Annotated in this window: 57 protein-coding genes (2 of these 57 cut by a window edge); 22 read left to right on the top strand and 35 right to left on the bottom strand. The window is 74.2% G+C overall.

Annotation, left to right across the window (positions count from 1 at the left end):
• Together rocD and ddaH are read right to left on the bottom strand one after the other, a co-directional pair.
• Nucleotides 1-1,006: the 5' portion of an ornithine--oxo-acid transaminase gene (gene rocD, locus K0V08_RS14225; protein ID WP_079533658.1), read on the bottom strand. 239 nt of this gene lie to the left of the window's left edge; the window shows 1,006 of its 1,245 coding nt (coding positions 1-1,006); it begins with the start codon at nt 1,004-1,006; the stop codon falls past the left edge of the window.
• Nucleotides 1,007-1,044: 38 nt separating this feature from the next.
• Entirely contained in the window at nt 1,045-1,887 is an 843-nt protein-coding gene (ddaH, locus tag K0V08_RS14220; protein ID WP_079531629.1) for a dimethylargininase, read from the bottom strand.
• Between the two features lie 183 nt (nt 1,888-2,070).
• On the opposite strand from ddaH, the gene K0V08_RS14215 reads away from it, so the two are divergent.
• Entirely contained in the window at nt 2,071-2,508 is a 438-nt protein-coding gene (locus K0V08_RS14215) for an Lrp/AsnC family transcriptional regulator (RefSeq protein WP_011931848.1), read from the top strand.
• A gap of 9 nt (nt 2,509-2,517) precedes the next feature.
• Here the strand turns inward: K0V08_RS14215 and K0V08_RS14210 are convergent, their stop codons facing one another.
• Nucleotides 2,518-2,889, bottom strand: coding sequence for a hypothetical protein (locus tag K0V08_RS14210; RefSeq protein ID WP_079531627.1), 372 nt, complete (start codon nt 2,887-2,889; stop codon nt 2,518-2,520).
• Between the two features lie 123 nt (nt 2,890-3,012).
• On the opposite strand from K0V08_RS14210, the gene K0V08_RS14205 reads away from it, so the two are divergent.
• The 3 genes from K0V08_RS14205 to K0V08_RS14195 all read left to right on the top strand — a co-directional run bounded on the left by K0V08_RS14205 (nt 3,013) and on the right by K0V08_RS14195 (nt 8,953).
• A complete protein-coding gene (locus K0V08_RS14205; RefSeq protein WP_011931845.1) occupies nt 3,013-3,381 on the top strand; it encodes a GntR family transcriptional regulator in 369 nt (122 codons plus the stop codon).
• 104 nt (nt 3,382-3,485) lie between these two features.
• Nucleotides 3,486-7,643 carry a Pls/PosA family non-ribosomal peptide synthetase gene (locus K0V08_RS14200; protein WP_172407302.1) on the top strand — a complete coding sequence of 1,386 codons (4,158 nt, stop codon included), beginning with the start codon at nt 3,486-3,488 and terminating at the stop codon, nt 7,641-7,643.
• Nucleotides 7,640-8,953, top strand: a complete 1,314-nt coding sequence (locus tag K0V08_RS14195) for a M1 family metallopeptidase (RefSeq protein ID WP_079531624.1) — start codon at nt 7,640-7,642, stop codon at nt 8,951-8,953. The genes K0V08_RS14200 and K0V08_RS14195 overlap by 4 nt, the downstream gene beginning before the upstream one ends.
• A 4-nt stretch (nt 8,954-8,957) precedes the next feature.
• Here K0V08_RS14195 and K0V08_RS14190 read toward each other — a convergent pair whose 3' ends face one another.
• From K0V08_RS14190 to K0V08_RS14180, 4 genes are read right to left on the bottom strand one after another with little or no spacing between them, the layout of a single operon-like run.
• Nucleotides 8,958-9,539: a 4'-phosphopantetheinyl transferase family protein gene (locus K0V08_RS14190; RefSeq protein ID WP_169716117.1), complete on the bottom strand. Its 582-nt coding sequence runs from the start codon at nt 9,537-9,539 to the stop codon at nt 8,958-8,960.
• Between the two features lie 20 nt (nt 9,540-9,559).
• Complete coding sequence (locus K0V08_RS14185) at nt 9,560-10,222, bottom strand: hypothetical protein (protein WP_227325049.1); 663 nt, start codon at nt 10,220-10,222, stop codon at nt 9,560-9,562.
• Nucleotides 10,223-10,260: 38 nt separating this feature from the next.
• Entirely contained in the window at nt 10,261-10,392 is a 132-nt protein-coding gene (locus K0V08_RS16090; RefSeq protein ID WP_011931840.1) for a hypothetical protein, read from the bottom strand.
• 21 nt (nt 10,393-10,413) lie between these two features.
• Entirely contained in the window at nt 10,414-14,064 is a 3,651-nt protein-coding gene (locus tag K0V08_RS14180; protein ID WP_079531618.1) for a proline dehydrogenase family protein, read from the bottom strand.
• A 172-nt stretch (nt 14,065-14,236) separates the two neighbouring features.
• Here K0V08_RS14180 and K0V08_RS14175 point away from each other — a divergent pair, with 172 nt between their 5' ends.
• Nucleotides 14,237-15,139 (top strand): LysR family transcriptional regulator, encoded by a 903-nt coding sequence (locus tag K0V08_RS14175; protein ID WP_011931838.1) that lies wholly within the window; start codon nt 14,237-14,239, stop codon nt 15,137-15,139.
• A gap of 74 nt (nt 15,140-15,213) precedes the next feature.
• On the opposite strand, the gene K0V08_RS14170 is transcribed toward K0V08_RS14175, so the two are convergent.
• From K0V08_RS14170 to K0V08_RS14155, 4 genes are all read right to left on the bottom strand, one after another.
• Nucleotides 15,214-16,041, bottom strand: coding sequence for a copper resistance CopC family protein (locus tag K0V08_RS14170; protein ID WP_079531616.1), 828 nt, complete (start codon nt 16,039-16,041; stop codon nt 15,214-15,216).
• Nucleotides 16,038-16,802 carry a YcnI family copper-binding membrane protein gene (locus tag K0V08_RS14165; RefSeq protein WP_011931836.1) on the bottom strand — a complete coding sequence of 255 codons (765 nt, stop codon included), beginning with the start codon at nt 16,800-16,802 and terminating at the stop codon, nt 16,038-16,040. Before K0V08_RS14165 ends, K0V08_RS14170 begins: the two co-directional genes overlap by 4 nt.
• A gap of 171 nt (nt 16,803-16,973) precedes the next feature.
• Nucleotides 16,974-17,627, bottom strand: coding sequence for a hypothetical protein (locus K0V08_RS14160; RefSeq protein WP_079531613.1), 654 nt, complete (start codon nt 17,625-17,627; stop codon nt 16,974-16,976).
• 73 nt (nt 17,628-17,700) lie between these two features.
• Entirely contained in the window at nt 17,701-19,266 is a 1,566-nt protein-coding gene (locus tag K0V08_RS14155; RefSeq protein ID WP_079531611.1) for a glycoside hydrolase family 68 protein, read from the bottom strand.
• A 267-nt stretch (nt 19,267-19,533) separates the two neighbouring features.
• Between K0V08_RS14155 and K0V08_RS14150 the strand changes: the two genes are divergently transcribed.
• Complete coding sequence (locus tag K0V08_RS14150; protein ID WP_079533652.1) at nt 19,534-21,189, top strand: glycoside hydrolase family 32 protein; 1,656 nt, start codon at nt 19,534-19,536, stop codon at nt 21,187-21,189.
• A 92-nt stretch (nt 21,190-21,281) separates the two neighbouring features.
• Nucleotides 21,282-22,028, top strand: coding sequence for an alpha-lytic protease prodomain-containing protein (locus K0V08_RS14145; RefSeq protein ID WP_079531608.1), 747 nt, complete (start codon nt 21,282-21,284; stop codon nt 22,026-22,028).
• Nucleotides 22,029-22,049: 21 nt separating this feature from the next.
• Here K0V08_RS14145 and K0V08_RS14140 read toward each other — a convergent pair whose 3' ends face one another.
• The 3 genes from K0V08_RS14140 to K0V08_RS14130 form a co-directional block, all read right to left on the bottom strand.
• Nucleotides 22,050-22,508: a MarR family winged helix-turn-helix transcriptional regulator gene (locus tag K0V08_RS14140; RefSeq protein WP_011931831.1), complete on the bottom strand. Its 459-nt coding sequence runs from the start codon at nt 22,506-22,508 to the stop codon at nt 22,050-22,052.
• Nucleotides 22,509-22,614: 106 nt separating this feature from the next.
• Nucleotides 22,615-23,082, bottom strand: a complete 468-nt coding sequence (locus K0V08_RS14135; protein WP_011931830.1) for a VOC family protein — start codon at nt 23,080-23,082, stop codon at nt 22,615-22,617.
• Between the two features lie 98 nt (nt 23,083-23,180).
• Nucleotides 23,181-24,134 carry an aldose 1-epimerase family protein gene (locus tag K0V08_RS14130; RefSeq protein ID WP_079531606.1) on the bottom strand — a complete coding sequence of 318 codons (954 nt, stop codon included), beginning with the start codon at nt 24,132-24,134 and terminating at the stop codon, nt 23,181-23,183.
• Nucleotides 24,135-24,209: 75 nt separating this feature from the next.
• On the opposite strand from K0V08_RS14130, the gene K0V08_RS14125 reads away from it, so the two are divergent.
• Nucleotides 24,210-25,010, top strand: a complete 801-nt coding sequence (locus tag K0V08_RS14125; RefSeq protein WP_104293601.1) for a DsbA family protein — start codon at nt 24,210-24,212, stop codon at nt 25,008-25,010.
• A gap of 51 nt (nt 25,011-25,061) precedes the next feature.
• On the opposite strand, the gene K0V08_RS14120 is transcribed toward K0V08_RS14125, so the two are convergent.
• Nucleotides 25,062-26,027, bottom strand: a complete 966-nt coding sequence (locus K0V08_RS14120; protein WP_079531603.1) for a DNA-3-methyladenine glycosylase family protein — start codon at nt 26,025-26,027, stop codon at nt 25,062-25,064.
• A gap of 65 nt (nt 26,028-26,092) precedes the next feature.
• Here K0V08_RS14120 and K0V08_RS14115 point away from each other — a divergent pair, with 65 nt between their 5' ends.
• Entirely contained in the window at nt 26,093-26,593 is a 501-nt protein-coding gene (locus tag K0V08_RS14115) for a pyridoxamine 5'-phosphate oxidase family protein (RefSeq protein WP_079531601.1), read from the top strand.
• 10 nt (nt 26,594-26,603) lie between these two features.
• Here K0V08_RS14115 and K0V08_RS14110 read toward each other — a convergent pair whose 3' ends face one another.
• Nucleotides 26,604-27,311, bottom strand: coding sequence for a nucleoside/nucleotide kinase family protein (locus K0V08_RS14110; RefSeq protein ID WP_011931825.1), 708 nt, complete (start codon nt 27,309-27,311; stop codon nt 26,604-26,606).
• Nucleotides 27,312-27,349: 38 nt separating this feature from the next.
• Here K0V08_RS14110 and K0V08_RS14105 point away from each other — a divergent pair, with 38 nt between their 5' ends.
• The 5 genes from K0V08_RS14105 to K0V08_RS14085 all read left to right on the top strand — a co-directional run bounded on the left by K0V08_RS14105 (nt 27,350) and on the right by K0V08_RS14085 (nt 31,553).
• Entirely contained in the window at nt 27,350-28,375 is a 1,026-nt protein-coding gene (locus tag K0V08_RS14105) for a 6-phosphofructokinase (RefSeq protein WP_011931824.1), read from the top strand.
• A 32-nt stretch (nt 28,376-28,407) separates the two neighbouring features.
• The gene (locus K0V08_RS14100) at nt 28,408-29,433 is read left to right on the top strand and encodes an MDR family oxidoreductase (RefSeq protein WP_079531598.1); all 1,026 of its coding nucleotides are present in this window, start codon (nt 28,408-28,410) and stop codon (nt 29,431-29,433) included.
• Between the two features lie 84 nt (nt 29,434-29,517).
• Nucleotides 29,518-29,910: a DUF1304 domain-containing protein gene (locus K0V08_RS14095; protein WP_079531595.1), complete on the top strand. Its 393-nt coding sequence runs from the start codon at nt 29,518-29,520 to the stop codon at nt 29,908-29,910.
• A 78-nt stretch (nt 29,911-29,988) separates the two neighbouring features.
• Nucleotides 29,989-30,648 (top strand): biliverdin-producing heme oxygenase, encoded by a 660-nt coding sequence (locus K0V08_RS14090; protein ID WP_079531593.1) that lies wholly within the window; start codon nt 29,989-29,991, stop codon nt 30,646-30,648.
• A gap of 83 nt (nt 30,649-30,731) precedes the next feature.
• On the top strand, nt 30,732-31,553 hold the full coding sequence (locus K0V08_RS14085; protein ID WP_079531590.1) for a DNA/RNA non-specific endonuclease: 822 nt from the start codon (nt 30,732-30,734) through the stop codon (nt 31,551-31,553).
• Nucleotides 31,554-31,611: 58 nt separating this feature from the next.
• Here the strand turns inward: K0V08_RS14085 and hemL are convergent, their stop codons facing one another.
• The 13 genes from hemL to hemE form a co-directional block, all read right to left on the bottom strand.
• Nucleotides 31,612-32,979, bottom strand: a complete 1,368-nt coding sequence (gene hemL / locus K0V08_RS14080; protein WP_079531588.1) for a glutamate-1-semialdehyde 2,1-aminomutase — start codon at nt 32,977-32,979, stop codon at nt 31,612-31,614.
• An 82-nt stretch (nt 32,980-33,061) separates the two neighbouring features.
• Nucleotides 33,062-34,042 carry a porphobilinogen synthase gene (gene hemB, locus K0V08_RS14075; RefSeq protein WP_079531585.1) on the bottom strand — a complete coding sequence of 327 codons (981 nt, stop codon included), beginning with the start codon at nt 34,040-34,042 and terminating at the stop codon, nt 33,062-33,064.
• Entirely contained in the window at nt 34,039-34,878 is an 840-nt protein-coding gene (locus K0V08_RS14070) for a uroporphyrinogen-III synthase (RefSeq protein WP_079531583.1), read from the bottom strand. The genes hemB and K0V08_RS14070 overlap by 4 nt, the downstream gene beginning before the upstream one ends.
• Complete coding sequence (gene hemC / locus K0V08_RS14065) at nt 34,875-35,861, bottom strand: hydroxymethylbilane synthase (RefSeq protein WP_011931816.1); 987 nt, start codon at nt 35,859-35,861, stop codon at nt 34,875-34,877. Before hemC ends, K0V08_RS14070 begins: the two co-directional genes overlap by 4 nt.
• On the bottom strand, nt 35,858-37,108 hold the full coding sequence (locus tag K0V08_RS14060) for a ferrochelatase (RefSeq protein WP_079531580.1): 1,251 nt from the start codon (nt 37,106-37,108) through the stop codon (nt 35,858-35,860). Before K0V08_RS14060 ends, hemC begins: the two co-directional genes overlap by 4 nt.
• The gene (hemQ, locus tag K0V08_RS14055) at nt 37,108-37,878 is read right to left on the bottom strand and encodes a hydrogen peroxide-dependent heme synthase (protein ID WP_079533650.1); all 771 of its coding nucleotides are present in this window, start codon (nt 37,876-37,878) and stop codon (nt 37,108-37,110) included. The genes K0V08_RS14060 and hemQ overlap by 1 nt, the downstream gene beginning before the upstream one ends.
• A 70-nt stretch (nt 37,879-37,948) precedes the next feature.
• Entirely contained in the window at nt 37,949-38,512 is a 564-nt protein-coding gene (locus tag K0V08_RS14050; RefSeq protein WP_079531578.1) for a TIGR03086 family metal-binding protein, read from the bottom strand.
• A gap of 87 nt (nt 38,513-38,599) precedes the next feature.
• The gene (gene mptB, locus K0V08_RS14045) at nt 38,600-40,219 is read right to left on the bottom strand and encodes a polyprenol phosphomannose-dependent alpha 1,6 mannosyltransferase MptB (protein ID WP_231689085.1); all 1,620 of its coding nucleotides are present in this window, start codon (nt 40,217-40,219) and stop codon (nt 38,600-38,602) included.
• Nucleotides 40,220-40,258: 39 nt separating this feature from the next.
• The gene (locus K0V08_RS14040) at nt 40,259-40,534 is read right to left on the bottom strand and encodes a DUF3618 domain-containing protein (protein WP_079531572.1); all 276 of its coding nucleotides are present in this window, start codon (nt 40,532-40,534) and stop codon (nt 40,259-40,261) included.
• The gene (locus K0V08_RS14035) at nt 40,524-40,940 is read right to left on the bottom strand and encodes a phage holin family protein (protein ID WP_011931810.1); all 417 of its coding nucleotides are present in this window, start codon (nt 40,938-40,940) and stop codon (nt 40,524-40,526) included. Before K0V08_RS14035 ends, K0V08_RS14040 begins: the two co-directional genes overlap by 11 nt.
• A 32-nt stretch (nt 40,941-40,972) precedes the next feature.
• Nucleotides 40,973-41,314: a hypothetical protein gene (locus K0V08_RS14030; RefSeq protein ID WP_011931809.1), complete on the bottom strand. Its 342-nt coding sequence runs from the start codon at nt 41,312-41,314 to the stop codon at nt 40,973-40,975.
• A 127-nt stretch (nt 41,315-41,441) separates the two neighbouring features.
• Nucleotides 41,442-42,881 (bottom strand): protoporphyrinogen oxidase, encoded by a 1,440-nt coding sequence (gene hemG, locus K0V08_RS14025; protein ID WP_079531570.1) that lies wholly within the window; start codon nt 42,879-42,881, stop codon nt 41,442-41,444.
• Nucleotides 42,874-44,001: a uroporphyrinogen decarboxylase gene (hemE, locus tag K0V08_RS14020; protein ID WP_079531568.1), complete on the bottom strand. Its 1,128-nt coding sequence runs from the start codon at nt 43,999-44,001 to the stop codon at nt 42,874-42,876. The genes hemG and hemE overlap by 8 nt, the downstream gene beginning before the upstream one ends.
• A 104-nt stretch (nt 44,002-44,105) precedes the next feature.
• Here hemE and K0V08_RS14015 point away from each other — a divergent pair, with 104 nt between their 5' ends.
• The 4 genes from K0V08_RS14015 to K0V08_RS14000 are packed head-to-tail and all read left to right on the top strand — an operon-like array spanning nt 44,106 to nt 47,234.
• Complete coding sequence (locus tag K0V08_RS14015; RefSeq protein WP_079531565.1) at nt 44,106-45,425, top strand: glutamyl-tRNA reductase; 1,320 nt, start codon at nt 44,106-44,108, stop codon at nt 45,423-45,425.
• Nucleotides 45,422-46,060, top strand: a complete 639-nt coding sequence (locus K0V08_RS14010; protein WP_227266978.1) for a GNAT family N-acetyltransferase — start codon at nt 45,422-45,424, stop codon at nt 46,058-46,060. The genes K0V08_RS14015 and K0V08_RS14010 overlap by 4 nt, the downstream gene beginning before the upstream one ends.
• 13 nt (nt 46,061-46,073) lie before the next feature.
• Nucleotides 46,074-46,679 (top strand): GNAT family N-acetyltransferase, encoded by a 606-nt coding sequence (locus tag K0V08_RS14005; protein ID WP_079531563.1) that lies wholly within the window; start codon nt 46,074-46,076, stop codon nt 46,677-46,679.
• Between the two features lie 9 nt (nt 46,680-46,688).
• Entirely contained in the window at nt 46,689-47,234 is a 546-nt protein-coding gene (locus K0V08_RS14000) for an NUDIX hydrolase (protein ID WP_197278534.1), read from the top strand.
• Here the strand turns inward: K0V08_RS14000 and K0V08_RS13995 are convergent.
• On the bottom strand, nt 47,224-47,541 hold the full coding sequence (locus tag K0V08_RS13995; protein WP_079531560.1) for a hypothetical protein: 318 nt from the start codon (nt 47,539-47,541) through the stop codon (nt 47,224-47,226). The two genes, K0V08_RS14000 and K0V08_RS13995, sit on opposite strands and share 11 nt — an antisense overlap.
• 132 nt (nt 47,542-47,673) lie before the next feature.
• On the opposite strand from K0V08_RS13995, the gene K0V08_RS13990 reads away from it, so the two are divergent.
• Nucleotides 47,674-47,847 carry a CsbD family protein gene (locus K0V08_RS13990; protein WP_011931801.1) on the top strand — a complete coding sequence of 58 codons (174 nt, stop codon included), beginning with the start codon at nt 47,674-47,676 and terminating at the stop codon, nt 47,845-47,847.
• Nucleotides 47,848-47,951: 104 nt separating this feature from the next.
• Here K0V08_RS13990 and K0V08_RS13985 read toward each other — a convergent pair whose 3' ends face one another.
• A complete protein-coding gene (locus tag K0V08_RS13985) occupies nt 47,952-48,374 on the bottom strand; it encodes an ester cyclase (protein ID WP_079531557.1) in 423 nt (140 codons plus the stop codon).
• A gap of 119 nt (nt 48,375-48,493) precedes the next feature.
• On the opposite strand from K0V08_RS13985, the gene K0V08_RS13980 reads away from it, so the two are divergent.
• Nucleotides 48,494-48,925 (top strand): MarR family winged helix-turn-helix transcriptional regulator, encoded by a 432-nt coding sequence (locus K0V08_RS13980; protein ID WP_079531555.1) that lies wholly within the window; start codon nt 48,494-48,496, stop codon nt 48,923-48,925.
• The gene (locus K0V08_RS13975; RefSeq protein ID WP_079531552.1) at nt 48,922-49,905 is read left to right on the top strand and encodes a zinc-binding alcohol dehydrogenase family protein; all 984 of its coding nucleotides are present in this window, start codon (nt 48,922-48,924) and stop codon (nt 49,903-49,905) included. The genes K0V08_RS13980 and K0V08_RS13975 overlap by 4 nt, the downstream gene beginning before the upstream one ends.
• 45 nt (nt 49,906-49,950) lie before the next feature.
• Here the strand turns inward: K0V08_RS13975 and K0V08_RS13970 are convergent, their stop codons facing one another.
• From K0V08_RS13970 to K0V08_RS13955, 4 genes are all read right to left on the bottom strand, one after another.
• On the bottom strand, nt 49,951-51,138 hold the full coding sequence (locus K0V08_RS13970; RefSeq protein ID WP_079531549.1) for an AMP-binding protein: 1,188 nt from the start codon (nt 51,136-51,138) through the stop codon (nt 49,951-49,953).
• Nucleotides 51,139-51,163: 25 nt separating this feature from the next.
• Nucleotides 51,164-52,075, bottom strand: a complete 912-nt coding sequence (locus tag K0V08_RS13965; protein ID WP_011931796.1) for a 1,4-dihydroxy-2-naphthoyl-CoA synthase — start codon at nt 52,073-52,075, stop codon at nt 51,164-51,166.
• A gap of 81 nt (nt 52,076-52,156) precedes the next feature.
• Nucleotides 52,157-52,900, bottom strand: coding sequence for a GIY-YIG nuclease family protein (locus K0V08_RS13960; RefSeq protein ID WP_079531545.1), 744 nt, complete (start codon nt 52,898-52,900; stop codon nt 52,157-52,159).
• Between the two features lie 43 nt (nt 52,901-52,943).
• On the bottom strand, nt 52,944-54,119 hold the full coding sequence (locus K0V08_RS13955) for a DNA cytosine methyltransferase (RefSeq protein WP_011931794.1): 1,176 nt from the start codon (nt 54,117-54,119) through the stop codon (nt 52,944-52,946).
• Between the two features lie 76 nt (nt 54,120-54,195).
• Between K0V08_RS13955 and K0V08_RS13950 the strand changes: the two genes are divergently transcribed.
• Nucleotides 54,196-55,094, top strand: partial view of an o-succinylbenzoate synthase gene (locus K0V08_RS13950; RefSeq protein WP_079531542.1) — the 5' portion only. Its footprint extends 85 nt past the window's final position; 899 of the gene's 984 nt are visible here — the first part of the coding sequence; its start codon is at nt 54,196-54,198; its stop codon lies off the right edge, out of view.

Genomic DNA, 55,094 nt, shown 5'->3' with positions numbered 1-55,094 from the left:
GATCCGCCAGCCGGGCGTGCAGCACGGCGCCGAGGCGACGCGCGCGCTCCTGCGGCTCGCCCGTCGCGAGCATGTCGACCACCGCGTGGCCCACGGCCGCGGCGAGCGGGTTGCCGCCGAACGTGGATCCGTGCTGCCCCGGCTGGATGACGCCGAGCACGTCCGCGTCCCCGACCACGGCGGACACGGGCACGATGCCGCCGCCGAGCGCCTTGCCGAGCAGGTAGAGGTCCGGCACGACGTCGGAGTTGTCGCACTCGAAGGTCGCGCCCGTGCGGCCGAGGCCGGACTGGATCTCGTCGGCGATCATCAGAACACGCTCGCGCGAGCAGATCCGCCGCACGTCGGCGAGGTACCCCTCGGGCGGCACGACGATGCCGGCCTCGCCCTGGATCGGCTCGACGAGCACCGCGACCGTGTCCGCGTCGATCGCGGCCTCGAGCGCCGAGGCGTCGCCGTACGGCACGGTGACGAAGCCGGGCGTGAACGGGCCGAAGTCGGCGCGCGCCTCCTCGTCGTCGCTGAAGCTCACGATGGTGGTGGTGCGGCCGTGGAAGTTGCCGGCCATCACGATGATCTTCGCCCGGCCCGCGGCCACGCCCTTCACGCGGTAGCCCCACGCGCGCGCCACCTTGATCCCGGACTCCACGGCCTCGGCGCCCGTGTTCATCGGCAGGACCATGTCCTTGCCCGCGAGCTCGGCGAGCGCCGTGACGAACGGGCCCAGCTTGTCGTTGTGGAACGCGCGGCTGGTGAGCGTGATCCGGCCGAGCTGCTCGGTCGCGACCCGCACGAGCTCCGGGTGCGAGTGCCCGAAGTTCACGGCCGAGTAGGCGGCGAGGCAGTCGAGCAGGCGGCGGCCGTCGAGGTCGGTGACCCACGCGCCCTGGCCGGACGCGACCACGACGGGCAGCGGGTGGTAGTTGTGCGCGGCGTGCGCCTCCTCGGCGTGGATCGCGAGTGCGCCGGCGTCGGATGCGGCGGGGCGGTCGATGGTGTCGGTCATGGTCGTGCCCTTCGTCTCGTCGGTCGCTGTCTCGTCGATCACTGGCGCAGCTCGAGCGTGCAGCACTTCACGCCGCCGCCGCCGAGCAGCAGCTCGGACAGGTCGACGCCGATGGGGTTGTAGCCGCGCTCCCGGAGCGACGCCTCGAAGCCGACCGCCTTCTCGGCGATGACGACGTTGACGCCGTCGCTGTAGGAGTTGAGGCCGAGGATCGAGGCGTCCTGCTCGCTCACCTCGACGGCGTCGGGGAAGCGGCGCTCGATCTCGTCGAGGCTGTCCGCGTCGAACGCGCTCGGGAGGTAGGCGATGTTGGTGTCGTCGAGCACGGCGATCGCGGTGTCCAGGTGGTAGAACGACGGGTTCACGAGGCGGAGGGTCACGACCTCGCGGTCGAAGATCCGGGCCACCTCGGCGTGGCTGGTGCTGTCGCTGCGGAAGCCGGTGCCCGCGAGGATCGTGTCGCCGACGAGGAGGATGTCGCCCTCGCCCTCGTTGACCTGCTCGGGCACGCGCACGTCGAAGCCCGCCTCGCGGAACCAGTCCATGTACGCAGGGCCCTCGGGCTGGCGCTCCGGGTGCTGGAACGCGGCGCCGTACGCGATGCCGTCGAGCGTGAAGCCGCCGTTGGCCGCGTAGACCATGTCGGGCAGGCCGGCGATCCCGTCGATGAGGTCCACCTGGAAGCCGAGGCCCACGTACGCGTCGTACAGGGTCTGCCACTGGCGGACCGCGAGGGACGTGTCGGTCGGGACGGCGGGATCCATCCACGGGTTGATCTTGTAGACCACGTCGAAGTGGTCGGGCCGGCACATGAGCACGCGCTTCGCGACCGGCGTGCGGCCGGCGGTCGTGTCCGCGGATCGGGAGAGGGTGGAGGGCATGGTGCTCCTGCTTCGTGCGGCGCGCCGGGTGGCGCGGTCGTGGAGGCGGACGATGTCCCAGAGCCCCGAGGGGACGCCTTCCGCACAGCCTGGCACGCGGATCACGCTCGTTCACCCGGTGGCCACGCGGATTCCGCGCGTGGGGGCCCGGTCCCACGCACGATCCCGCCGTAGGCTCGGAGCATGGACAACCTGGACCACCGGATCATCGACCTCCTCCGCCAGAACGGGCGGGCCGGCTACGGCGACATCGGCGGGACGGTGGGCCTCTCGGCCAGCGCGGTGAAGCGGCGGGTCGACCGGCTGGTGGCCGACGGCGTGATCCGCGGCTTCACCATCCAGGTCGACCCCGCGGTCGACGGACTCAGCACGGAGGCCTACGTGGAGCTGTTCTGCCGCGGGACGGTCGCGCCCGACGAGCTGCGCCGGATCCTCCAGGGCGTCCCCGAGGTCGTCGACGCGGGCACCGTCACGGGCGACGCGGACGCCATCGTGCGGATCCGCTCCCGCGACATCCCGAGCCTCGAGGACGCCCTCGAGAAGGTGCGCCTGGCTCCGAACGTCGACCACACGCGCAGCGCGATCGTGCTGTCCCGGCTGGTGAACCGGACGCTCGAGTAGGGACGGGCGCTAGGAGAACAGCGCCACCAGGATCACGACGTAGATGACCACGAAGAGCGCCGGGATCGCGTAGCGGGTCAGGTTCGTGAGGCCCTCGGCGGCGATGACCGTGCGGGCCGCGTGCGAGGTGGCGCCCGCGTCGCGGAGGTCGCGCGCGATGGCGATGGCCTGCGAGCTGACGGAGAACTGGACGACGGATCCGAGCGCGCCCGTGGCGAGCAGGATGAGCGCGGCCGCGAGGCGCGTGCCGAGGTCGGCGTCGGCGAGGCCCGTGCGGAGCAGGACCACCGTGGACGTGAGCAGGAAGATCGGGCCGAGCTGGCTCGTGATCATCTGCTTGCGGGCGCGCGACCACATCGTGATCAGCTCGAGCTCGGACATGCGGATCCTCCCGTCGGCGGCCGATGCGCCGCCCTCCCATCCTGCCCCGCCGCGGGCCCCGGCAGCGCCCGCCGCCGTGCATGTCGCGGCTGCCGTCGCTCCCCGGATCGATAGCCTCGACGGATGGATCCCGCGCCCGGCTACCGCATCGCCCCGGGCTCCGGCACCCCGCCCTACGAGCAGCTCCGCGCGGAGATCGCGCGCCGGGCGTCCGAGGGCGAGCTGCCGGTCGGCGCGCGGCTGCCGACCGTGCGCGCGCTCGCCGAGCAGACCGGCGTCGCCGTCAACACGGTGGCCCGCGCGTACAAGGAGCTCGAGGCCGACGGCGTGATCGAGACCCGCGGCCGCGCCGGGTCCTTCGTCGCCGCGCAGGACGACGTGCCCGCTCCGCTGCGGGCGGCGGCCGTCGCCTACGCGCAGCTCGCGGGACGGCTCGGCGTCGCCGACGGGGAGGCCCGCCGCCTGGTCGACGAGGCGCTCGCGGCCGGATGACGGATCCGTCGGGCGGGGCGGCGACGCCGGGTCGCGGCGAATCCACCTCCCGTTCACCCGGAGGCCCGACAGTGCACACGCCGCACGATCCGAACGGAGACCACATGCCCGAGTCCTCCCCGGAGGCGGCGACGCCGCACGACGACGCCCGGCCCGCGAGCGCTCCCGCCGGGTCCACCGGCACCGCCCAGGCCCACGCCGACGACGCCCAGCGCGTGCTCGATCGGGCGGACGCCGTCACTCCCCCGCGCACCCTGGTCGACGTGCTCCGCGCGACGGTCGCCGCGCACCCCGACGCGTCCGCCATCGAGGACGGCGACGGCGCGCTCAGCTACCGCGAGCTCATGGCGCGCGTGGTGCAGGTCGCCGCGTCGCTGCGGGACGCGGGCGTCGGCAAGGGCGACCGGGTCGGGATCCGCATGCCGTCGGGATCCCGCGACCTCTACGTCACCGTGCTCGGCGTGCTCGCGGCCGGCGCCGCCTACGTGCCGGTGGACGCCGACGACCCCGAGGAGCGCGCGCGGCTCGTGTTCGGCGAGGCGCGCGTGGCGGGTGTCGTGACCGGCACGGGCGAGTTCACGCCGCGGGCCGCGGGCACCGGGGCGGCCGGCGACGCCGAGGCCGCGGCGGCCGAGGCCCTCTGCATCCTCCCCGCCGCCGCCGCGCACGCCTCCACCTCCGCGCTGCCGCTCGTGGCGCCGCCCGCGCCCGAGGACGACGCGTGGGTCATCTTCACCTCCGGATCCACCGGCACCCCCAAGGGCGTCGCCGTCTCGCACCGCTCGGCCGCGGCCTTCGTCGACGCCGAGGCGCGCCTCTTCCTCCAGGAGGAGCCGATCGGGCCGGGCGACCGCGTGCTCGCGGGCCTCTCGGTCGCGTTCGACGCCAGCTGCGAGGAGATGTGGCTCGCGTGGCGCCACGGCGCGTGCCTCGTGCCGGCGCCGCGCAGCCTGGTCCGCAGCGGCATGGACCTCGGGCCGTGGCTCACGACGCACGGCGTCACGATCGTGTCCACCGTGCCGACGCTCGCGGCGCTGTGGCCCGCGGAGTCGCTCGAGAACGTGCGCCTGCTCATCTTCGGCGGCGAGGCCTGCCCGCCCGAGCTCGGCCAGCGGCTCGCCACCGACGGGCGCGAGGTCTGGAACACGTACGGCCCCACCGAGGCGACCGTCGTCGCGTGCGCCGCCCCGCTCGGCGGCCCCGGTCCCGTGCGCATCGGCCTGCCGCTCGACGGCTGGGACCTCGCGGTCGTCGATCCCGAGGGCGCGCGCGTCCCCGAGGGCGGCGTCGGCGAGCTGATCATCGGCGGGGTCGGGCTCGCGCGCTACCTGGATCCCGCCAAGGACGCCGAGAAGTACGCCCCCTTCCCCGCGCTCGGCTGGGACCGCGCCTACCGCTCGGGCGACCTCGTGCGCTTCGAGGCCGAGGGTCTCGTGTTCCAGGGCCGCGCCGACGACCAGGTGAAGGTCGGCGGGCGGCGCATCGAGCTGGGCGAGATCGAGGCGGCGCTGCAGGACCTCGACGACGTGCAGGGCGCGGCCGTCGCCGTGCAGACCACGGGCGCGGGCAACCAGGTGCTCGTCGGCTACCTCGTGCCCCGGGATCCCGCGGCCTTCTCCCGCGAGGACGCCGTGCAGCGCCTCCGCGTCGCGCTGCCGGCCGCGCTCGTGCCGCTCATCGGCGTGGTCGAGTCGCTGCCGACACGCACGTCCGGCAAGGTCGACAAGGCCGCGCTGCCCTGGCCTCTCCCGGGTGCCGCGGGCGACGACGGCGCCGACCTCGACGCCGAGCTGCGCCCGCTCGCCGAGATGTGGTCGGCCGCGCTCGGCACGCCCGTCGCGAGCGCCGACGCCAACTTCTTCGACCTGGGCGGCGGATCCCTGTCGGCGGCGCAGCTCGTGGCCCGGATCCGCACCGTCGACCCCGAGTTCACGGTCGCCGACGTCTACGCGCACCCGCGCCTCGGCGCGATGCAGGCCGCCATCGCGGGACGCGCGCCGCGGGCGGAGCGTAGCGGGCCGCGCGTCGACGTGAGGCCGACGCCGCGTCGCACCCAGTGGATCCAGACCCTGCTCGGCGCGCCGCTCCTCGCCCTGCAGAGCCTCCGCTGGCTCGCGCTGCTCCTCACCGCGAGCGCGCTGCTCCGCCCGCTCGGCGGCTTCGACGCGCTGCCGTCCGTGCCGCTCTGGCTGCTCGTCCCCGGCCTCCTCCTCTTCGCGACGCCGTTCGGCCGCATGGCGATCTCCGCGGTCGCCGCGCGCCTGCTCCTCCGCGGCCTCGAGCCGGGCGACCACCCGCGCGGCGGCCGCTGGCACCTGCGGATCTGGCTGGCGGAGCAGATCGCGCAGCAGATCGGCGCGGTCGGGCTCGCGGGCGCGCCGTGGATCACCTACTACGCGCGGGCGCTCGGCGCGCGCATCGCCGACGACGTCGACCTGCACACGCTGCCGCCCGTCACGGGCATGCTCCGCATCGGGCGCGGCGCCTCGGTCGAGCCCGAGGTCGACCTCTCCGGGTACTGGATCGACGGCGACACCGTGCGCGTCGGCGCAGTCCGCATCGGGGCGGGATCCACGGTCGGCACGCGCTCGACGCTGCTGCCGGGCACCCGCATCGGCAAGGGCGCGGAGATCGCGCCGGGCTCGGCCGTGTTCGGGCGCGTGCCGGCGGGCCAGCGCTGGGCCGGATCCCCCGCGGCGCGCGAGGGCAAGGCCCGCGTCTGGTGGCCCGACCACCGGCCGCCGCGCAACACGCGATGGGTCACGGCGTACGGCGCCGCCTCCGTCGCGACCGCCCTCGTGCCGGTGGTCGGCTTCGTCGCGGGCGGCGGGATCCTCGCGGCAGCCATCCGCGGATCCGCCGACCTCGGCGACGTGTGGTGGCGCGGCCTCGGCGCCCTCGTGCCCGCCGTGCTCATGACCGGCCTCGTGCTCGCGCTCCTCGTCGTCGGATCCGTGCGCCTCCTCGGCCTCGGCGTGACCGAGGGCATCCACGCCGTGCGCAGCCGCGTCGGGTGGCAGCTGTGGACCACCGAGCGCCTGCTCGACCTCGCGCGCACCGTGCTCTTCCCGCTCTACGCGGGCCTCTTCACGCCCGTGTGGCTGCGCCTCCTCGGCGCGCGCGTGGGCAAGGACGTGGAGGCGTCGACCGTGCTCCTCATCCCCGCCATGACCACCATCCGCGACGGCGCCTTCCTCGCCGACGACACGCTCGTGGCCGGCTACGAGCTCGGCGGCGGGTGGATGCGCGTCGCGCGCGCCGAGATCGGCCAGCGCGCGTTCCTCGGCAACTCCGGCATGGCGGGGCCCGGCCACAAGGTGCCGAAGGACGGCCTCGTGGCGGTGCTCTCGGCGGCGCCCACGAAGTCGAAGGCCGGGTCCTCGTGGCTCGGCTCCCCGCCCGTCCGGCTCCGGCGCACGGTCGCCGCCGCCGACGACTCGCGCACGTTCCGGCCGCCGACGCGGCTGCGCGTGGCGCGGATCCTCTGGGAGCTGCTGCGCGTCGTGCCCGTCTTCGTCACCTGCGCCCTCGGCCTCGCCGTCCTCGTGACGCTCGCCGCGCTCACCGAGGCCTGGGGTCCGTTCGTCGCGTTCCTGCTCGGCGGCGTCGTTCTGCTGGTCGCCGGCGCGGTGGCGGCGGGCATCTCGACGGCGGCCAAGTGGATCCTCATCGGCCGCATCCGCGCCGAGGAGCACCCGCTGTGGTCGTCGTTCGTGTGGCGCAGCGAGGTGTCGGACGTGTTCACCGAGATGGTCGCGGCGCCCTGGTTCGCGTCGTCGGCGGCGGGCACGCCCGCGCTCGTGTGGTGGCTGCGGAGCCTCGGGGCACGCATCGGATCCGGCGTCTGGTGCGACTCGCACTGGCTGCCCGAGGCCGACCTCGTGACCCTCGGCGACGCATCCACGATCAACCGCGGATGTGTCGTCCAGACGCATCTGTTCCATGATCGGATCATGAGCATGGACACCGTCACCCTCGACGCCGGTGCGACCCTCGGGCCGCACAGCGTCATCCTCCCCGCGGCGCGCATCGGCCCGCAGGCCACCGTGGGGCCCGCGAGCCTCGTGATGCGTGGGGAGCTCGTGCCCGAGGCGAGCCGCTGGAGCGGCAACCCGATCGGCCCGTGGCGCGAGGTGAAGACCGGCCGCTACCTGCCCGCTGACGCCGCGGCGGGATCCGCGAGCGCTGCCACGAACGCTCCGGCCGACGGCCACACCGACGCCGACGCCACCGCCGCGCACGCGACCGCCGGGCACCGGTGAGGGCCGCCGCAGGTCCGTCCTCCGGCGACGCGTACACCCCCGAGGTCGGATCCACGGCCTTCCAGGTGGAGCGCTACGACCTCGACCTCGACTACCGCGTGGCCCGCAACCGGCTCAAGGCGCGCGCCGTCATCACCGCGGTCGCGCGCGAGCCGCTCCCCCGCTTCGAGCTCGACCTCACGGGTCTGCGCGCGGGCGACGTGCGCGTCGACGGCCGCCGCGAGACCCGGCACGTGCAGCGCGGCGGACGGCTCGTCGTCACGCCCGCGGCGCCGATCCCCGCGGGCACGACGTTCACGGTCGACGTCGCCTACTCCGGCGAACCCGGCCCCCGCCGCACGGTCTGGGGCGACCTGGGCTGGGAGGAGCTCGGCGACGGCGTGCTGGTCGCGTCGCAGCCGAGCGGCGCGTCCACCTGGTTCCCCTGCAACGACCGGCCGGACGACCGGGCCGCGTTCCGGATCCGCATCGCGTGCGAGGTCGACTACACCGTGATCGCGAGCGGCCGGCTCGTCTCGCGCGTCGAGCGCTCGGGCCGCGCGACCTGGACGTACGAGCAGGACGCGCGCACCGCGCCCTACCTCGCGACCGTGCAGATCGGCCGGTACTCCGAGCGGCGCGTGCCCGCGGGATCCACCGAGGCGGTCTTCGCGTACCCGAAGCCGCGCGAGGCCCGCGTGCTGCAGGACCTCGCGCCCGTGCCCCGCATGATGGCGTTCTTCGAGACGCTGTTCGGGCCGTACCCGTTCGACGAGTACCGGGTCGTGGTCACGGACGACGAGCTGGAGATCCCGCTCGAGGCGCAGGCGATGGCCGTGCTCGGCTCGAACCACGCGGACGGCACGGGTGGATCCGAGCGGCTCGTCGCCCACGAGCTCGCGCACCAGTGGTTCGGCAACTCCGTGGGCCTCGCGTCGTGGCAGCACATCTGGCTCAACGAGGGCTTCGCCTGCTACGCCGAGTGGCTGTGGTCGGAGGAGTCCGGCGGGCCCACCGCGGACCAGCTCGCGCGGCAGCACCACGCGCGCCTCGACCGCTACGGCACGCAGCTGGGCATCGGGGATCCCGGGCCCGATTCGATGTTCGACGACGTCGTCTACAAGCGCGGCGCCCTCGCGGTGCACGCGCTGCGGCTGACGCTCGGCGACGCGGCGTGGCGGCAGCTGCTGCTGCGCTGGACGGATCCGGCGTGGACTGGGCCGCGCACCACGGCCGATCTCGTGGGCGCTGCCGGCGACGCGGGCGCGCTGCTGCGCGCGTGGCTCGCGGACGCGCCGCTGCCTTCGCTGCCGCGGGTGCGGCGGCGCTGAGGGGTCAGATGTCGGATCCAGGCCCGGCCGGGTCCTGGATCCGCGCATCGAGCTCGCCGAGACCGCGCCGCGCGATCGCGACGACGAGGTCGCTTCCGAGACTCACGTCGACCAGCCGGTAGCGCGCGGCCTCGCCCTCGATCCAGGCGGTCATCCCGGTCGCGTCGCCCTCGACGCGGACCAGCGACGGATCCACGAGCAGCCCGCGCCCGTCGGTCTTCAGCACCGCCTCGACCCGCACCCACTCGGCGAGCGTCGTCCCGGGCGGCGCCTCCCGGCCGCGCGGCTCGGCGTCGATGCCGATCGGGCCGTCGGGGCTGACCGCGACGACGACGAGGCCGCCCGCGTGCGCGACGCTCGCGTGCAGCCCGTCGAGCGCGCGGGATCCGCCGAGCACCGGGCGTCCGTGCGCGCCGCCGCATGTCGCGCAGCGCGCGCGGACCGTGACGTCGGCGGGATCCGCGCCCACGAGCTCCGCGGCGAGCGCCCGCAGCGCGACGCGGCCGGCGGCGGTGCGTGTCGCGCGGTCGGCGGTCTCGGGCCCCCGCACCACCGCGACGTGCACGACGGCGGGGGCGGGGATCACGTGTCGACCCTAGGCGGCGGTCAGACGGCCATGCGCGCGAGCGCCACGGCGGCCGCCATCAGGGCCACGGCGAGCAGCACCGCCGACGGAGCGATCCACCACCAGCCACGGCGAGCCCGCGTGCCCTCCACGACCGCGGCCACGGCGAGCAGGACGAGCCCCACCGCGACGCCGCCGCGCGCGGGGGACGTGGCGTCGTCGCCGGTCAGCGCCACGAGCCCGGATGTCAGGAGGGCGCCGGCGAGCAGCAGCCAGCCGAGCATGTGGACGGCGTGCGCGATCCGGCTCCGCAGGTCGCACGGTCGCAGCGGCTTCGCGCCGCGCCAGCCGTCGGGGGCGCGCAGTCCGTCCACGATGGCCATGACCTCGTCGAGCTCCGCGGGCCGCTCGCCCGCGGGCAGCGCGAGGAAGCGGCCGAGGCGGTCGTCTGGCACGCCGGACGACGCGATCAGGCGCGCCAGCAGCTCGCGCTCGCGCGGGGTGGTCCAGCCGGGCAGGGCGATCCCCCAGCGTCCGGCCTGGTCGGGCGCGCGCACCTCGCGGTACCAGGACGCGAGGAGCAGTCGCGCGACCGCGTCGCCCGGCTCCTTCCGCACGCGCGTCCGCAGCTCGACGATCGCGTCCCTCCGCCGGCCGCCGTCCCAGAGCGCGCGGGCGCGGTCGACGGTCTCGGAGCGCTGCATCCGCCCAGCGTCGCGGATCCCCGCGGGCCGCGAGCGGATCATCCCCCGTGCTGCACCAGCACCTCGTCCGTCTCCGACGCCGTCGCCTGCGCCGCCCACATCGCGCGCACGATGCCGCGGGCGGGCGGCTCCTGCTGCTCGAGCCGCCCGACCTCTGAGGCCGCGAGCACGCGGACCTCGATCGCGGTCGCCTAGATGACCGCCTCGCTCCAGTCGTCCGGGTTGCCGAAGCGGTGGGCCGTGATGCTGATCGCCTGCTCGCGCAGGAACGTGAGCATCTCGACGCGGCCGGCCGCGGTGATCTCGTCGGCGAAGACCGCGACGTCGGGCGTGCCGCGGAGCGCGTCGGACAGGGCGCGCGCCTCGACGAGCCGCGAGTCGCGCGCGGCTACGAGGCGCACGCGCTCGGTCGCGATCCCGTCCGCGGCGACGCGGGCGAGCCACGCCTCGTCCGTCTCGATGGTCACGTGCACGCTCGGCAGGTCCTCGAGCACCTGGCCGAGGCCGGCCGGGAGGATCCCCGGGACCGACACGTGCATCTCCGCGCGCGCCAGCCGCCCGGCCGCGAGCACGCGCAGCAGGTCGGCGAGCGCGCCCGACTCCGTGAGCCGCACCGTGACGGGCAGCGGGCGGTAGCGGAACAGGTTCCGCTCGACGCCGAGGCCGCTCGGGTCCTTCACCTGGCCGAACTCGTCGTGCCACGCGACCGCGTCGCTCAGCGCGGAGCGGCGGACGAGGTCGAAGTCCTCGTACCGGATGGCGGGCTGCGCCGACTCGATGAGCTCCGTGACCCGCGGCGACAGCCCGCGCAGGTGCAGCGAGCTCGAGTGCCGGCCCGCGTCGGCGACCCAGGATCCGAGGCCCATGAGGTAGTTCGGGCCGCCGGCCTTGGTGCCGGATCCGACCGAGGAGCGCTTCCAGCCGCCGAACGGCTGGCGCTGCACGATCGCGCCCGTGATCCCGCGGTTGACGTAGAGGTTGCCCGCCTCGACGGTCTCGAGCCACTGCTCGAGCTCGCGCGCGTCGAGGCTGTGCAGGCCCGCGGTGAGTCCGTAGGGGATCGCGTTCTGGAAGCGGATGGCCTCCTCGAGCGTGCGGGCGCGCATCACGCCGAGCACCGGTCCGAAGAACTCGGTGAGGTGGAAGTACGACCCGGGCTTCACGCCGTCGCGGACGCCGGGCGACCAGAGGCGGCCGGTCTCGTCCTTGGCCTCCGGCTCCACGAGCCACTTCTCGCCGACGCCGAGCTGCGTGAGCGCGTGCTTGAGCTTGCCGGCGGCCGGCTCGATGATCGGGCCCATCTGCGTGGTCGGGTCCGACGGGTAGCCCACGCGCAGCGACGACACGGCGTCGGTGAGCTGCGTGAGGAACCGGCGGGACTTCCCGACCGAGCCCACGAGGATCACGAGGCTCGCCGCCGAGCACTTCTGGCCGGCGTGGCCGAACGCGCTCTTCACGACGTCGGCGGCGGCCAGGTCGAGGTCGGCGCTCGGGGTCACGATGATGGCGTTCTTGCCGCTGGTCTCCGCGAGGAGCGGGAGGTCCGAGCGCCAGGAGCGGAAGACCTCGGCGGTCTCGTAGCCGCCCGTGAGGATCACGCGGTCGACCGCCTTGTGGGAGATGAGGTGCTCGCCGAACTCGGCCTCGCCCGCGTCGACGAGCGCGAGCAGCTCGCGCGGCACGCCCGCCTCGCGGAGCGCCTCGACCAGCACGGCACCGGAGCGTCGGGCCTGGCCTGCGGGCTTGACGACCACGCCGCTGCCGGAGGCGAGGGCCGCGAGCATGCTGCCCGCGGGGATCGCGACGGGGAAGTTCCACGGCGGTGCGACCACTGTCACGCGCGACGGCACGAACCGGGCGCCCTGCACGCGGTCGAGGTCGCGCGCGCGCTCGGCGTAGTAGTGCGCGAAGTCCACGGCCTCGCTGACCTCGGGATCGGCCTCGGCGATGGTCTTGCCGGTCTCCGACGCCATCACCTCGATGAGGCGCGCGCGGTTGCGCTCGATCGCGACGCCGACGCGGTGCAGGAGCGCCGCGCGTTGGTCGCCGGGGCGGGCGCCCCAGGACGCGGCGGCCGTGCGGACGCCGTCGATGATGTCGTCCAGCTGCTCGGTGGAGTCGATGCGCGCGGCCTCGATGGTCGCGACGCCGAGCTGCGAGGCCTCGACGCGCGACAGGATCTCGCGGCCCCAGGCGCGGTTCGTCGGCAGCGCCGGATCCGTGTCCGCCGCGTTGTGGAACGGGGTCGCGGAGGCGGCGGGGTCGACGAGCGCGTCGGGCGTCAGCAGGGATCCGCGCGTGAAGCCCTGGACCACGCTCGTGAGCTGCGGGTCGACCTCCTCCTCGGGCTCCTCCGGCGTCTCGGGCTCGGCGAGCGGATCCACGTCGTCGAGCTCCGGCGGGAAGCGGCGGTCCTGCGTGCGGTTCGGCGCGGGGATCACGTCGTCGACGCCCTCCAGCGACGCGCGGAACCGCGACTCCTCCCGGGCGAACAGCTCGGACGACGTGCTCAGCTCGAACACCGCCGACATGAAGTTCTCCTGGCTCGCGTTCTCCTCCAGGCGGCGGATGAGGTACGAGATGGCCACGTCGAACTCGGTCGGGTGCACGACGGGCGTGTAGAGCAGGAGCCCTCCGACCGCGCGCTTCACGGCCTCGGCCTGGCCGGTCGCCATGCCGAGCAGCATCTCGAACTCGATCCGGTCGGTGACGCCGCGCTCCTCCGCGAGCAGCCACGCGTACGCGACGTCGAAGAGGTTGTGCCCGGCGACGCCGACCTTCACGGCGTCGGCCGCGGCGGGCTGGAGCGCGTGCTCGAGCATCCGCTTGTAGTGCGTGTCGGTCTGCTCCTTGGTGGCCCAGGTGGCGACGGGCCAGTCGTGCATGCGGCCGTCGACCTGCTCCATCGCGAGGTTCGCGCCCTTCACGATGCGGACCTTGATGGGCGCGCCGCCCGCCGCGCGCCGCTCCTGCGCCCACGCCGTCAGCCGCTGGAGGCCGGCGAGCGCGTCGGGGAGGTACGCCTGCAGCACGATCCCGGCCTCGAGGTCCTTCAGCTGCGGCTGGTCGAGCACGCGCGTGAACACCTCGATCGTGAGGTCGAGGTCCTTGTACTCCTCCATGTCGAGGTTGATGAACTTGGGGGTCGCCGCCTTCGACGCCAGCTCGTACAGCGGGGTCAGGCGCTCGACGACCTTGTCGACGGCCTCGTCGAACGCCCACATCGACAGCTGCGAGACGACGCTCGACACCTTGATGGAGACGTAGTCCACGTCGTCGCGCGCGAGCAGCTCGCGCGTGCCCGCGAGGCGGCGCGCGGCCTCCTTCTCGCCGAGGACGGCCTCGCCGAGCAGGTTGAGGTTGAGGCGGGATCCGCCCTCGCGCAGCTTGGCGATCGCCGGGCCGAGCTTCTCGCTCGTCGCGTCGACGATGAGGTGGCCGACCATCTCGCGCAGCACGCGGCGCGCGACGGGCACGACCACCTGCGGGAGGACGGGGCCGAGGATGCCGCCCGCGCGGATCGCGCCCTGCATGTACCAGGGCAGGAAGCCCGGGGTCTTGGCCGTGAGCGCGGCGAGGCTGTTGCCGGCGACAGGCAGGTCCTCGGGGCGGACGACGCGGTCGACGAAGCCGATGGTGAAGTCGAGGCCGTTCTCGTCCTTGAGGACGCCGGCGAGGCGCTCGGCGGAGGGATCCGCGGGGTGCTGGGCCGCCTCGGCGAGCCAGGTGCGCACGAGCGCGACGGACCGGTCGGCGAGCGCCTCGCGGTCCGGTGCGTCGGGGGCGCCGTCCATCGTCGGGATCTGCGCGGTCTCGGGGGCGGATGCGGTCTCGGCGGTCATGCGGGAACCTCTTCGTCTCGGGTCGGGCGATGTGCCCCGGCGTCGGCCGCGCTGCGGGCGCGTCCTCCCAGTGTGCGACCATGCTCTCATCGGATGCGCTGAACGTTTCCGATGATCATCGTGCGGTCCTGCCGATGATTCCACGCTCGCCTGAGATCACGGGGAGGCGCACGTGCTCGAGATGCGACGGCTGCGGCTCCTGCGCGAGCTCAAGCTCCGCGGCACGATCGGCGCGGTCGCTGACGCGCTGTCGTTCAGCCCGTCGTCGGTGTCGCAGCAGCTCGCGCAGCTGGAGCGCGAGGCCGGCGTCCCGCTCCTGCGCCGCGTCGGCCGGCGGGTGGTGCTCACGCCGCAGGCCGAGATCCTCGTGGAGCACACGACCGCGCTGCTGGAACGGCTGGAGCGGGCCGAGACCGAGGTGAACGCGTCGCTCGCGAACGTGTCCGGCACCATCCGCGTGGCGGCGTTCCAGTCGGCGCTGCTCGCGCTCGTGCCGCCGGCGCTCACGATCCTCCGCGACGACTACCCCGACCTGCGCGTCGAGATCACGATGCGCGAGCCCGAGTCCGGCCTGCACGACGTGTGGGCGCGCGACCACGACCTCGTCATCGCCGAGCAGTACCCGGCGCACGCGGCGCCGCGGCCGGCCGACCTCGACCGCGAGGAGCTGTGCGTGGATCCGCTCCGCCTCGGCCTCCCACCCGGCCGCGACGACGTGCGCTCGATCTCCGACGCGCGTCGCCTGCCGTGGGTGATGGAGCCCGCGGGCACGGCGTCCCGCCACTTCGCCGAGCAGGTGTGCCGGGTCGCGGGCTTCGAGCCGGACGTGCGGTACGTGACGGCCGACCTGCAGGCGCACATCGACCTGGTGCGCGGCGGGCATGCGGCCTCCGTGCTGCCGGACCTCGTGTGGGCCGGCCGCGAGCCCGACGTGCGGCTCATCGGCCTGCCGGGCTCGCCGCGGCGCACGGTGTTCACGTCGTCGCGCGTGGGCAGCCTCGACCGGCCGGGGATCCGCGCCTGCCGCGACGCCCTCGCGCGCGCCGTCGAGGTGATGGGGCCAGGCGGGGGCTGACCCGACTCCCCGCGCGGACGACGACGGGCCCGGATCCGCAGGGGTCCGGGCCCGTCGTCGCGGGGCGCACGCGGTCAGGCGGCGGGCGGGCCGCCGTCGCGCGGGGCGTCGCCACCGGCGTCACCCGTCGCGGCCGCCGCGGCCGGCTTCCGCCGACCGGTCACCACGATGAGGACGACGGCGGCCGCAGCGAGCACGACGATCCCGATGCCCACGCCGACGATGACGCCGAGGTACGGCGCGACGCCCTGCTCCTGGCCGGCCGCGGTGCCCGGATCGGCGGCGGACGACCCGGCGCCGCCCGACGAGGTCGCACCGGATCCGGTCGCCCCCTCCTGCGCCGCCGCGCACCCCGGCCCGTCGGGCGTGCCCGCCGATGCCGTCGCGCCCGCGGGCGCCTGGTACGTGAACGCGATCGAGTCGGAGACCGGGTGCCCGTCCGCGGAGACCACGCGCCACGTGACCGTGTACTGCCCGGATCCGCCGAGCGCGACCGGCACCGAGACCGTGCGTCCGGAGTCCGTCGCGCAGCCGGTCTCGAAGTGCGTGCCCTGCCCGTCGGGTCCCGTCACCTGCACCACGGACGAGCCGCCCGAGGCGGGCGCGGACCCGGTCGACGCGTCGCCGCCGCCCCCGCCCGCCGCGGCGAGGTCGAGGATCACGTCGTTGAACGTGAGCGTGACCTCCGACGGCGGCGCGTCGACCGTGGAACCGGCCGCGGGCGAGCTCGACACGAGGTAGTTGTGCGCGGACGCCGACAGCGCGCCGTCGGGCCCGCTCCCCTGCGCGAGCCCGACGAGCGCGAGCGCCCCGGTCGCGAGCGCGGCACCGGCGACCGCCGCGGCGAGCCGCCAGAGCGGGCGCCTGCCGGTGCGGGCCGGGATCCGGTCTCCGGGCGTCACGCCTGGCCGCCGCCCTCGCGGCGCACGCGGGTGAGCGCGAAGACCGCGACCACGAGGGCCACCGCGCCGAGGGCGAGCCCGCCCACGCCGAGGCCCACCGCGACCGCGCTGCTCGTCGCGCTCGTGTCGGACGCCGCCGTCGTGACGGTCGTGTCGGGCGCCGCCGTGGTCGTCATCGCGCTCATGGAGTCGGCGGGCGGGGCGTCGTCCACGTAGAGCGTGGGCGCGGGGTGCTCCGGCTCCTCGCCGGACGCCGGCGTCGCCTGGTCCCAGTCGACGACGGATCCGTCCGAGTAGCCCTGGTGCGCGGGGAGCATGATGCTGCCGGTGTCGGGCACGGGTCCGACCGAGACCGTGAAGCGCTGGAACTCGCCGGCCTTGATGCCCACGCCGTCGTCGGCCGTCCAGGTGACCTCGACGGGCGCGTCCGTGATGGTCGCGTCGTCCGTCTTCACGGGGGTGTCGAGCTTCTCGGTCGTGACCTTGGCGGTCCAGCCGGGCACGGGCTCGGTGGAGAGGCTCGAGAAGGGGGCGTCCTTCGGCAGGTCGACGGTGACGCTCGTGGTCGTCGCGGTCGCGGACTCCGTCGGGACCTTGAAGGTCAGCGTGCTGTAGCTGCCGGCGGCGGCCTGGTCGGGCGAGACGCGCACGTGCGCGGAAGCCGCGAGCGGCACGGCGACGGCGAGCGCGACGCCGCCGACGAGCGCGGTCGCCGAGCGGAGGATCCGGCGGCGGGGAGCGGAGGGGGATGAGGTGGTCATGTGCTGGTGTCCTGTTCCGGGCCGCGCGGGGCGGCCCCGGGAGCGGACGCGGCGGTGCCGGCGTCCGATGAGGGAGGAGAGGGGGCGGGCGATGCGGGGCATCGCGTCCGCGGCGCGAGCGGGCTCGCGCGGTGGGCCGGGATCCGCGGGTCGCGGGATCCGGCCGGCGCGTCAGGCTGCGGCGAGCGCGCGGGCGCGCGGCGGTCCGCGGTGACGCAGGCGGCCGAGCCGGGCGCAGAGGTCGCGCAGCGCCAGGGGCGCGCGGACGGCCAGGGCGAGCGCGGTGTCACGCCGCCCCTCCGGCCGGAGGAACGGGATCGCGAGGGCGCGCACGACGCGGACCGCGGAGGCGTCGACGAGCGCGCGGATGGCGGCCTCGCCGTGCCGCAGCGCGAGCACGGTGACGACGAGGGCCGCGCCGTGCGAGAGCAGCATGCCGGGGTCGAGCGCGGCGGATCCGCCGGCCGCGGCGTCGAGGCCCGGGAGCGCGACCGGCGACGCGCCGTGCCCCATGCCCGCGTGCGGATCCGCCGCGAGGGAGGCGCCGTTCGCGTCGCCCGCCGCGGTGAACAGGCCGTGGAAGAGGAGCTGGCTGACGCCCACCGCGGCGACCAGGCGCCACAGCGACGTGCGCGCGCCGGCGAGCGCGATGGCCGCGAGCGACGCGAGCGCGAGCCCGAACGCCACGACGGCCCACGACGGGGCGGCACCGCCGCCCGCCTCGTGGAATAGGGCGGCCACGAACGTGGCGGTGGTGGATGCGGCGAGCCCCCGGATCACGCGCTGGACGCGCGGCGGGATCGGGGTCGGGGACGGGGCGGGCATCGACTGCGAGTGTAGATGAGCGGCCCGGGAGGACGCGGCGACGACGGGATGACCGCCGCCGCCGCGCCTGGCCCTACTGCGGCGGGTGCGCCGGGTCGAACACCCGGGTCGTCGGGATGTCGGCGTACCCGCCGAGCCCGCCCTCGCCGTAGCCGCGGTCGAGCTCCGAGGTGTCGCCGTCGAACTCCAGCTTCACCGTCGGCCCGAGCGTCCCTCCGCGGCGGAAGGACTCCTTCGAGCCGACGGCGTCGATGAACGACTCCACAAGCCCGCCCGGGAGGATGTAGCTCGAGTACGCCTGGAACGCGCCCGGCGTCTGGTTGTAGTCGGGCGCGTACGCGGTGCCGCCCGCGTAGTTGAGGTTCGTCGGGTTGCCGAGCACGAGACCGGATCCGCCGTTCATCGGCTTGTAGTCGCTGCGCAGGCCGTTGCCCACGAAGCCGTAGACGCCCTCGGGGCCGTCGATGCCGGCCGCGAACGTCGACCGGTGGCTGATGGTGAACAGGTAGTGCTTGCCGTTCTCGATCATCACCTCGGGCCGCTCGGTCTGGTCGGTGACGCAGGCCGACTCGAGCAGCGGATCCAGGTAGTGCCACTTCGTGAGGTCCGCGTCGTCCGCGACCGCGAGGCCGATGGAGGCCATCTGGTAGTTCGCGCCCCTCGCGGTCACCTCCTTCGGGTCCTCCGCCGCGGGGTCGCCCTTCCGGTAGCCGAGGTCGGTCGCGTCGCACTCCTGCTCGCCGCGCTTCCCGGCGACGTTCGCCTCGAACACCATGTACGTCTTGCCCGGGTGGTCGGGATCCGTGAACGTGAACGGGTCGCGGAAGTTGGTGGACCAGTTCTGCTCGTTGGTCTGGTACCTCTTCCCGTCCGGGCGCATCAGCGGGGTCACCGTCTCGAAGCCCTTCAGCGCGACCGCGCCGTCGACCTTCTCGACGCGCCCCTGGCTGAGCGAGATCACCGGGTCGGCGGGCTTCACGTCCTGCCCCTTCGCGTCGCGGTAGAACGCCACGTCGGTGAAGAACAGCTTGACCGTGCCGTCGGCCATGATCCGCGCGGATCCCGACCACTCGGCCTGCTGCGTGAACGACTGGTCGGGGAAGATCCCGTCCGTGACGCCGTCCTCGAACACGTTGCCCTGGTAGGTCCAGCCGCCGTTGTCCGGGCGCTCCTTCGTCGGGGTCCCCGTGGGCCGCGTGAAGTAGCCGATCTTGGCGTATGTGTGCCGGTCGTCGAACGACAGGGTGCGCGGGGCGGTGAGCGCGAAGATCACGTCGTAGCCGTCGACGCTGTAGGTCTGGCCCGACGAGTCCGTGAGCGGCCAGGTGTCCCAGACGTACGCCTGGTCGGTCATCGTCGGGAAGTCCTGCGGCACCTGCGGCATGGTGAGCGCCTCGGGCATGGAGTTCGTCCGGGGCGCCGCGGTCGGGTCGGACAGCTTCGCGATCTGCTTGGCGTCCGCGCGGGTCCAGTGGGCCGTGAAGTCGTCCTCCGGCGCGTACGCCTTCTGGGTGTGCACGGTGGGCCGCGGCGGCGTCGTGCCCGCGGCCTGGGCGGATCCGCCGGCGAGCAGCGCGGACGCCACCACCAGGGTCGCCGCAGCGGACGCGGACAGCCCGCGCCTGATTCTCTTGGTCACCTGTTCTCACTCTCGTTCTCGTGTCGATGAGTCCGATCGCGTCGCGCGGTGCACGCTCCCCCGGTCGGGGAGCCTAGGAGGTGATCGGGGCCCGGCGCGCCCCCGGGCGGGGTCGCGGCCGGATCCCGGGCGTGTCCCCCGAACGGGGTGGACGTGGCCCGGCTCGACCTGTACGGTCGCCGGATCGGTCGTGCGGCGGTGCATGCTCTCCCGCTCCGCTCCGCCACCCGTCTGCCCCCGATCGCCCACCGCGAGGAGACCGACGACATGACCGCATCCCCGTCACGCCCGCCCGCCGCCGGGCTCGCGAGACGCGCGCGCGACCGGATCCGGCCGCTCGCCCACCGCCATCGCCGCGCCCTCGTCGTGGCCGTCGCGATCCTCCTGGTCGCCGCGCTCGTCGTCGCCGCGCTCGTCGTCGCCGTGCGCGGCGTCACGGGCGCAGACCGCGGGCCCGTCGCGCCCCCGCCGCCCGCGCCCCGCGCCGCCGACGACGGCATCCACATCCGCCCCTCGGGCGAGTTCATGAACGACCCGCAGCGCCCCTTCCTGCTCGACGGCGTCTGGCACGCCTACGCGCTCGTCAACGCCGACCACCCCACGGGCAACGGATCCTCGTGGCGGCACTACACGTCGACCGACATGGTCACGTGGCACGACGAGGGCATCGCGATCGACAAGTACGACACCCCGCTCGGCGACGCGGAGACCGGCAGCGTCGTGGTCGACACCGGGAACACGTCCGGGCTCGGCGGCGGCACGGTCATCGCGATCCTCACGCAGCAGTCCGAGGGCGTGCAGCGGCAGTCCCTCTACTACTCGACCGACGGCGGCTACCGCTTCCGGCCCTACGCGGGCAACCCCGTCATGGAGAACCCGGGCGGCCCCGACTTCCGCGACCCGAAGGTGGTGTGGGACGGCGAGCACGGGCGGTGGAGCATGGCGCTCGCGGAGGGCAGGCGCATCGGCTTCTACACGTCGCCCGACCTCATCCACTGGACCTACCGCTCCGACTTCGCGCGCGACGACCTCGGCACGATGGAGACGCCCGACGTCTTCCCCATCGCGAGCGCGGACGATCCCAGCCGCGTCCGCTGGGTCCTCGGGGTCGGCGCGGACGGCGCCGCCGAGGGCCGCGGCACGGGCTACGCGTACTGGGTCGGCGACTTCGACGGCGAGCGCTTCACGACCGACGACGACGCCCCGCGCTGGCTCGACCAGGGCGCCGACCTCTACGCGGGGGTCACCTGGGCGGATCCGGCCGACGGCACCGCGCCCACCCGCCGCTACGCGATGGGCTGGACGAGCAGTTGGGCCTACGCGGGGCGGCTGCCGCTGCGGGACGGCGGCGCGGGCGGCGGCCAGTCGCTCGTGCGCGAGCTGCGGCTCGTGCCCGACGGCGCCGGCTGGGCCCTGCGCTCGGCTCCCCTCGATGCGCTGACCGGTCGCGAGGGCGATGCCCGGGCCATCCCGGACGCGCGCATCGCTGCCGCGACCCCGCTCGCCGACGCACCCCGCGGCCCCTCGCGCCTCCGGCTCACGCTCACGCCCGACCCGGCGGATCCCGCGCGCGAGACCCGCGTGCGGCTCGCCTCCCCGGAGGGCGGCACCGTCACGGTCGGCTACGACGCGGCCAGGCGGCAGGCGTTCGTCGTGCGCGACGACGACCCGGACGGGATCATGCCGGACGCGTACGACCGACCCGCGACCGCGCCGCTGCCCGACGCGGCACCCGGGGACACGGTGACGCTCGACCTCGTCCTCGACGACCGCACGATCGAGGCCTTCGTCGACGGCGACGCCGCCGTCCTCACGAGCGCGACGGTCGGGACCCTCGACGGCGCCGGCCTCTCCGTGGAGGCCGTCGACGGCACCACGCGCGTGACCGACGCGAGCTGGGCGCCGTTCGACGGCGGCCGCTGAGCGGACAGACCCTGCCGACGCCCTTGCCCGCGGGCGCGACCGCGCGGGAGGATCGCCCTGCGGAAGCGCCCTCCGCGGAGAGGTCGCCCGCCATGCCCCGCACGCCCGCGCGCCGGACCCGTGCCGTCGTCGTCGTCGTCGCGGCCGCCGCCGTCATCGCGACGGGCACCCTCGCCGTCGCGACGGCCATGCGGCCGGAGGGGCGCCCGGCGGCCGGGGAGGCCACCGCCGACGCGCCGACCGCGACCCCCTCCGCCGAGCCCGACGCGATCGACCGGCAGATCGACAAGCGCCGGATCTTCGCCCTGCGCTCCGATCGCGCCTACGTCGAGAAGGTGGCCGCCGCATCCGACACCGTGTCCAGCGACTGGACGGGCCTCCGCCTCACGCCGGCCGAGGCCGCCGAGTTCGCGCGCCAGGAGACGCTGCCGGCGAAGCTCGAGGAGATGCGCGCGATCCTCGCCCCGCTCGGCGCGTCCGGCGGCGTGTGGGTCGAGAACCCGGTCGCCGAGCCGCAGGTGATGGTCGTGGCGATCGTCGGCGAGGTCGGGCCCGACGTCCGGGAGACGATCGCGGAGATCGCGGGCGCGGACCCGCTGCGGGTCACGACCGCGGAGCGCACCGAGCAGCAGCTCATGGACATCGGCGCCGCCCTCGACGCGACCCCGGCGGGACGCGCGGGCTGGCTCACGGGATGGGGCGTCGACATCACCCGCGACCGCGTCAGCGTCTCGGTCGATCCCGCCGCCCCGGCCTCGGTGGAGGCCGACCTCGTCGCGTCCTCCGGCGACGTCTTCAGTTTCACCCGCCAGGGCCCGGCGACCGTCGGCACGGGCTGATCCGCGGACGGGAGCAGCGGATCAGGCCGCCCCGCCGTCCGGGAGCGCGCCCGTGAGCCGCCCCACCACGTCGTCGAGCGCGTCGCGCAGCGCCTCGAGCTCGGCGACGGTCAGGCCGGTGCGCGCGGCCGCCTGCGCGGGCACGTCCACGGCGCGGCCGCGGAGCTCACGGCCGGCCTCCGTGAGGGAGACCACGACGACGCGCTCGTCCACGGCGCTCCTGGCCCGGTCGACGAAGCCGGCGGCCTGCAGGCGCTTGAGCAGCGGCGTCAGCGTGGCGGGCTCCAGCTGCAGGGTGGATCCGAGGTCGGACACCGAGCGGTCGTCCCGCTCCCACAGCGCGAGCATCACGAGGTACTGCGTGTGCGTCAGCCCGAGCGGCTCGAGGATCGGCCGGTAGACGGCCACCACGGTGCGGGCGGCCACCACCGCCTGGAAGCAGACCTGGCTCTCGAGCGCCAGGGGGTCCGTCATCGTCATCGCGTCCTCCTCGACCGGGTCGTGCTCTGCTCGGCACTAGGGGAAATGCTACGCACGCGAACGGCGGCGGCACGCTCGTGCGCACCGCCGCCGCCCGGCTCGCGGATCAGCCCGCGACGACGAGCTCCACGTTGATGTCGTCCGGGTCCTGCACGGAGAGGATCGACATGCCCGTGGGGAAGTCGATGACCTCGCCGTGGGCGATGCCGCGCTCCTCGAACAGGGCGGCCGCGCGCACGAGGTCGTCGCGCGACCCGACCTGGAGGCTCACGTGGTCGAGGCCGCGGGTGGCGGGGTCGAACGCGGCGTCGTCGCCCGAGGCGTCACCGTCCGCGATGGGGCGGAGGCCGAGCAGCTGCGAGCCGACGCCGTAGATCACGCCGCCGAAGTACTGGGCGGGATCCTCGCGCACGGCGGGGTCGCTCGCGTCACCCTCGCTCTCGATGGCGGGGGTGAGGCCCAGCACGCCCTCGTAGAAGGCACGCGAACGGCCGAGGTCGGTGACGGAGAGGCGCACGTGGTGCACGCCGGTGATGGAGTCGAGGGCTGCGGTGGTCGCGCTGGTGTCGGTCATGCTCCGACGCTAGGACGGTCCGCGCCGGGCGTCCCGGGTCGCTTCGGTTTCCGACCACGGCTCCCAGCGGGCATCCAGACGGTCGGCGCCGCGCGGGCTCAGTCGTGCAGGTCGATGCCCCAGGTGCCCGACCACTCGGATCCGGGCGCGAGCGTGATGAGGCCGTCGCCCGAGTTGAACGCGTCGGCCGGCGCCGTCATCGGCTCCACCGCGACCGCCCACACGTGCCCGTCGGCGACCGGGTACCACGGCGTGACGAAGACCTGCCAGTACGTGAACTCGCCGTCGGCCCAGATCTCGGTGCGTCGGCCGTCGGGCGCCTGCACGCCGTGGCGGCTGACGCCGTCGACCACGCGGGCGTCGGCCCACGCGTCGTCGAGCTGCGCGTCGCGGACGCGCACGCCCTGGCGCAGGTCGTAGCGGGTGCCGTCGACCGGGGCCTGGACGCCCGTGGGGTTGAGGCGCACGGGATCCACCTCGATGTGGGTGGGCGCGTCGATGACGACCTCGAGGTCCTCGGTGGGCACGTCGCCCACGCGGAGGAAGGGGTGCGTGCCGACGGCGACGGGCGCGTCGGCCGAGCCGACGTTGCGGATCAGGTGCGTGACGCGGACGCCGGAGCCCGTGAGCTCGTAGCGCACGCTCGTCTCGAGGGCGAAGGGGTAGCCGCGCTGCGGGTGGACGTCGGCGGCGAGCGTCACGGAGACGTCGTCGCGCTCCGCGAGGCGGTACGGCGAGTGCTGGAGCAGCCCGTGGATCGCGTTCTCGCGGTCGACCTCGGTGATGTCGAGCTGGTGCGTGACGCCGCCATGCTCCCAGATGCCGTCGCGGATCCGGTTGGGCCAGGGCGCGAGCACGATCCCGCTGCAGAAGGGGGGCCGCGCGTGATCCGGGTAGGACTGGACGAGGTCGGTCCCGTCGACCTGGAGGACCCGGAGCGCCGCCCCGACCTCCGCGATCACGATGCGCTGGGAGCGGCCGTCCACCTCCGCGGTGAGCTCGTGCTGCTGGCCGGTGGGGAGGCGGGGTACGTACGTCACGTCGTCGGGCACGCGCCGAGCCTATCCATACGCGGCGCTGTGGCGCCTCCCAGGGGCGCGGGCATGCGGATCCCTAGGATCATGGCCATGGCCCGGCATGAGAACGAGAAGGTACGCGCGATCCGCGAGAAGGCACGCATCGAGAGGGCCCTCGACGACCGGCGCCGCAAGCGCCGCCGCCTCATCGCCCAGTTCTCCGTCGCGGGCGGCCTCGTCATCGTCATCGCGGCCATCGCCGGCGGCGTCTATCTCCTCGGGCAGTCCCAGGCGGCGAGCGCCGCGGGCCCCGTCCAGGACACCACCGCGGCGCTGTCCACGGGCGACCAGGTGCGCATCGCGACCGAGCCCACGGGCGTCAGCGTGGGAGCGGCGGACGCCCCCGTCACCATGGACGTGTACGAGGACTACTCGTGCCCCCACTGCGCGCAGTACGAGGCCGAGACCGGCCCGCTGCTCGACCGGATCGCCGCCACTGGCCAGGTGCGCATCGTCTACCACCCCATCCAGATCGTCACGAAGTACGGGGTCGTCGCGGGCAGCGCCGCCGCGTGCGTGCTCGCCGAGGAGCCCGACAAGTGGCCGGCCGTGCACTCGGCCCTGTTCGACAACCACTCCACCATCACCGACTCGTGGACCCACGCCGACTTCGTCACCTGGCTCACCACCCAGGGCGTCACGGCGGACGCGGCGCGCACGTGCGTGGCCGAGGGGAAGTACTCGTCGTGGATCACGAGCAACACCTCCGACGCGACCTCCGCGGGCGTCACGGGCACGCCGACGCTGCGCATCCAGGGCGACATCATCACGACCGTCGCCGGCCAGGACCTCGTGGACGCGCTCACGAAGGCGGGCGCGCAGCTGCCCGACGGCATCGCGGCCGACAGCTGATCCGTCGCGCACCGATCCGACGGGCCATCGGGCCTCGCCGCCGCGCGGCGCTCAGTGCGCCCGGTGGTCCTGCACCGTCATGCGCGGGCCGAACCGCGGCTTCCGGAACCCGCTCGCCTCGATGAGCCGCATCACCCGCTGACGCTGGCCGCGCCACGGCTCCAGCAGCTCGAGCATCCCGTCGTCGTCGACCGCGTGGCCGGCGAGCGCCCACCCGACCATGTCGTGCACGTGGTAGTCGCCGACGCTCACCGAGTCCGGATCCCCGTGGGCGCGCTGCGTGGTCTCCGCCGCCGTCCAGATCCCCACGCCCGGGATCGAGCGCAGCCGCCGCGTGATCTCCTCGCTCCCGCGCCCGAGCGCGAGGGTGCGCTCGAGGCCGGCCGCCGAGGTCGCGACCGCGATGAGCGTGCGCGACCGCTTCGGGTCCACGCCGGCGCGGTGCCACTCCCACGACGGGATGAGGCGCCAGCGCTCGGGCGACGGCAGCACGCGCATGCCGGCCGGCACCGGCCCGGGCGCGGGCTCGCCGTGCGCGAGGATCAGCTGCCGCCACGCCCGCCTGGCCTCGAGCCCGGTGACCTTCTGCTCGAGCACCGCGGAGGCCATCGCCTCGAAGACGTGGTTGGTGCGCATGAGGCGCAGCGCGGACAGCCGACGATGCGCGTCGCGGAGCAGCGGATGCGCGGAGACGTCGAGGTCGGACCAGTCGTCGCCCTCGCCCAGCAGCTCCGGCACGCCGGCGATGGCCCACTCGGCGCCGGGGCCCCAGGCACGCGCGTCTACGCCGCCGTCCGCGCGCGGATCCAGCCGGAGCGACGCGTCCCCGAGCGGCGTGCGGGCCGTGCGCCAGACGCCGACGCGGCGGGATCCGGGCGTGACCGGGTCCCAGCGGCAGGTCGGATCCACGACGCCGCGGAACAGCGGACGCAGCACCAGCCGGAGGTCCACCTCGCGGTCGGGCAGGTACGTGGTGCCCGCGTCGGGGGCCGTCACCTCCGCGCCGCCCTGGTCCATCCCCTCAGGGTACGCACGGCCGCCGACCCCGCCCGGCCGTCCACCGCGCGCGTAGCGTCGCCCGCATGACCGACACAACGAACGACCACCAAGACGACCGCGAGCGCGTCGCCGAGCTCGTGAAGAGCGCCCGCATCGCGCTCCTCACCACCGTCAACGCCCATGGGCAGCTCGTCAGCCGCCCGCTCGCCAGCCAGGAGCGCGACTTCGACGGCGACCTCTGGTTCTTCACCCAGGATCCGAGCGACAAGACCGCCGAGATCCGCGCCGACGACCAGGTGAACGTGTCGCTGCAGTCCGGCGACGGGTTCCTCTCCATCGCGGGCACCGCGGAGATCACCCGCGACCGCGCGCGCATCGACGAGCTGTGGTCGGCCGGCGCCGAGGCCTGGTTCGAGGGCGGGAAGGACGACCCGACGGTCGCGCTGATCCGCGTGCACGCCGACGCCGCCGAGTACTGGTACCAGGACACCCCGAAGCCGATCGCGCTGATCAAGTACGCCAAGGCCGCCATCACGGGCGAGCGCCCGGAGGACGTCGGGGAGCACGGCACCGTCGAGCTCTGACCCGCGCGCGCTACCCGCCGATCGCCCCCGGCACCCCTGCGGCCGTGCCGTCCACCACGAGGTCGGCGCGGCCGCGGGTCGCCTCGATGAGCGCCGCGTTGGCGCCGTCCACCTCGCGGGCCCAGGCCTCGGCCGCGCTCGGCGCGCGTCCCCCGGCCGTGTGCCGGTCCACCAGCCGGGCGAAGCGCTCCGCGCCGGGCGTCGCGCAGAACCACGCCTCGTCGAGCTCCGCGGCGAGCTGCCCCCACGGATCCTCGTCGACGAGCAGGTAGTTGCCCTCGAGCACGACGAGGCGGGTGCCGGGATCCACCGCGACGGCACCCGCGACGCCCTCGTCGACGGACCGGTCGAAGGACGGCGCGTAGACGACGTGGTCCGTCTCGACGCGGAGGCGCCGCACCAGGGCGAGCACGCCCCAGCCGTCGAACGTGTCGATCGCGCCCTTGCGGTCGTGGCGGCCCAGCCGGTCGAGCGTCGCGTTGGCGAGGTGGAAGCCGTCCATGGGCACGCAGGCCGCGGTGCCGTCGCCGGACAGCTCGTCGACGCGCGCCACGAGCGCCCGCGCGAGGGTCGTCTTGCCGGCGCCGGGGCTGCCCGCGATGGCGAGGATCGCCCGTCGCCCCTCCTGCACGAGGCCGATGGCGCGGCGCGCGAGGGCGTCGAGGTCGCCCGTCGCGGGCGATGCGGGATGCGGGCGGCGGTCGGGTCCGGAGTCCATCCGCCCAGTCTCGCGGACCGGTGCCCCATGATGGACGTGTGCGCATCGGAATCCTCACCTCAGGCGGAGACTGCCCCGGACTCAACGCGGTCATCCGCGGGGCGGTGCTCAAGGGAACGACCATCCACAAGCAGGAGTTCGTGGGCTTCCGCGACGGCTGGCGGGGCGTCGTCGACGGCGACGTCATGCCGCTCGCGCGCCGCGACATCCAGGGCATCGGCAAGCAGGGCGGCACGATCCTCGGCACCAGCCGCACGAACCCGTTCGAGGGCGACGGAGGCGTGGAGCGGATCCAGGAGAACCTCGACCGCCTCGGCATCGACGCGATCCTCGCAATCGGCGGCGAGGGCACGCTCGCGGCAGCCAAGCGCCTCACCGACGCGGGCCTCAAGATCGTCGGAGTCCCCAAGACCGTCGACAACGACCTCGACGCCACCGACTACACGTTCGGCTTCGACACCGCGGTGCAGATCGCGACCGACGCCATGGACCGCCTCCGCACCACGGGCGACTCGCACAGCCGCTGCATGGTGGCCGAGGTCATGGGCAGGCACGTCGGCTGGATCGCGCTGCACTCCGGCATGGCCGCGGGCGCGCACGCGATCCTCATCCCCGAGCAGAAGACGAGCATGGACGAGATCATCGGCTGGGTCCGCTCGGCCTACGACCGCGGGCGCGCGCCGCTCGTCGTCGTCGCGGAGGGCTTCATCCCCGAGCACGCGTCCGACGCGCACGGCGAGCGCGGGCTCGACGCCTTCGGCCGCCCGCGGCTCGGCGGCATCGGCGAGCAGATCGCGCCCATCATCGAGGAGCGCACGGGCATCGAGACCCGCGCGACGACCCTCGGCCACATCCAGCGCGGCGGCACACCGTCGTCCTACGACCGCGTGCTCGCCACCCGCCTCGGCCTCGCCGCGGTCGACAGCGTGCGCGACGGCCACTGGGGCCGCATGGTCGCGCTCCGCGGGACCGACATCGTGCACGTGGGCTTCGAGGAGGCGCTCGGCCGCCTCAAGACCGTGCCGCAGCAGCGCTACGACGAGGCCGCGATCCTCTTCGGCTAGGTCGCGCCGGACCCCGGGCGTAGCGTGACGGCATGACATACCGCGCGCTCGTGGCCGAGCAGACCGTCGCCGACGACGGCACGACAGGCATCGAGGTCGCGCTGCGCGATCTTCCCGACGAGCGGGCGACGGGCGGCCCCGACGGACCGGGCGACGGCGAGGTCGCGCTCGACGTCCTCTACTCGAGCGTCAACTACAAGGACGGCATGCTGCTCGGCGGCCGGCCCGGCATCGCGCGCACCAGCCCGCTCGTCGCCGGCATCGACGCGGTGGGCACGGTCGCCGCGAGCGGATCCGACGCCTTCGCCCCCGGCGACCTGGTCGTCCTCAACGGCGCGGGCCTCGGCGAGAGCCGCGACGGCGGGCTGGCCGAGCGCGTGCGGGTGCCGGCCGCGTCGCTCGTGCGCGTGCCCGCCGGGTTCTCCGCCGCGCGCGCCGCCGCCGTCGGCACCGCCGGCTTCACGGCGATGCTCTCGGTGCTCGCGCTGGAGCGCGGCGGCGTGGAGCCCGGATCCGGCGACGTGCTCGTCACGGGCGCGGGCGGCGGGGTCGGATCCATCGCCGTCGCGCTCCTCGCCCGCCTCGGCCACCGCGTGGTCGCCTCCACCGGCCGCGTCGACGAGCTCGGGGACCGGCTGCGCGCGCTCGGCGCCGCCGACGTGATCGACCGCTCCGAGCTCGGTGGACCCGGGAAGCCGCTGCAGCGCATCCGCTGGGCGGGCGCGGTCGACAGCGTCGGCAGCGCGACGCTCGTCAACGTGCTGGCGCAGACCCGGTGGGGCGGCGTCGTCACGGCGGCGGGGCTGGCGCAGGGCCCCGACCTCCCGGGCACCGTGCTCCCCTTCATCCTCCGGGCCGTCACGCTCGCGGGCATCAACTCCGTCGAGGCGCCCGCCGCGCTGCGCGAGGAGGCGTGGGCGCGGCTCGCGACCGACCTCGACCCCGCGCTCCTCGACGCGATCACCACCACCGTGCCGCTCGACGGCGCGATCGCCGCGGGCGAGCGGATCCTCGCGGGCGCCTCGAGCGGCCGGGTAGTGGTCGACGTCCGCGCCTAGCACCCGCCGCGGGCGCACGCAGCGGGCGAATGCCTCGCGCTACCCTTGGCGCGACGCGGCACCGTGCCGCCGGAGTGAGGGATCATGACCGCAGTCGCCGCCACCGGCACAACCTTCGTCGGACTCGCGGCGCTGCTGCACGTGTTCTTCTTCCTCCTGGAGAGCGTCTGGTTCGAGAAGCCGTTCGCCTGGAAGCGCTTCGGCGTGGCCGACCAGGAGAAGGCCCTCATCATCAAGCCGTGGGCCTACAACCAGGGCTTCTACAACCTCTTCCTCGCGCTCGGCGCGGGCCTCGGGCTGATCCTCTACTTCGTCGGCAACGCGCCCGCCGGCCTCACGCTCGTGCTGTTCACGACCGCGTGCATGGTGCTGGCCTCGATCATCATCGCGAGCACCGGCAAGAAGTACCTCGTCCCCGCGCTGATCCAGGGCGTGCCGCCGCTGCTCGGCCTCGTCTTCTTCGCCGCCGCCTCCTGAGCCGTCGCCGACGGACTGCCATGAGGGCCGCAGCCCTCTTCCGCGGGACAGGCAGATGAGGTTAGGCTCACCTACATCATGAACGTCGTCCCCCTCACCGAGGCCCTCCGCGACCGGGCACGACCGCGTGCCGAGGCGCAGGACGCGGACGAGTTCATGACGGCGCTCGTCACGGGCCGCGGCTGCCGCGACGACTACGTGGCCCTCGTCGCCCAGCACTACTTCGTCTACCGCGCCATCGAGCAGGCGACCGAGCGCATGGCAGCGGATCCCGTCGCCGCGCGCTTCATCAGCCCCCGCCTCACGCGCCTCCCCGCCATCGAGGCAGACCTCGACTACCTCGTCGGACACGACTGGCGCGAGGTCGTCCGGCCGCTCGCGAGCACGGCCGCGTACGTGGAGCGGATCGAGCAGGTCGGCTCGGTCTGGGTCGGCGGCTTCATCGCGCACCACTACACGCGCTACCTCGGCGACCTGTCCGGCGGGCGGCTCCTGCGCTCGCTCCTGCAGCGCCAGTTCGGGTTCGACACGAACGGCGTCGGCCTCTACCTCTTCGCGGAGATCGCCGAGCCCCGGCGGTTCTGCAGCACGTACCGCGAGGCACTCGACCAGGCGCCGTGGGACGACGACGAGCGGGCCCGGGTCGTCGCCGAGGTCGAGAACGCGTACCGGCTCACCACGGACGTCTTCGCCGAGCTCGCGCGCGGCCGCGCCACGGCTCCTCTCCGCCTGGCCTGAGCCGACCCTCCCGTCGCCCGCCGTCCGCTGCGCGTCCACCCGGGCCCCGGTCGCGCGTCCGAGGCCGGGCATAGGCTCCGGACATGGACGGCTACGACCTCGACTTCCTGCCCATCGCCCTCCCGCTGCCGGAGGCTCCGGCCGACGCGCGGCCCGTGCGGCTCGACTACCTGCACTTCACGGTCCTCATGGACACCGACCGGCGCCTCGCCGCCGTCACGGCCGTGAACATCGACGGCGCGCGCCTCGTGGACGTGGAGCGCTCCGACGACTGGCACCTGGATCCGCGCCTCCCGGCCGAGCAGCAGTGCGGCCCCGAGCTGTACGCGCGCAACGACATCGACCGCGGGCACCTGGTGCGGCGGCGGGATCCGGTGTGGGGCGGCATCGCGGAGGCCGCCCGCGCCAGCGCCGACACCTTCGCGTACACGAACGCGGCCCCGCAGGCGGCGGAGTTCAACCAGTCCAAGGAGCTGTGGCTCGGCCTCGAGGACTACGTGCTCGACAACGCCGACCTCGGCGACCGGCGCATGACGGTGTTCACCGGCCCCGTGTTCTCGGACGACGACCCCGTGTACCGCGGCGTGCGGATCCCGCTCATGTTCTGGAAGATCGCCGCCTGGGTCTCCGGCGACCGGCTCGCGGCCACCGCCTACCTGCTCGACCAGGCGCCGGAGCTCGGCGACCTCGACCGGCGGTCGGCGACCGCGGACGCTCCCGAGCTCGGGCCGTACCGCACCTACCAGGTCGCCGTGTCGGAGATCGGAGCGCTGACGGGCTACGGGGTGGCGCAGCTCGCCGCCGCCGACCGGCTCGGCGTGCCCGCGACCGCGCGGCCCGGCACCCCCGAGGACGGCCGCGACGGCTGGGTCGAGCTGGAGCGGTTCGCGGCGATCACGCTCTGAGGCGCGTTCGACGACGGGCCCGGCCGACCGGCCGGGCCCGTCCTCATGCGTGCCGCGGCTACGCGGGCGGGGTCGCCGCCGCGGCAGCGCGCGCGGCGGCCGGGAGGGCGCGGATCACGCGGTCGAGCGATGCCTCGTCCATGGCGGCCGAGACGAACCACGCCTCGAACACCGACGGCGGCAGGCTGACGCCCTGGTCGAGCATGGAGTGGAAGAAGGCCGGGTAGCGCCAGGTCTCCTGCGCCTGCACCGTGGCGTAGTCGGTGATCCCGTGCTCGGGCGGCGTGCCGAACGTGAAGCTGAAGAGGCTGCCGGCGCGCTGCACCGAGTAGGCGAGGCCGGCGCGGTCGAAGGCGAGCTCGACCGCGTAGATCAGGATGTCGGCAGCGATGTCGAGCGCGCGGTACACGCCGGCGTCCGCGAGGCGGAGGGTCGTGAGGCCCGCCGCGACCGCGACCGGGTTCCCCGAGAGCGTGCCCGCCTGGTAGACGGGGCCGAGGGGCGCGAGGTGGTCCATCACGTCGGCCCGGCCGCCGAGCGCGGCGACGGGCAGGCCGCCGCCGATGACCTTGCCGTACGTGACGAGGTCGGGCGTCCAGGCGTCGGGGTGGTCGGCCGCGAGGCCGGCGTTGTCGAGGCCCCAGTAGCCGGCCGGGTGCACGCGGAAGCCCGTGAGGACCTCGTCGGAGATGAAGAGGGATCCGTTGTCGTGGGCGATGCGGGCGAGCTCGGCGGTGAAGCCGGGCAGCGGCGGCACGACGCCCATGTTCGCGGCCGCGGCCTCGGTGATCACGGCGGCGATCCGCGGCCCGTGCTCGGCGATGACGGCGCGCACGGCGTCGAGGTCGTTGTAGGGCACGACGATGGTCTGCGCGGCGATGGCCTCGGGGATCCCCGCGGAGCCGGGCAGGGCGAGCGTCGCGACGCCCGAGCCCGCCTCGGCGAGGAGGCTGTCGGAGTGGCCGTGGTAGTGGCCGGCGAACTTCACCAGGAGGTCGCGGCCCGTGAACCCGCGGGCGAGGCGGATCGCGGTCATGGTGGCCTCGGTGCCGGTGGACACGAGGCGCAGCTTCTCGATCGGGCGGCGGTCCGGGGATCCGTCGACGCCCGCGACGCGGACGCGATCCGTGACGAGCTCGGCGAGCTCCGTCTCCGCGGGCGTGGTCGCGCCGAAGCCGAGGCCGAGGGCGGCGGCGTCCTGCACGGCCTTGACGACCTCGGGGCGGGCGTGGCCGAGGATCGCGGGGCCCCACGAGTTGACGAGGTCGACGTACTCCACGCCGTCGGCGTCGGTCACGTACGGGCCCGCGGCCTTCACCATCATGCGCGGCGTGCCGCCGACGGAGCCGAACGCGCGGACGGGCGAGTTCACGCCCCCGGGGATGACGTCGCGGGCGCGGTCGAAGAGGTCCTGGGAGTGGGTCACGATGATGTCCTTCGGTGCCGGGCGGGGATCCGCTCGGAGGGTGGGCCGGACGCGTCCGGCGAGGAGGAGGGAGGTGGGCGGCTCAGCGCCGGGCGAGGCGCTCGGCGAGCTCGACGGCCCAGTAGGTGAGGATCGCGTCGGCGCCGGCCCGCTTGATCCCGAGGACGCTCTCCTCGATGGCGCGCTCGCGGTCGATCCAGCCGTTCTGCGCGGCGGCCTCGATCATCGCGTACTCGCCGGAGATCTGGTACGCCCAGACCGGCACGCTGCTGGTCGCGGCGACGTCGGCGAGGATGTCGAGGTAGCTCATGGCGGGCTTCACCATGACGACGTCGGCGCCCTCCTCGATGTCGAGCTCCACCTCGCGGAGGGCCTCGCGGCGGTTGCCGTTGTCCATCTGGTACGTGCGGCGGTCGCCCTGGAGCTGCGAGTCGACGGCCTCGCGGAACGGGCCGTAGAACGCGGATGCGTACTTGGCGGCGTAGGCGAGGATCGCGACGTCGTGGTGCCCTGCGTCGTCGAGGGCCTCGCGCACGGCGCCGACCTGGCCGTCCATCATGCCGCTGAGGCCGAGCAGGTGGGATCCCGCCTCCGCCTGCGCGAGCCCCATGGCGCGGTAGCGGTCGAGGGTGCGGTCGTTGTCGACCACGCCATCGGCGTCGACGACGCCGCAGTGGCCGTGGTCGGTGAACTCGTCGAGGCACAGGTCGGTCTGGACGACGAGCGCGTCGCCGACCTCCTCGACCGCGACGCGCGTGGCGACGTTGAGGATGCCGTCGGGGTCGCTCGCGCCGGAGCCCTCGGCGTCGCGGACGGACGGGACGCCGAACAGCATCACGCCGCCGATCCCCGCCTCGGCCGCCTCGACGAGCGCGCGGCGCAGGCTGTCGAGCGAGTGCTGGGAGACGCCGGGCATGGAGGTGATGGGCGAGGCCTCCGTGAGGCCCTCGCGCACGAACATCGGCAGCACCAGGTCGGCGGCGTGCAGGCGCGTCTCCGCCGTGAGCCGACGCATCGCCGGGGACGTGCGGAGGCGGCGCGGACGGTAGTAGGGGGAGGTCATTCGGTGGTGCTCCGATCGAGGAGGTCGGCGAGGCCGGTCAGCCCCGCCGTGTCGGGACGCGGCTCCTCGTGACGGGCGATCTCGACCAGGGCCTGGATGAGCGACGCGGCCGAGCGCTCGGAGGCGACGACGTCCACGCGCACGCCGGAGCGGCGGGCGTCCTTCGCGGTGCGCGGGCCGATGCAGGCGATGAGCACGCCGTCGGGCACGTCGCCGAGCTGCTCGTGCACCTGCTCCGCGACGCTGCCCGAGGTGACGAGGATGGCGCGGACGCGGCCGGAGGAGACGTCCTCGCGGATCCGGTCGCTGACGAGCACGCCGACCGTGCGGTACGCGACGACCGAGCGCACGTCGTGCCCGCGCGCGATGAGGCCGTCGGTGAGCGTCGGCTTCGCGATCTCGGACCGGAGCGTGAGCACCCGGCGGCGCGGGGATCCGGCGGCCATCTCGGTCCACTCCTCCAGGAGCGCGGTGGCCGACGAGTCGATGGAGGGCACGAAGTCGACGGTGTAGCCCGCGGCGACGAGCGCGGCGGCCGTGGTCTCGCCGACGGCCGCGATGCGCGTGCCCTCGGGCACGACGGCGCGGTGCGATGCGAGCACGTCGACCGTGGTGGCGCTCGTCACGGTGAGCCAGTCGAAGGATCCCGCGGCCAGGTCGGCGAGGGCCGACTCCAGCGCCTGCGCGTCCTGCGTGGCGGCGAAGTTGATCATGGGCGCGACGACGGGCGTGGCGCCCTGCGCGCGGAGGTCGTACGCGACGCCGTCGCCCCACGGTCCGCCGCGGGGCACGAGGACGCGCCAGCCCTTCAGGGGCTTCTGGTCTGTCGAGGTCATCGGGTCCCTCCCAGCGGCGCGAGATCGGCCGCTCCGGCGTCGAGGAGCTCGCGGGACACGGGCCCCGAGAGCGCGGAGGCGGATGCGCCCAGCTGCGCGAGGTCGAGCCCCGCCGTGTCGAGCTCGTGGCTCGCGGCCATGCGCTGCGTGCCGTCGGGCCGGTAGACCACGGCGGTGAGGGCGAGGCGGGCGCTCGTGACGGTGGCCCAGGCGCCGATGGGCGCGGCGCAGCCGGCCTCGAGGGCGGCGAGCACGCCGCGCTCCGCGAGGACGGCGGCGTGCGTGAACGGGTCGTCGACGGCCTCGACGGCGCGGCCGACGACCGAGTGCGTCTCGGCGTCCTCCGTGCGGATCTCGAGGGCCAGCGCGCCCTGGCCGGGCGCGGTGGGCCAGCGGTCGAGCTCGAGGTGCTCGGTGGCGGCGTCGATGCGGCCGATGCGCTCGAGGCCGGCCGCCGCGAGCACGACGGCGTCGAGGTCGCCCGCGGTCACGCGGGAGAGGCGGGTGTCGATGTTGCCCCGGATGTCGACCACGTCGAGGTCCGGGCGCTCGGCGAGGATCTGCGCGCGGCGGCGCGGGGATCCGGTGCCGACGCGGGCGCCGCGCGGCAGGGTCGCGAGCGTGAGGCCGTCGCGTGCGCAGAGCACGTCGCGCGGATCCTCGCGCACCGGCACGGACGCCACGGTGAGACCGGCGTACGGCGCGGTCGGGAGGTCCTTGAGCGAGTGCACCACGAGGTCGCACTCGCCGCGGAGCAGCGACTCGCGGAGCGCGCTGGCGAACACGCCCGTGCCGCCGAGGCTCGACAGGGACTCGCGCGACGTGTCGCCGTGCGTGGTCACGGGCACGAGCTCGACCTCGAGTCCCGACGCGCCGGTGATCTCCGCGGCGATCGCCCGCGTCTGGGCCAGGGCGAGCGCGCTCCCCCGGGTCCCGATGCGGAGCGTCGTCGTCGGAGCCGACGTCGTGGGACCGTCCGTCACGGTGCGAGCCCGGAGACGGCGGGCTTGAAGCCCAGTCGCACGTTCTCGCAGCAGCCGGGCCGGCACACGTCGTACCAGGGTCCGAGGTCGGTCATGTGCGGGCGGTCCTCCGCCTTCATGCCGTCGCGGCGCTCCAGCACGAGGTCGATGAGGCCGTCCACGTACGCGGCGTGCACGCCCGGCGTGGGCACGCGCACCGAGTAGAGGCCGTTCTCGGCGGCGGACTCGGTGGCCTCGTTGTCGAGGTCCCACTTGACCTCCATGTGGTCGCTCACGAAGCCGAGCGGCACGATCACGACGGCTCGGCGGCCCTGCGCGGGCAGCTCGCCGATGGCGTCGTTCACGTCGGGCTCGAGCCACGGCATCGAGGGCGGGCCGGAGCGCGACTGGTAGACGAGCTGCCACGGCACGTCCTGGTCGATGCCGAGCTCCTTCGTGACCTCGTGCATCACGACCTCGGCGACGGCCAGATGCTGCGCGGCGTACGCGCCGTCCTCGTCGAATCCGCGCTCGGCGGGTCCGGACCTGGAGGCGTCCGACGACGGGATGGAGTGCGTGGAGAAGAGGATCTCGACGTCCGTCGACAGGTCGACGGGGGCGCCCTCGGCCTCGAAGTGGGCGACGACGTCACGGATCCCGTCGCGCGTGCCCTCGATGAACGGCGTGACGAAGCCCGGGTGGTCGAAGAACTGGCGCACCTTGTCGATGCGCACGACGCCCTGCAGCCGCGTGTCCTCGAGCGCGTCCGCGAAGTCCTCGCGGTACTGACGGCAGGAGGAGTACGAGCTGTACGCGCTCGTGGCGACGGCGATGAGCTGGCGGTAGCCCTTCTCCTCGGCCTCGCGCAGCGCGTCGTTGAGGTACGGGCCCCAGTTGCGGTTGCCCCACAGCACGGGCAGGTCGATGCCGCGCTCGGCGAGGCGCGCCTCGAGGGCGGCCTTCAGCTCGCGGTTCTGCTCGTTGATGGGGCTGATGCCGCCGAACGCGCGGTAGTGGTGGGCGACCTCCTCGAGGCGCTCCTCGGGGATCCCGCGACCGGCGGTGACGTTGCGGAGGAACGGGATGACGTCGTCCTGGCCCTCGGGGCCGCCGAAGGACGCGAGCAGGATCGCGTCGTACGCGACGGGCTCCTCCACGTGGGCGGGGCCCATCTTCGCGGCCTCGCTCGCGGCGGAGACGAGGGCGCCGGGCGCCCGGGGGGCGTCGGTGGCGGGGGCGGGCTTGCGACCCAGGTTCACTGCGGCCATTACTGGAGGACCTCCACGAGCTCGGCGGTGGTGATGCGGCGGCCCGTGTAGAACGGGACCTCCTCGCGCACATGACGGCGCGCGTCGGTGTTGCGCAGGTCGCGCATCATGTCGACCAGGTCGACGAGCTCGTTCGACTCGAGCGGCAGGATCCACTCGTAGTCGCCGAGGCCGAACGACGAGACCGTGTTGGCGACGACGCTGCGGAAGGCCGCGCCCTGGCGGCCGTGCTGGGCGAGCATGCGCCCGCGCTCCTCGGGCGGCAGCAGGTACCACTCGTAGGAGCGGACGAAGGGGTAGACGCAGAGCCAGTCGCGCGGCTCCTCGCCCCGGAGGAAGCCGGGCACGTGGCTGCGGTTGAACTCGGCGTCGCGGTGGACGCCCGCGGCGCTCCACGACGGGATGAGCGCGCGGATGAGGCGCGCGCGGCGGATCTCGCGGAAGGCCCACTGGAGGGTCTCCATCTGGGGGCCGTGGATCCAGACCATGAGGTCGGCGTCGGCGCGCATGCCCGAGACGTCGTAGAAGCCGCGGACGGCGACGCCCTCCGCCTCCACGATGTGGACGATGCCGTCGAGCTCGTCGACGGCCCCGGGGACCTCGCGACCGTCGAGGTCGTCGGGGCGGGCGGGATCGCGGCGGAGGACGGCCCAGAGGGCGTAGCCGCTGGGGGATGCCTCGGGGGCGGGCCCGTCGTCAGGACGGGCCTCTCCGGGGGACTCGATCGGGGGGACCTGAGATGCCGCCGACTCGGCAGCCGGGATGCTCATGATCTCCATGGTACGTCTCGCGGGGACCCCGCCCCTGCATCGGACGGGCGGCCGTCAGATCATTCGCGGGCTACCGGGCGTCGCGGCCCGTGAGCGCGAGCAGCCGCACCTGCAGCGGCGCGTCCTCGGCGACCGGCACGGGCGACGCGAACAGCCCGCTGGCCTCGAGCGTGTCCTTCTGCGGGGCGAACACCGTCCACGTGGCGCGCACGAGCTCGTCGTCGATGCGCTCGTCGGCGCCGACCGCGCGCGCGAGGTCCCAGCCGTGGATCACGACGTCGGACAGCTGCTCGCGCAGGTACTCCCGGGCGGGCACGCGGTCGCTCGACAGCAGGACGGGACGCTCCGGGTCGACGCCCTCCCACGCCGCGAGCGCCTCGCGGGAGTAGCGGCCCCACTCGGCCACGAGGTCGTCGTCGAGGTCGCGGATGAGCGGCTGGCCGGTCTCGACGGTGTGGCCGGCGAGGAGGAGCGGCACCCACTGCTGCTCCTCGATGACGTGCGCCACGAGCTCGCGGACGTCCCACTCGACGTCGGGCGTGGGCGCCGTCCAGTCGGTGACGGCGGCGAGGCGGTCGGCGAAGCCGCCGTGGGCCCGGCGGATCAGGTCGTGCCAGTCGAGGTCGGTGTCCATGGTCGAGCTCCCGTCGGTGGTGTGCTCGGGGAACGTCGGCGGCGGTCGCGCGCATTCCCGCGTGCCTCGGCGACGCGGGCGCGAGGGTCAGACCGGGGGCTGCCGGGCGGCCGAGAACTGGTGGCGGGGCGCGCGGAGCGCCCGGAACGGATCCGTGCCCGCGAGCCCCTGCAGCCCCGACGCGAGGATCCCGAGGACCCCCACGACCGCCACGACGACGACCAGCAGGCGCGGCCAGCCGGACGCGACGGAGTGCACGACGGCCATGGGCTCCAGCAGGTTGACGCCGACGAGGAACACGGTCGCCGAGACCGCGAGCGCCATGGCCGCGCCGTCCGCGATGCCGACGACGGCGAGGATCACCAGCACCCACAGGCCGTACCAGGGGTAGACGACGGGCGACATCGCGACGATGCACGCGAACGCCAGCGCGAGGCGGGCCTCGCCGGAGAGCGTGCGGGTCGTGAGGATGCACCAGGCGGCGCCCGCGAAGCCGAGCAGGATGCCCGCGGTCTTGATGCCGCCCTCGACCGCGTCCCCCGGCCCGCCGAGCGCATCGACCAGCGGGCCGAACGCGCCCGCCGCCACGCCGAACGGCATGAACCACGAGACGACGGAGACGGGGCTCGACAGCGCGGAGATCCAGCCGAGGCCGACGCCGAGCAGCTGGCCGCCGAGCGCGAGGAGGCCCATGGCGGCGAGGCCGGACGCGGTCCACGCCGCCCAGACCCGCGGGTCGCGCGTGGGCGGGCGGAGGCCGACGACCCCGCCGGCCGACCCGTCGACCGCCACGCCCTCCGGCGCACGGTCGTCCACGCGACGGGCGCGCATCTCCGCGTGCACGATCGCGACGATGGGCAGGGCGAGGAGCGCGATGGGCTTGACCGCCACCGCGCCCGTCACGAGCAGGACGCCGAGCACGGGCCTCGAGTCGATGGCGGCGAGGAGGCCGGCGACCAGCAGGCCCATCATCAGCGCGTCGTTGTGCGCGGCCACCACGAAGTTGAAGCTGACGAGCGGGCTGGCGGCGAGGAACCACGCGGTGCGCACGGGGTCGATCCGGCGCCGGCGGGCGATGCGGAGGCCGCACGCGACCATCAGGACGACGCCGACCACCGCGACGCCGCGCGCCGCGAGGACCGCGACCTCGACGCCGAGGGCGTCGTCGATCCCGCCGATGACGCGCTCGATGGCGAGGAACAGCGGGCCGTAGGGCGCGGGGGTGTGCGCCCAGAGCGGATCGACGCCCGTGCTCCGCCAGTCGGGCAGCACGGCGGGCCCGTGCTCGTAGGGCGAGAGGCCGGCGCCGAGCACGCGGCCCTGGGCGATGTACGAGTAGATGTCGCGGCTGAACAGCGGCGCGCTGAACAGGAGCGGGACGGTCCAGATGACCGCGAGCCGCAGCGTGGCGCGCAGGCCCGCCGGCCCGAGCCGCGGGAGCAGCGCGCCGAGGAGGAGCCACGCGGACGTGAGCATGAGCCCGCCCACCACGACAGCGACGGACCCGACGCTCGTCCCGAGGGGCGAGACGCGGAGCGCGCCGATCACCGGGGTGCGGGACAGCTCCGACTCGGCAGGCGCGTGGCCGACGACGAAGGACGCCGCGAGGAGGAGCAGCGAGCCGACCAACCCGACGATCCCCGGCAGCAGCAGCGGATGCGCCCCCAGGGATCCCGGATCACGCGCCTCGCGGCGGCGCGGACGCACGGGATCCCCCTCGGCCATGACGGACGCTCGACCGTCGGGTCAGCGGCGCGCGGCGCGGGCCATGGCCCAGACCACGCCGCCGACCACGACGACCGCGCCCACCCCGACGGCCACGAGGAGCAGCGGGTCCTCGTCGGCCGTGCGGCGGATGCGCCGGCGCAGGTCGGCGATGCCGTCCTCCGCCCGGCGGCGGACGTTCAGCTTGGCCTCGAGCGCGTCGAGCGTCGCGGAGATCTCCTCGCGCGTGTGCTGGATGTCGAGCTTCAGCTCGGTGCGGGACCGGGGTCCCGTGGGGCGGGGGCGGTCAGTGGTCATACTTGCCGGTCCCCTTCACCGCGTCGACGTCCTCCTTGAGGCTGTCCACCGTCTCCTCGGGCGTCGGCGGGACGCCCTTCTTGATCCACCGGATGCCGAGCAGCGCCAGCACCACCGTGATGAGGAGGAAGACGCCCGCGACGATGAGCGCGGAGAGCCACGGCGAGAACGCCTCGGACAGGCCGAGGATCGCGGCGGCGACGAGCACCAGGAACGCGATGAACGCGAAGAACAGCGCCACGACGAGGAAGCCGGCACCGATCCCCGCGTGCTTGAGCTTGCTGACGAGCTCGTTCTTGAACGACTCGATCTCGTCCTTGATCAGCTGGACGATGAGCGTCGGCAGGTCGGCGACGAGCCGGACGAGCGAGCGCTTGCTCTTCGGATTGAGATCCTGATCCGTCATGCGGGGTTCCCTCCTGGGGATGGGCGGGCGGGTCAGCGGGAGGTGCCGGAGCCGTTCGGCTCGGGCGAGGCGGGGTCCATGGTCGGGTAGTGCGTGCCCGAGGCGCTCGAGGGGGTGGAGCCGCTCGCGGTGTCCTTCTTGCCGCCGGTGACGGTGCCGACGACCTTCTTGGCGCCGCCGACGACCGCGTGCGCGACGTCGGGGGTGTGGTCCTTCACGAAGCCGGCCGCGTTGTCGACCTGGCGCTGGACCTTCGGGTCGTCCCAGACCTTCTTGGCGTTCGTGCGGATCTGCTCGTAGCGCTTGCGACCGGCGCGGGCGCCGAGGACGTAGCCGACACCGGCTCCGGCGACGAAGAGAAGCTTGCCTTTCATGGGAGATCTCCGATCGTTGAGGGGGCACGTGCAGCACACGTCGGTCCAGCGTATCCCTCCGCCGCCGCCGCGTGGTCGGGGGCGACGGGGCGGTCGGCGGCCGGCCAGCCGGGGCCGCGATCGCCCATCAGCGCGCCAGGAGGCGCGCCGCGGCGGCCTGCGCGTCCGCCACCACGGAGGCGAGCCCGGTGCCCGCGACGGCGGACCCGGTGATCTCGAGCCCCGGATGCTCGGCCGCCTCGTCGCGCACGGCCTGCACGCGCTCGCGGTGGCCGGACGCGGCGAACGGGAGGGCGTTGGTCCAGCGCACGCGGGCGGATCCGGTGACGCGGCCGGCGAGGTCGACGCCGAGCAGCGCCGACGCGTCGTGGACGGCGATCGCGGTGAGCTCGTCGTCGGGGACGCCCGCGGTGTCGTCGTCACCGCCCGCGCGCCCGTAGGAGAGGCGGAGCACGTGGCGGTCGCCCGCCTGCTCCTTCAGCCACGGCCACTTGGCGGTGGCGTGCGTGAGGGCCTTGGCGCGGATCCCCGGGGCGTCGGCCGCGACCAGCACGCCGGTGCCGCGCGGAGCGGCGTCGAGCTCGGGCGCGCGCACGACGAGCGTGACCAGCTCGACGGAGGACGGCGCGGGCCAGCCCTCCGTGACCGCGCGCGGCGCGAGTCCCTGGAAGAGGTGGATGAGGCCCGCCGCGGGGATGGCGAGGATGACGCCCGCCGCGTCGACGCCCCGGCCGTCGGCGAGCTCGACGTGCCAGTCGTCGTACGCGGCGGCGCCCTCGTGGGAGCGGTGCCGGTGCACGGCCTCGACCGCGAGCGACGTGCGGACGTCGACGCCGAGGCGCGCGAGGTCGGCGACCAGCGCGTCCACCAGCAGGTGCACGCCGCCGACGATGCCGCTGACGGCGGATCCCGCGGGAGAAGCGGCGCGCATCGACGCGACCGCGCGCCCCAGCGACCCCTGCTCGGCGAGCCCGGCGCGGAGGCCGGGCGCGACCGCGTCGGCGTCGACCTCGTCGGGGTGGGCGCTGTGCACGCCGGAGACGATGGGGGCGACCAGCCGGTCGACCACGCGGTCGCCCATGCGGGCGCGGACGAGGCCGCCGAGCGTGCGCTCCTTCGCGCCGACGGCGGCGGGGAGGAGGAGGTCGGCCTTGGCGCGGGCGACGCCGGCCCGGCCGATCGCGGTCGCGATGGTGGCGTCGAACGGGTGCGCGGGGATCCCGAGCAGGCCCGTGCGCGGCAGCTGGATGGCGCGTTCGGCGAGCTGCACCCACGCCCCGTCCGGGTTCGGCTGCACGATCAGGTCCGCGAGGCCCAGCTCCCCCAGGAACGTGGCGACGGTGCCGCGGCGGGTGGCGAAGCTCTCGGCGCCGCTGTCGAGGCGGAGGCCGTCCACCACGTGGGATCCGACGGTGCCGCCGAGCGAGGGCGACGCCTCCACGAGGATCACGCGCTTCCCGGCGAGGGCGCAGGCGCGCGCGGCGATGAGGCCGCCCACGCCGCCGCCGATCACGACGACGTCGGTCGGGTCGACCTCGCCGGCTGCCTGCCGCGGGTCGCTACTCACGGACGAGGTCCACGATGCGGGTGAGCACGGTCGGGTCGGTCTCGGGCGGGACGCCGTGGCCGAGGTTCAGGATGTGCGCAGGCGCCGCCTTCCCGCGCTCGAGCACGTCGCGGACGTGCGCCTCGAGGATCGGCCACGGGGCGGCGAGGAGCGCCGGGTCGACGTTGCCCTGGACGGGCACGGATCCGCCGAGCCGCCGCGACGCCTCGTCGAGCGGGATGCGCCAGTCGACGCCCACCGCGTCGACGCCCACGTCGTGCATCGCGCCGAGCAGCTCCCCCGTGCCGACGCCGAAGTGGACGAGCGGCACCGTGCGGCCGTCCGCGGCCGTGATGGTGCGGACGTGGTCGAGCGCGAGGGCGGACGCCGGGGCGACGCGCTGCGTGTAGTCGGCGAGCGAGAGGCCGCCGGCCCACGAGTCGAAGAGCTGCGCGGCGCTGGCGCCGGCCATGACCTGCGCGTGCAGGAAGAGGCCCGTGATCTCGGCGCACCAGCGCATGAGGGCGTCCCAGGCGTCGGGATCCGCGTGCATGAGGCCGCGCGCCGCGATGTGGTCCTTGCTCGGTCCGCCCTCCACGAGGTACGCGGCGAGCGTGAACGGGGCGCCCGCGAAGCCGATTAGCGGGGTGTCGCCCAGCTCGGCGACCGTGCGCGCGACCGCCTGGCGGATGGGTTCGAGGGCGGCCGGGTCCAGCGACGGCAGCGCGGCGACGTCGGCCGCGGTGCGCACGGGCTTCTCCAGCACCGGGCCGCGGCCCGCGACGATGTCGACCCCCACGCCCGCGAGCTTCAGCGGGATGACGATGTCGCTGAAGAAGATGCCCGCGTCCACGTGGTGGCGGCGCACCGGCTGCAGCGTGATCTCGCTGGCCATCTCCGGGTCGAGGCACGCGTCGAGCATGCGCGTGCCCACGCGCAGCTCGCGGTACTCGGGCAGAGACCGGCCGGCCTGGCGCATGAACCACACGGGGGCGCGCTCGCCGCGACGACCGCGGTACGCCTCGACGAGGAGCGACGACGCGGTGCGCGTGTTGAGCGGATGCTCCGCAGGGAGCGGGACGACGGCGGACGAGGGCGCTGAGGCGGCGGAGGAGCTGGGCGTGATCACGGAGGAGATCATCGCATCCCCCGCCTGCGCGCCCGCTCGGCTGGGGAGGCTGGCCGCACGTAGTCAGGGTGCCCTCACCGACCCGGAGCACACGGCGGGGAGGTTTACCATGGAGCGTGCTCATATGTCTGACGGCGAGTCATCACAACGCCAGCTTCGAGGTCCTCGAGAAGCTGTCCGTGGCCGCACCCTCCGTCGCCGGCGCGCTCATGGAGCAGAACGACTTCATCGCGGGGGCCGTCGTCCTCGCCACCTGCAACCGGTTCGAGGCCTACCTCGACGTGGAGGAGCCCCTCACAGCGGCCCGCGCGCTGGCCGTCGAGGCCACGGTCGACGTGGTCAGCGGCGCCAGCGGCATCGCCCGCGACGACGTCCGCGGCAGCGTCGACGTGAAGTGCGGCGACGCGGTCGCCGAGCACCTCTTCGCCGTCTCCTCCGGCCTCGAGTCCGTCGTCGTCGGCGAGGGCGAGATCGCGGGCCAGGTCCGCCGGGCGCTCGAGGGCGCCCGCACCGGCGGCACCACGAGCACCGGCCTCGAGCGCCTCTTCCAGACCGCGTCCAACACGTCGCGCGGCGTCAAGACCCGCACGGGCCTGCAGAGCGCCGGACGGTCCATGGTCCGGCTCGCGCTGGACCTCGCCGAGAGCCGCATCGCCGACTGGTCGGCCACCCGCGTCCTCCTCGTCGGCACGGGCGCCTACGCGGGCGCGAGCCTCGCCGCGCTCCGCGACCGCGGCGTCGTCGACGTGCACGTCTACTCCCCCTCGGGCCGCGCGCAGAAGTTCGCGGGCCCGCACGGCATCCCCGCCGTCGAGGGCCGTGACCTCCTCCGGGCGCTCGCGGCCTCCGACATGGTCGTCACCTGCAGCACCGCGCCCACCGCCGTGCTCGCCGCGCACCACATGCAGGGCGCGGCAGCGGTGTCGGGCGACGGGCGCCGCCGCCTCGTCATCGACCTCGGCCTCCCCCGCAACGTGGATCCCGACGTCGTCACGGTCGATGGCGTCGAGCTGCTCGACCTCGAGACCATCAGCCTGCACGCGCCGCTGCGCGACCTCACCGCCACGGACGACGCGCGCGAGATCGTCAGCACCGCCGCGGCCGAGTTCCGCGCGGCGAGCGCCGAGGACGAGGTGGCCCCCGCCGTGGTGGCGCTCCGCACGCACATCTTCGACGTCCTCGAGGGCGAGCTGGAGCGCGTGCGCAAGCGCGGCGACTCCTCCCACGCCACCGAGAAGGCGCTCCGCCACCTGGTGAGCGTCCTCGTCCACCAGCCCTCCGTGCGCGCCCGCGAGCTCGCGCGCCAGGGCGAGGGCGCGCGCGTGGTGGACGCCGTCCAGGCGCTCTTCGGCCTCGACGTGGAGATGCCCGCCGCGGTGTCCTCCCCCGTCGCCGTCGCGCTCTCGCGCACGGCCGAGGCGGGCCAGGCGTCGTGAGGCCCCGCATCCTCCGCGGCCCGCGCCTCGACGCGCCGCTCAGGATGACGGAGCCCGTGCGCACCGAGCGCCTGGTGATCCGGCCCTACACGGCCGACGACCTCGACGACTACGCCGACATCCAGCGCCGACCCGACGTGGTCGAGTACATGTTCTGGCCGCTCCGCGACCGCGAGGCGTCCAAGCGCCACCTGGCCGCCCGCCGCCGGAAGACCCGGCTCGAGCAGTCGAACGACTTCCTCGGGCTCGCCGTCGAGCTGCCAGACGAGCCGAGCCTCAACCCGCGCGCGGGATCCGGCCGCGTCGTCGGCGACGTGTCCCTCCTCCTCCGCAACGCGGCCTCGCGCCAGCTCGAGATCGGCTGGGTCATGAACCCGGACTTCGCCGGCCGCGGCTACGCCACCGAGGCCAGCCGCGCCATGCTCGACATCGCCTTCCAGCGCGCGGGCGCCCACCGCGTCCTCGCGCAGCTCGACGCCCGCAACACCTCGTCCGCCCGCATGGCCGAGCGCCTCGGCATGCGCCGGGAGGGGCACTTCCGCGAGGAGCACCTCGTGAAGGGCGAGTGGGTCGACAGCCTCTACTACGCCGTGCTGGCCGACGAGTGGGCGACGACGACGCCCGCCGCCACCTGACCGGCGGATCCCCGTGGACGGCGACCTGCCCGCGCTCGACCCGGTCGAGGTGCGCGGTCCCGTCCGCACTGATCGGCTCGTGCTGCGGCCGTTCACGCCGGACGACGTGGTCGCGATCGAGGCGTACGCGGAGTCCCCCGGCGCGCGGCCGCACCTCGCCGGATCCGCGGCCGACCCCGCGCGTATGCTCGCCGACCGCCTCGGCTGGACCCGGCTGGCGGAGGTGGGCGACCGGCTCGCCCTCGCGATCGAGCTGCCCGCCCAGGGCCAGCGGTGGTCGCGCGTGGTCGGCGAGGTGCACCTGCTGCTGCGCGATCCCGGGGCACGGCAGGCGGAGCTCGGCGTGGTCCTGCACGAGGACGTGCGGGGCGCTGGCGTCGCGGTGGAGGCGGCGGACCGGATCCTCGAGCTCGCCTTCGCCGAGGTGGGCGTGCACCGCGTCGCCTGCCGGGTCGACGCGGCGGACGCGACCGCGCTCGGGCTGGCCGGGCGCCTCGGCATGCGGCGCGAGGGGCTCCTGGTGCACGACCGGTGGGTCGGCGGAGCGTGGGCCGATACCGTTGTCGTCGCCCTGCTCGACGTGGAGTGGGCGGCTCGCACGAGCCTCGACGGACTGTAGGAGGACCGCGTGACATCGACCCCCGACCCGGCAGGACGCCCCGTCGTCCCGGTCATCGACGACGACGATGACGACGACCTCGACGAGCTGGACGAGCTCGACTTCGACGGGCCCGGGGACGCCGCCCGACGGCGCGATCCCGACGACCGGCCGCTCCGGGTGGCCGCGCTCGCCCTCATCCGCGACCGCCGAGTGCTGATGGTGCGCGTCCAGGGGCACGACGTGCTCTACCTGCCCGGCGGCAAGATCGAGCCCGGCGAGGGCGCGCGGCAGGCGCTCGTGCGCGAGGCCGCCGAGGAGGTGGGGCTCGACATCGACCCCGCCACGATCGAGGACCTCTTCACCGTCCTGGCCGACGCGCACGGCGTGCACGCGGGACGCCTCGTGAGCATGACCGTCTATCGCGCGGAACCGCGCGAGGGCACGCGGCAGGAGCCGGTGCCGTCCGGCGAGGTGGCGGAGGTGGAGCTCGTCGGATCCGCGGACGCGGACCGCTGCCCGCCCGCCGGGCAGGCCGCGCTGGAGCGCCTCGTGGCGCTTCGGCTCATCGACTGACGGCGTCGTCCCCGGGGGTCGCGGCGTCGGCCGGGGCCACGGCGTCGTCGCCGGGCGCGCGGGATCCGGCGGCCAGCTCGACCGCTCGGGTCCCGCGGACCTTGCGGCGCTGGTCGACGAACGCGACGGCGGCCACCAGGGTCGCGATGCCGCCCGCGACGAGCGTGCCGGTCACCTCGCCGACGCCGTCGACCTGCACGGCGGTCACGAGGATCGCGACGGTGAACGCGGCGATGACGAGCCCGACGGCGAGGATCAGCCAGGAGAGCAGGCCCTTGGCGCGGGCGTCGGGCGTGCGGGTGGCCATGCGCCCATCCTCCCATGGGCGGCGGGGGATCCCCCGGCGGCGCCGACCCGTGCGTCCGGTGGGAGGGGGTGACGGCCGAGGCCGGCGGGCGTAGCGTCGAAGGCGTCCCATCCACCGAACGAAGGAGCGCATATGAGTGCGGATGACAAGGCCCAGAACACCGGCGAGAAGCTCGCGGGGAAGGCCGAGGAGGCCTTCGGGAAGCTGACCGGCGACGACAGCAAGGTCGCCGAGGGCGAAGCGAAGCAGGCCGGGGCAAGCGCCAAGCAGGCCGGCGAGAACGTGAAGGACGTCTTCAGGAAGTAGGACTTCCGGAGGGACGTCCCTCCTGAGAGGCGAGGGGCCGGGTGCCGAGCATCCGGCCCTTCGTCATGCCCGCGCCGCCTCCGCCGCCGGATCCCTGGCCGTCCTCATCGGAGGGCGGGCGGGAGCGCGCCGATCTGACCGAGCAGCGCGAGGAGGTCGGGCTGCCCGACCTCGTCGATGATCCTGCCGTCCGCGAAGCGGTAGAAGGCGCTCGCGCCGACGGCGATCGGCCTCCCCGTCGCCGGGACGCCCAAGAACTCGCCGTCGTGCGTGCCACGGAGCTCGAAGCGAGCAGCCACCTGATCGCCCTCGACGACGAGCTGCTGGACGGTCCACCGGACATCCGAGATTGCTCCGCGCATGATCGCGAGGATCTGGAGGTACCCGTCGAGCCCGACCAGGGGCTCGGGCGAGAACGGCGTCATGAACGCCGCATCCGGGTGGATCACCTCGCGGCCGATCGCCTCGTCGCCGCTGTTGATGAACTCGAGGAACCGCTGCATCGTGGCGCGCAGGTCGTGGGTCATGTCACTCCGATCTCGTCGGGGCGCCAGGTCGGCACCCGCGGCAGATACTTTACATAGCAAGCATCAGCGCTAGCCTGACGGTGCCGGCGCCCGCTGCCGGCGTCGAGGGAGGTGCGCGGATGAGCGCCCAGGAGTACTTCGCCGCGCTGGTGCGGCACGAGACCGACCTCTGGAACGCCGTGGAGAGGCGGATGCGCAGCGACGGCGCCGTGAGCCTCGCGCGCCTCGAGGTGCTGCGGGTCGTCGCGGCCGTGCCCGACGGCGCCCGCGTGCAGGACGTCGCGACCGGCGTCGGCGGCTCCATCGCCGCGGCCAGCAGGCTGCTGGACCGCCTCGACGCCGACGGCCTCCTCCTCCGCGCACCCCATCCCACGGACCGGCGGAGCGTCCGCAGCCGCCTCTCCCCCGCCGGCGAGGCCGCGCTCGCCACGTCGGACGGACGCTTCGTCGAGGCGCTGGACACCGTCCTGGGCCACGCCGACGCCGCAGCGATCTCCGCGGGCATCGCCGCGCTCGAGCGCATGCAGCGGGCGCTGGAGGCGGGCCGATGAGCCGCACGATGCGCGCGGTCGTGATCGACGCCCCCGGCGACCCCGAGGTCCTGCGGCTCCGCGAGATCCCGGTGCCCGTCCCCCGGGCCGGCGAGGTCCTCATCCGCGTGGAGGCGTTCGGGCTGAACCGGTCGGAGCTGCACTTCCGACGGGGCGTCGGCGACTTCGGGAGCTTCCCGCGCGTGCCCGGCATCGAGGCCGTCGGCACCGTCGAGTCCGCACCCGGCGGCGAGCACGAGCCCGGGACCCAGGTCGCCGCGCTCATGGGCGGGATGGGCCGCACCTTCGACGGCGGCTACGCCGAGCACGCGCTCGTGCCGGCCACGAGCGTCGTGCCGTTCACCAGCGCCCTCGACTGGGCCGTGCTCGGAGCCGTCCCGGAGATGCTGCAGACCGCGCACGGCTCCCTCACCACGGGGGTCGGCGTCCGGCCCGGCGACACGCTGCTGATCCGCGGCGGCACCTCGTCCGTGGGGCTCGCGAGCATCGTCCTCGCCAAGATGCACGGCGCCACCGTCATCGCCACCACCCGCAACCCCGACCGAGCCGACCTGCTGCGGGTCACCGGCGCCGACCACGTGGTCGTCGACACCGGCCGCATCGCCGAGCAGGTGCGCGCGATTGTCCCCGGCGGAGTCTCCGGTGCCATCGAGCTGATCGGCACGGACACGCTGCCCGACACCCTCCGCGCCACCGCCGTGCACGGCACCGTCTGCTTCAGCGGGATGCTCGCCGACGTGTGGACCATCCCGGACTTCTACCCGATGGACGTGATCCCCAACGGCGTGCGCCTCACCGCCTACTCCGGGGAGGCGAGCGACCTGCCGGCGTCCGTGCTGCAGGGGTTCCTCGACGCCGTCGCGGCCGGCACCGCGACCGTGCCCCTCGCCCGGACGTACGCCCTCGACGAGATCGTGCAGGCCCACCAGGACATGGAGGACGGCGCGCGCGTCGGGAAGCTCGTCGTCGTCACCCGCTGATCCGGGCGGTGCCGTGGCGCGCGGGCGACGGCGCGGGTCCCGGCGTCAGCCGCGCGGATCCGCGTCGGCCAGCGCCTTCAGCGCCCGGCGGTCGGGCTTGCCTGACGGAAGCGTCGGCATGGCGTCGATGCCGCGGACGACGGCGGATCCCGCGACGCGGCCGAGGCGCGCGGCCAGCTCGCGGCGCACGCGCTCGGCGAGCTCCGGATCGACGGGTCCCGGCACGAAGACGACCGGCCGCTGCCCCCAGCCCGCGTGCTCGCCGGGCACCGCGACGGCCTCGGCGAGGCGCGCCTCCCATGCCCCGAGCGACCGCACCGCCTCCTCGACCGCGGCCAGCCGCAGCTTCTCGCCGCCGGAGATCACGACGTCGTCGAGCCGCCCGGTGATGCGCAGCACGCCGTCGACCAGCTCGCCGCCGTCGCCCGTGCGGTACCAGCGCCGGCCGTCGTGCTCGCCGAACGCCGCGTCCGTCGCTCTCGGGTCGCCCAGGTAGCCCTCCGCGAGCATCGGGCCGGCGAGCTCCACCTGGCCGTCGACGACGGCGACCTCGGCCGTCGCGACCGGCACGCCGTCGTAGACGCAGCCGCCCGCGGTCTCGCTGGATCCGTAGGTGCGCACGACGCGCCACCCCAGCGCGGCCGCGCGGTCGACCAGGTGCGGGGGCGTCGCCTGGCCGCCGACGAGGATCGCCTCGACGCGTCGGACCGCGTCGCGGATGCGGCGGGCGTCATCCCCCGTTGCGACGTCCTCCGCCGCCTCCACGAGCCGGTGCAGCTGCGTCGGCACGAGCGAGGTGTAGCGGGCGACGCGCGCGTCCATCGACGCGGCCAGCTCCGCGAACGCGCGCGGGTCGAAGCTCCCGGGCGCGAGGACCGCGGGCGTCGTGCCCGCGGCGATCGAGCGCACGAGCACCTGGAGTCCGGCGATGTAGTGGGTGGGGAGCGCCAGGATCCACTGCCCGGGCGCCCCGAGCGCCGCCTGCGACGCGGCGGCGCTCGCCAGCAGCGCGTCCGACGACAGCGCGACGCGCTTGGGCCGGGAGGTGGTGCCGCTCGTCTCGACCACGAGCGCCACGCGGCGCTCGACCTCGGCGGGCGGCGGCGGATCCCCGGCGGCGACGGGAGCGTCCACCGGCCGCGCGAGGAGGGCCGGGCCGTCGCCCGCGAGCGCCGCGCGGAGGAGCGGCACCACGTCGGCGCCGGACGCGGTCAGCCGTTCGAGGCGCCTCACGGGAGCGGGAGCGGGATCGCGCGGATCAGAACTGCCACGGGAACGGCGACCAGTCGGGCGCCCGCTTCTCGAGGAAGGAGTCGCGGCCCTCGACGGCCTCGTCGGTCCCGTAGGCGAGGCGCGTGGCCTCGCCCGCGAACACCTGCTGGCCGACCATGCCGTCGTCCACCGCGTTGAAGGCGAACTTGAGCATGCGGATCGCGGTGGGCGACTTCCCGAGGATCGTCTCGGCCCATCCGAGCGCCGTCGCCTCGAGCTCGGCGTGCGGCACGACGCGGTTCACGGCGCCCATCTCGTACATGCGCTGGGCGCTGTGCTCCTCGGCGAGGAAGAACACCTCGCGCGCGGCCTTCTGGCCGACCTGGCGGGCGAAGTACGCGGATCCGTACCCGCCGTCGAACGAGCCGACGTCCGCGTCGGTCTGCTTGAAGCGCCCGTGCTCGGCCGACGCGATCGTGAGGTCGCACACGACGTGCAGCGAGTGCCCGCCGCCGGCCGCCCAACCGGGGACGACCGCGATGACGACCTTGGGCATGAAGCGGATGAGGCGCTGCACCTCGAGGATGTGGAGACGGCCGGCACGCGCCGGGTCGACGCCCTCGGCCGTCTCGCCCTCGGCGTACTTGTAGCCGTCTCGCCCGCGGATCCGCTGGTCGCCGCCGCTGCAGAACGCCCAGCCGCCGTCCTTCGGGCTCGGGCCGTTGCCGGTGAGGAGCACGACGCCGATGCGCGGATCCTGCCGGGCGTCGTCGAGCGCCTGGTACAGCTCGTCGACCGTGCGCGGGCGGAAGGCGTTGCGCACCTCCGGCCGGTCGAACGCGATGCGCGCGATGCGGCCCGTGAGGTCGTGGTGGTACGTGATGTCGGTGAAGCCCTCCGCGAGGGGGACGTCGCGCCAGCGGGTGGGATCGTGGATGTCGGAGACCTGCTTCACCATGCGTCCAGCCTAGGCGGCGCTCCGGCGGGTGCCCGCGGGTGCGACTAACAAACCAAAGCCGTCGACCTGTCTAAGCGTCGGTCAATCGGCTTCTTCTTCGCTCGCATCGCCAGCCGCTTGACTACTCGACTCGAACAGCACATTTCCGACGAGGGCGGCGATGTCGATGGCATCGGCGCGAGGAGCGACTCTCCCTTCGGCTTCGGCGAGCCTCGTCGCCGCGATGTAAGCGAGCCGGACCGCCTGGACGACGATGACACGGCGCAGGCCTTCGGTGACCTCCCCTCGCTCGCGCGCGACGGCTGCAAGGCGCGAGATAGTCTCAGCCCGACGCGCAAGTCGAATGTCTGGGTGCCCCCGCTCGGCTCGCGTCCGTGCGTCGATAAGTTCCCACCGGAGAGACTCGGGCATGTCCACTCGTGGGGATACCGGTGGTATTTTCTCATTAAGAATCGCGTTGAATCTGGACTTCTCGATGGCGCTGAGGTACGCCGAGTACTCGTAGGAGTTCAATCGAACCTTTGCCTCTGAATTGCTGCCGGGAATGGTCTCGAGATCCCAGATCGGCCACACCTCCACCGCAGCGACTTCAAACACATCGAGTATTCGCATGGCCACGGCATCGGTCCGCTGATTCGTCAGGTGCCGCCGGATGCGAGTCCGCAGGCGTTCGTTGGTCTGACCGACATAGATCGGCTCGCCATCGTAATCGTAGAAAGCGTAGACCCCCCAACGCGCATCGAGCCACCGTCGCCCGTGGTAATCTCGCGCACTGATGAACCGCTCAAGTGATTCGCGAAAGTCGCGGACATCGTGAGCTGGCAATGATTTCTTTATGGGCTTAGCCGAGGGTGCGGAAGCCGCAGTTTCATCGCGCAATGGACGCCGCGCTCTCGAGCTCAGCCAAGTGCCCCTTGAGCAGGGGCATCAGGTAGTTGCTACCGAGCCATTCCACCGCCGGAACGGCGACAGCATCCCCAAAGGCGAAGAGCACCTTACTTGCGGGCGTACCCTGAATGTTGTAATCCTCAGCACCCATGAGGCGCGCGTATTCCAACGGCGTCATCCAGCGGACACTGACAACCCCTTTCTCGATCTTTACAACGGCCTGCTTAGATGAGCCTCCGCGCGCAGTGCGAAGGCATCCAGCAATCTCATCGGGGCGCACTTCCCAAGTCGCCACACCGTTTCGAGTCCTTCGGTATGCCGTCCGATACGAGACATGAGATGACTTGCGAAGCAGCGCCACGCGATCTCGTTGGACAGAAGAGAGGGACGCCATAAATGATTCGGTACGCTCCGCCTCCCACCAGCGCGAATCATTGCCGCTCATTTTCTCCATAATGCTTTCTAGGCCCGACGTTCTCGGTGCCGGTGGATCCGGGAGTGCGGCCCTGTGAGTTCGAAGCGTCGGATCATTGAATACCCACGAGAACTGCGCCGGCCGAAGCGCGGACACCTGTTCGCCTGCATCCGCTGGGGGTACTAGGGCACCGACGAGAAACATCCTGGGTCTCGACTGCGGCAAGAATCGACGCGCGTCGATCGACAGGACGTCGATCGAGTATCCAAGATCATTGAAAGCCCTGATGGCGGCGGTCAAGTCATCGCCTCCATGGCTCGTGGCGAGTCCGACGACGTTCTCCAAGACAACGACCGGCGGTCGCTCCTCACCGAGAGCCGCAAGCGCGTCGACGAAACCCCAGAATGCATTTGACTCACCGGATCGCAAGCCACCTCGCGTGCCCGCGAGCGACAGATCAGTACAAGGAGACGAGCCCCACGCGAGCGCGGCGTCGCGCGGTAGCTCGTCGTGGTCAAGCCCGAAAACGTCACCCACGCGGTAGATGTGGTCGCGCCCTGCTTCCCGATCACGAAAATTGCGCTCGTAGAGGGCATGCTTGTCAGGCTCATAGTCGTTCGCCCACGTCACCTGGAACCCTGCGCTCTCCAGTCCCATGCGAGCGAGGCCGACGCCAGCGAAGAACTCCATGACCTTCGGCCGGGCGGACGCGATCGGCGTGACATTTCGAGGTTCGAGCATGTGATCATGCTATCCAGCACGCCCGACGCTAGCGTCAGGCGCCCCGGCGGGTGCCCGCGGGTGCGAGGCTGGATCCATGCTCCCCGCCCTGGACGACCTGCTCGCCACCGCCCGCGTCGTCGCCCTCCCGCTCCGCACGCGCTTCCGCGGCCTCGACGTGCGCGAGGCCGTGCTCATCGAGGGCCCGCTCGGCTGGACGGAGTTCTCGCCGTTCGTCGAGTACGACGACGCGGAGTCCGCGGCCTGGCTCGCCGCCGCCATCGACTTCGGCTGGACGGAGCCGCCCGCGCCCTTGCGCGACCACGTGCTCGTGAACGCGACGATCCCGGCCGTCGAGGCCGCTCGCGTCGCCGAGGTGCTGGCCCGGTTCCCCGGCTGCCGCACCGCGAAGGTCAAGGTCGCCGAGCGCGGCACGACGCTCGTGGACGACGTGGCCCGCGTCGCCGAGGTCCGCCGCCTCCTCGGGCCCGAGGGCCGGGTGCGGATCGACGCGAACGCGGCCTGGAACGTGGACGAGGCCGAGCACGCGATCCACGCCCTCGCCGCGCACGACCTCGAGTACGTGGAGCAGCCATGCGCGTCGGTGGAGGAGCTCGCCGAGCTGCGCGGGCGGATCCGCCACCTGGGCGTGCCGCTCGCCGCCGACGAGAGCGTGCGCAAGGCCGAGGACCCGCTGCGGGTCGCTCGCGCCGGAGCCGCCGACCTGCTCGTGATCAAGGCGCAGCCGCTCGGCGGGATCCACCGCGCGCTGCGCATCACGCGGGAGGCGGGCCTGCCCGTCGTCGTCTCGAGCGCGCTCGACACGAGCGTGGGCATCTCCATGGCCGCGCACCTCGCGGCGGCGATCCCCGAGCTGCCGCACGACTGCGGCCTCGGCACGGTCTCGCTCTTCGTCGAGGACGTCGTGGCCGAGCCGCTCGTGCCCGTAGACGGCAAGATCGCCGTGCGCCGCGTCTCGCCCGACGCGCGCCTCCT

Source organism: Clavibacter michiganensis (assembly GCF_021216655.1).
GTDB classification, from domain to species: domain Bacteria; phylum Actinomycetota; class Actinomycetes; order Actinomycetales; family Microbacteriaceae; genus Clavibacter; species Clavibacter michiganensis.
Note: the sequence above shows the minus strand (reverse complement) of the source record. Positions and strands in the feature narration are given on the sequence as shown.

Bases quoted from the DNA above. Each gene is read 5' to 3' on its own strand.
- ddaH (WP_079531629.1), bottom strand. From the start codon at position 1,887: ATGCCCTCCACCCTCTCCCGATCCGCGGACACGACCGCCGGCCGCACG.
- K0V08_RS14215 (WP_011931848.1), top strand. From the start codon at position 2,071: ATGGACAACCTGGACCACCGGATCATCGACCTCCTCCGCCAGAACGGG.
- K0V08_RS14210 (WP_079531627.1), bottom strand. From the start codon at position 2,889: ATGTCCGAGCTCGAGCTGATCACGATGTGGTCGCGCGCCCGCAAGCAG.
- K0V08_RS14205 (WP_011931845.1), top strand. From the start codon at position 3,013: ATGGATCCCGCGCCCGGCTACCGCATCGCCCCGGGCTCCGGCACCCCG.
- K0V08_RS14200 (WP_172407302.1), top strand. From the start codon at position 3,486: ATGCCCGAGTCCTCCCCGGAGGCGGCGACGCCGCACGACGACGCCCGG.
- K0V08_RS14185 (WP_227325049.1), bottom strand. From the start codon at position 10,222: ATGCAGCGCTCCGAGACCGTCGACCGCGCCCGCGCGCTCTGGGACGGC.
- K0V08_RS14180 (WP_079531618.1), bottom strand. From the start codon at position 14,064: ATGACCGCCGAGACCGCATCCGCCCCCGAGACCGCGCAGATCCCGACG.
- K0V08_RS14165 (WP_011931836.1), bottom strand. From the start codon at position 16,802: ATGACCACCTCATCCCCCTCCGCTCCCCGCCGCCGGATCCTCCGCTCG.
- K0V08_RS14160 (WP_079531613.1), bottom strand. From the start codon at position 17,627: ATGCCCGCCCCGTCCCCGACCCCGATCCCGCCGCGCGTCCAGCGCGTG.
- K0V08_RS14150 (WP_079533652.1), top strand. From the start codon at position 19,534: ATGACCGCATCCCCGTCACGCCCGCCCGCCGCCGGGCTCGCGAGACGC.
- K0V08_RS14145 (WP_079531608.1), top strand. From the start codon at position 21,282: ATGCCCCGCACGCCCGCGCGCCGGACCCGTGCCGTCGTCGTCGTCGTC.
- K0V08_RS14140 (WP_011931831.1), bottom strand. From the start codon at position 22,508: ATGACGATGACGGACCCCCTGGCGCTCGAGAGCCAGGTCTGCTTCCAG.
- K0V08_RS14135 (WP_011931830.1), bottom strand. From the start codon at position 23,082: ATGACCGACACCAGCGCGACCACCGCAGCCCTCGACTCCATCACCGGC.
- K0V08_RS14125 (WP_104293601.1), top strand. From the start codon at position 24,210: ATGGCCCGGCATGAGAACGAGAAGGTACGCGCGATCCGCGAGAAGGCA.
- K0V08_RS14120 (WP_079531603.1), bottom strand. From the start codon at position 26,027: ATGGACCAGGGCGGCGCGGAGGTGACGGCCCCCGACGCGGGCACCACG.
- K0V08_RS14115 (WP_079531601.1), top strand. From the start codon at position 26,093: ATGACCGACACAACGAACGACCACCAAGACGACCGCGAGCGCGTCGCC.
- K0V08_RS14110 (WP_011931825.1), bottom strand. From the start codon at position 27,311: ATGGACTCCGGACCCGACCGCCGCCCGCATCCCGCATCGCCCGCGACG.
- K0V08_RS14100 (WP_079531598.1), top strand. From the start codon at position 28,408: ATGACATACCGCGCGCTCGTGGCCGAGCAGACCGTCGCCGACGACGGC.
- K0V08_RS14095 (WP_079531595.1), top strand. From the start codon at position 29,518: ATGACCGCAGTCGCCGCCACCGGCACAACCTTCGTCGGACTCGCGGCG.
- K0V08_RS14090 (WP_079531593.1), top strand. From the start codon at position 29,989: ATGAACGTCGTCCCCCTCACCGAGGCCCTCCGCGACCGGGCACGACCG.
- K0V08_RS14085 (WP_079531590.1), top strand. From the start codon at position 30,732: ATGGACGGCTACGACCTCGACTTCCTGCCCATCGCCCTCCCGCTGCCG.
- hemB (WP_079531585.1), bottom strand. From the start codon at position 34,042: ATGACCTCCCCCTACTACCGTCCGCGCCGCCTCCGCACGTCCCCGGCG.
- K0V08_RS14070 (WP_079531583.1), bottom strand. From the start codon at position 34,878: ATGACCTCGACAGACCAGAAGCCCCTGAAGGGCTGGCGCGTCCTCGTG.
- K0V08_RS14060 (WP_079531580.1), bottom strand. From the start codon at position 37,108: ATGGCCGCAGTGAACCTGGGTCGCAAGCCCGCCCCCGCCACCGACGCC.
- hemQ (WP_079533650.1), bottom strand. From the start codon at position 37,878: ATGAGCATCCCGGCTGCCGAGTCGGCGGCATCTCAGGTCCCCCCGATC.
- K0V08_RS14050 (WP_079531578.1), bottom strand. From the start codon at position 38,512: ATGGACACCGACCTCGACTGGCACGACCTGATCCGCCGGGCCCACGGC.
- K0V08_RS14040 (WP_079531572.1), bottom strand. From the start codon at position 40,534: ATGACCACTGACCGCCCCCGCCCCACGGGACCCCGGTCCCGCACCGAG.
- K0V08_RS14035 (WP_011931810.1), bottom strand. From the start codon at position 40,940: ATGACGGATCAGGATCTCAATCCGAAGAGCAAGCGCTCGCTCGTCCGG.
- K0V08_RS14030 (WP_011931809.1), bottom strand. From the start codon at position 41,314: ATGAAAGGCAAGCTTCTCTTCGTCGCCGGAGCCGGTGTCGGCTACGTC.
- hemE (WP_079531568.1), bottom strand. From the start codon at position 44,001: ATGATCTCCTCCGTGATCACGCCCAGCTCCTCCGCCGCCTCAGCGCCC.
- K0V08_RS13995 (WP_079531560.1), bottom strand. From the start codon at position 47,541: ATGGCCACCCGCACGCCCGACGCCCGCGCCAAGGGCCTGCTCTCCTGG.
- K0V08_RS13990 (WP_011931801.1), top strand. From the start codon at position 47,674: ATGAGTGCGGATGACAAGGCCCAGAACACCGGCGAGAAGCTCGCGGGG.
- K0V08_RS13985 (WP_079531557.1), bottom strand. From the start codon at position 48,374: ATGACCCACGACCTGCGCGCCACGATGCAGCGGTTCCTCGAGTTCATC.
- K0V08_RS13980 (WP_079531555.1), top strand. From the start codon at position 48,494: ATGAGCGCCCAGGAGTACTTCGCCGCGCTGGTGCGGCACGAGACCGAC.
- K0V08_RS13975 (WP_079531552.1), top strand. From the start codon at position 48,922: ATGAGCCGCACGATGCGCGCGGTCGTGATCGACGCCCCCGGCGACCCC.
- K0V08_RS13965 (WP_011931796.1), bottom strand. From the start codon at position 52,075: ATGGTGAAGCAGGTCTCCGACATCCACGATCCCACCCGCTGGCGCGAC.
- K0V08_RS13955 (WP_011931794.1), bottom strand. From the start codon at position 54,119: ATGCTCGAACCTCGAAATGTCACGCCGATCGCGTCCGCCCGGCCGAAG.